At 37.6% G+C, this 57671-nt stretch carries 48 protein-coding genes (2 of these 48 only partly in view); 16 read left to right on the top strand and 32 right to left on the bottom strand.

The genetic code is table 11. From position 1 onward, the window contains the following. Positions 1-451: the 3' end of a DUF2860 domain-containing protein gene (locus AC2IP4_RS08055; protein ID WP_375322237.1), read on the top strand. It extends 503 nt beyond the left edge of the window; 451 of the gene's 954 nt are visible here — the last part of the coding sequence; the start codon falls outside the window, past its left edge; the stop codon is at positions 449-451. A gap of 49 nt (positions 452-500) precedes the next feature. Here AC2IP4_RS08055 and AC2IP4_RS08060 read toward each other — a convergent pair whose 3' ends face one another. Next, positions 501-1427 (bottom strand): LysR family transcriptional regulator, encoded by a 927-nt coding sequence (locus tag AC2IP4_RS08060; RefSeq protein ID WP_375322236.1) that lies wholly within the window; start codon positions 1425-1427, stop codon positions 501-503. 149 nt (positions 1428-1576) lie between these two features. Between AC2IP4_RS08060 and AC2IP4_RS08065 the strand changes: the two genes are divergently transcribed. Together AC2IP4_RS08065 and AC2IP4_RS08070 are read left to right on the top strand one after the other, a co-directional pair. Further along, positions 1577-3175, top strand: coding sequence for a DUF1214 domain-containing protein (locus tag AC2IP4_RS08065; RefSeq protein WP_375322235.1), 1599 nt, complete (start codon positions 1577-1579; stop codon positions 3173-3175). Positions 3176-3200: 25 nt separating this feature from the next. Next, positions 3201-4679: a DUF1214 domain-containing protein gene (locus AC2IP4_RS08070; RefSeq protein ID WP_486307182.1), complete on the top strand. Its 1479-nt coding sequence runs from the start codon at positions 3201-3203 to the stop codon at positions 4677-4679. Positions 4680-4732: 53 nt separating this feature from the next. Here the strand turns inward: AC2IP4_RS08070 and AC2IP4_RS08075 are convergent, their stop codons facing one another. Next, positions 4733-5740: a DUF6363 domain-containing protein gene (locus AC2IP4_RS08075; RefSeq protein ID WP_486310171.1), complete on the bottom strand. Its 1008-nt coding sequence runs from the start codon at positions 5738-5740 to the stop codon at positions 4733-4735. Positions 5741-6010: 270 nt separating this feature from the next. On the opposite strand from AC2IP4_RS08075, the gene AC2IP4_RS08080 reads away from it, so the two are divergent. Beyond that, complete coding sequence (locus AC2IP4_RS08080) at positions 6011-6214, top strand: hypothetical protein (protein WP_105054509.1); 204 nt, start codon at positions 6011-6013, stop codon at positions 6212-6214. A 49-nt stretch (positions 6215-6263) separates the two neighbouring features. Here AC2IP4_RS08080 and AC2IP4_RS08085 read toward each other — a convergent pair whose 3' ends face one another. The 3 genes from AC2IP4_RS08085 to AC2IP4_RS08095 form a co-directional block, all read right to left on the bottom strand. Continuing rightward, a complete protein-coding gene (locus tag AC2IP4_RS08085; protein ID WP_486310172.1) occupies positions 6264-8141 on the bottom strand; it encodes an aspartate:alanine exchanger family transporter in 1878 nt (625 codons plus the stop codon). Between the two features lie 118 nt (positions 8142-8259). Next, positions 8260-9654 carry a glutamate decarboxylase gene (gene gad / locus AC2IP4_RS08090; RefSeq protein WP_375322232.1) on the bottom strand — a complete coding sequence of 465 codons (1395 nt, stop codon included), beginning with the start codon at positions 9652-9654 and terminating at the stop codon, positions 8260-8262. A 275-nt stretch (positions 9655-9929) separates the two neighbouring features. Then, positions 9930-10820 carry a LysR family transcriptional regulator gene (locus tag AC2IP4_RS08095; RefSeq protein WP_375322231.1) on the bottom strand — a complete coding sequence of 297 codons (891 nt, stop codon included), beginning with the start codon at positions 10818-10820 and terminating at the stop codon, positions 9930-9932. A 135-nt stretch (positions 10821-10955) separates the two neighbouring features. Between AC2IP4_RS08095 and AC2IP4_RS08100 the strand changes: the two genes are divergently transcribed. Next, entirely contained in the window at positions 10956-12212 is a 1257-nt protein-coding gene (locus tag AC2IP4_RS08100) for an adenylosuccinate synthetase (protein ID WP_486307178.1), read from the top strand. Positions 12213-12450: 238 nt separating this feature from the next. Next, positions 12451-13260 carry a GNAT family N-acetyltransferase gene (locus AC2IP4_RS08105; protein WP_375322229.1) on the top strand — a complete coding sequence of 270 codons (810 nt, stop codon included), beginning with the start codon at positions 12451-12453 and terminating at the stop codon, positions 13258-13260. An 87-nt stretch (positions 13261-13347) separates the two neighbouring features. Here the strand turns inward: AC2IP4_RS08105 and AC2IP4_RS08110 are convergent, their stop codons facing one another. Beyond that, positions 13348-14178 (bottom strand): helix-turn-helix domain-containing protein, encoded by an 831-nt coding sequence (locus AC2IP4_RS08110; protein ID WP_486310748.1) that lies wholly within the window; start codon positions 14176-14178, stop codon positions 13348-13350. Positions 14179-14384: 206 nt separating this feature from the next. Between AC2IP4_RS08110 and AC2IP4_RS08115 the strand changes: the two genes are divergently transcribed. The 5 genes from AC2IP4_RS08115 to AC2IP4_RS08135 all read left to right on the top strand — a co-directional run bounded on the left by AC2IP4_RS08115 (position 14385) and on the right by AC2IP4_RS08135 (position 19445). Then, positions 14385-14999, top strand: a complete 615-nt coding sequence (locus AC2IP4_RS08115) for a fumarylacetoacetate hydrolase family protein (protein ID WP_375322228.1) — start codon at positions 14385-14387, stop codon at positions 14997-14999. 193 nt (positions 15000-15192) lie between these two features. Beyond that, positions 15193-15825: a LysE family translocator gene (locus tag AC2IP4_RS08120; protein WP_375322227.1), complete on the top strand. Its 633-nt coding sequence runs from the start codon at positions 15193-15195 to the stop codon at positions 15823-15825. A 579-nt stretch (positions 15826-16404) separates the two neighbouring features. Beyond that, positions 16405-17706, top strand: coding sequence for a phenylacetate--CoA ligase family protein (locus tag AC2IP4_RS08125; RefSeq protein WP_375322226.1), 1302 nt, complete (start codon positions 16405-16407; stop codon positions 17704-17706). Continuing rightward, entirely contained in the window at positions 17707-18543 is an 837-nt protein-coding gene (locus AC2IP4_RS08130) for a pyridoxal-phosphate dependent enzyme (RefSeq protein WP_486310173.1), read from the top strand. Between the two features lie 41 nt (positions 18544-18584). Beyond that, positions 18585-19445 carry an NmrA family NAD(P)-binding protein gene (locus AC2IP4_RS08135; RefSeq protein WP_375322225.1) on the top strand — a complete coding sequence of 287 codons (861 nt, stop codon included), beginning with the start codon at positions 18585-18587 and terminating at the stop codon, positions 19443-19445. 331 nt (positions 19446-19776) lie between these two features. Here AC2IP4_RS08135 and AC2IP4_RS08140 read toward each other — a convergent pair whose 3' ends face one another. The 18 genes from AC2IP4_RS08140 to AC2IP4_RS08225 all read right to left on the bottom strand — a co-directional run bounded on the left by AC2IP4_RS08140 (position 19777) and on the right by AC2IP4_RS08225 (position 41726). Further along, positions 19777-20742: an IS3 family transposase gene (locus AC2IP4_RS08140; RefSeq protein ID WP_486310749.1), complete on the bottom strand. Its 966-nt coding sequence runs from the start codon at positions 20740-20742 to the stop codon at positions 19777-19779. Further along, the gene (locus AC2IP4_RS08145; protein ID WP_486310174.1) at positions 20649-20954 is read right to left on the bottom strand and encodes a transposase; all 306 of its coding nucleotides are present in this window, start codon (positions 20952-20954) and stop codon (positions 20649-20651) included. Before AC2IP4_RS08145 ends, AC2IP4_RS08140 begins: the two co-directional genes overlap by 94 nt. A 519-nt stretch (positions 20955-21473) precedes the next feature. Beyond that, positions 21474-22361, bottom strand: a complete 888-nt coding sequence (locus AC2IP4_RS08150; RefSeq protein ID WP_375322222.1) for an alpha/beta hydrolase — start codon at positions 22359-22361, stop codon at positions 21474-21476. A 381-nt stretch (positions 22362-22742) separates the two neighbouring features. Continuing rightward, entirely contained in the window at positions 22743-23369 is a 627-nt protein-coding gene (locus AC2IP4_RS08155; RefSeq protein ID WP_375322221.1) for an outer membrane beta-barrel protein, read from the bottom strand. Between the two features lie 232 nt (positions 23370-23601). Next, complete coding sequence (locus AC2IP4_RS08160; protein ID WP_375322220.1) at positions 23602-24582, bottom strand: trypsin-like serine protease; 981 nt, start codon at positions 24580-24582, stop codon at positions 23602-23604. Between the two features lie 414 nt (positions 24583-24996). Beyond that, positions 24997-25398: a hypothetical protein gene (locus AC2IP4_RS08165; protein WP_375322219.1), complete on the bottom strand. Its 402-nt coding sequence runs from the start codon at positions 25396-25398 to the stop codon at positions 24997-24999. Then, a complete protein-coding gene (locus AC2IP4_RS08170; RefSeq protein WP_375322218.1) occupies positions 25395-25658 on the bottom strand; it encodes a DUF6597 domain-containing transcriptional factor in 264 nt (87 codons plus the stop codon). Before AC2IP4_RS08170 ends, AC2IP4_RS08165 begins: the two co-directional genes overlap by 4 nt. Positions 25659-25746: 88 nt before the next feature. Then, entirely contained in the window at positions 25747-26064 is a 318-nt protein-coding gene (locus AC2IP4_RS08175; protein WP_375322217.1) for a DUF6506 family protein, read from the bottom strand. A 324-nt stretch (positions 26065-26388) separates the two neighbouring features. Beyond that, positions 26389-26691 carry a DnaB-like helicase N-terminal domain-containing protein gene (locus tag AC2IP4_RS08180; RefSeq protein ID WP_375320388.1) on the bottom strand — a complete coding sequence of 101 codons (303 nt, stop codon included), beginning with the start codon at positions 26689-26691 and terminating at the stop codon, positions 26389-26391. Between the two features lie 132 nt (positions 26692-26823). Beyond that, positions 26824-27624, bottom strand: coding sequence for an ADP-ribosyltransferase (locus tag AC2IP4_RS08185; protein WP_486310176.1), 801 nt, complete (start codon positions 27622-27624; stop codon positions 26824-26826). Between the two features lie 24 nt (positions 27625-27648). After that, positions 27649-28404: an ADP-ribosyltransferase gene (locus AC2IP4_RS08190; protein WP_375322215.1), complete on the bottom strand. Its 756-nt coding sequence runs from the start codon at positions 28402-28404 to the stop codon at positions 27649-27651. Positions 28405-28421: 17 nt separating this feature from the next. Then, entirely contained in the window at positions 28422-31013 is a 2592-nt protein-coding gene (locus tag AC2IP4_RS08195) for a hypothetical protein (protein ID WP_375322214.1), read from the bottom strand. A 78-nt stretch (positions 31014-31091) separates the two neighbouring features. Beyond that, positions 31092-31259, bottom strand: coding sequence for a hypothetical protein (locus AC2IP4_RS08200; RefSeq protein WP_486310177.1), 168 nt, complete (start codon positions 31257-31259; stop codon positions 31092-31094). Positions 31260-31678: 419 nt separating this feature from the next. Next, positions 31679-32149, bottom strand: a complete 471-nt coding sequence (locus tag AC2IP4_RS08205; RefSeq protein WP_375322212.1) for a hypothetical protein — start codon at positions 32147-32149, stop codon at positions 31679-31681. 13 nt (positions 32150-32162) lie between these two features. Next, the gene (locus tag AC2IP4_RS08210; RefSeq protein WP_375322211.1) at positions 32163-33461 is read right to left on the bottom strand and encodes a hypothetical protein; all 1299 of its coding nucleotides are present in this window, start codon (positions 33459-33461) and stop codon (positions 32163-32165) included. Between the two features lie 994 nt (positions 33462-34455). Beyond that, positions 34456-36981 (bottom strand): GH92 family glycosyl hydrolase, encoded by a 2526-nt coding sequence (locus AC2IP4_RS08215; RefSeq protein WP_486310178.1) that lies wholly within the window; start codon positions 36979-36981, stop codon positions 34456-34458. Positions 36982-37036: 55 nt separating this feature from the next. Further along, positions 37037-39481 (bottom strand): GH92 family glycosyl hydrolase, encoded by a 2445-nt coding sequence (locus AC2IP4_RS08220; protein ID WP_486310179.1) that lies wholly within the window; start codon positions 39479-39481, stop codon positions 37037-37039. Between the two features lie 538 nt (positions 39482-40019). Continuing rightward, positions 40020-41726: a phospho-sugar mutase gene (locus tag AC2IP4_RS08225; RefSeq protein WP_375322208.1), complete on the bottom strand. Its 1707-nt coding sequence runs from the start codon at positions 41724-41726 to the stop codon at positions 40020-40022. Positions 41727-41975: 249 nt separating this feature from the next. Here AC2IP4_RS08225 and AC2IP4_RS08230 point away from each other — a divergent pair, with 249 nt between their 5' ends. After that, complete coding sequence (locus AC2IP4_RS08230) at positions 41976-42971, top strand: 2-hydroxyacid dehydrogenase (protein ID WP_375322207.1); 996 nt, start codon at positions 41976-41978, stop codon at positions 42969-42971. 59 nt (positions 42972-43030) lie between these two features. Here AC2IP4_RS08230 and AC2IP4_RS08235 read toward each other — a convergent pair whose 3' ends face one another. The 4 genes from AC2IP4_RS08235 to topA form a co-directional block, all read right to left on the bottom strand. Further along, complete coding sequence (locus AC2IP4_RS08235; RefSeq protein ID WP_060990674.1) at positions 43031-43504, bottom strand: response regulator; 474 nt, start codon at positions 43502-43504, stop codon at positions 43031-43033. Then, positions 43491-44831, bottom strand: a complete 1341-nt coding sequence (locus AC2IP4_RS08240) for an ATP-binding protein (protein WP_375322206.1) — start codon at positions 44829-44831, stop codon at positions 43491-43493. Before AC2IP4_RS08240 ends, AC2IP4_RS08235 begins: the two co-directional genes overlap by 14 nt. Positions 44832-44834: 3 nt before the next feature. Beyond that, positions 44835-46253 (bottom strand): SLC13 family permease, encoded by a 1419-nt coding sequence (locus AC2IP4_RS08245; RefSeq protein ID WP_375322205.1) that lies wholly within the window; start codon positions 46251-46253, stop codon positions 44835-44837. A 198-nt stretch (positions 46254-46451) separates the two neighbouring features. Next, a complete protein-coding gene (gene topA, locus AC2IP4_RS08250; protein WP_375322204.1) occupies positions 46452-49091 on the bottom strand; it encodes a type I DNA topoisomerase in 2640 nt (879 codons plus the stop codon). Between the two features lie 399 nt (positions 49092-49490). Between topA and AC2IP4_RS08255 the strand changes: the two genes are divergently transcribed. Next, a complete protein-coding gene (locus tag AC2IP4_RS08255) occupies positions 49491-49736 on the top strand; it encodes a YciN family protein (protein ID WP_105054490.1) in 246 nt (81 codons plus the stop codon). A 72-nt stretch (positions 49737-49808) separates the two neighbouring features. On the opposite strand, the gene sohB is transcribed toward AC2IP4_RS08255, so the two are convergent. Further along, positions 49809-50870, bottom strand: a complete 1062-nt coding sequence (gene sohB / locus AC2IP4_RS08260; RefSeq protein ID WP_375322203.1) for a protease SohB — start codon at positions 50868-50870, stop codon at positions 49809-49811. Between the two features lie 159 nt (positions 50871-51029). Here sohB and AC2IP4_RS08265 point away from each other — a divergent pair, with 159 nt between their 5' ends. Then, complete coding sequence (locus AC2IP4_RS08265; protein WP_105054488.1) at positions 51030-51770, top strand: YciK family oxidoreductase; 741 nt, start codon at positions 51030-51032, stop codon at positions 51768-51770. An 88-nt stretch (positions 51771-51858) separates the two neighbouring features. Here AC2IP4_RS08265 and rluB read toward each other — a convergent pair whose 3' ends face one another. Continuing rightward, the gene (gene rluB, locus AC2IP4_RS08270) at positions 51859-52938 is read right to left on the bottom strand and encodes a 23S rRNA pseudouridine(2605) synthase RluB (RefSeq protein ID WP_105054487.1); all 1080 of its coding nucleotides are present in this window, start codon (positions 52936-52938) and stop codon (positions 51859-51861) included. A gap of 318 nt (positions 52939-53256) precedes the next feature. Here rluB and AC2IP4_RS08275 point away from each other — a divergent pair, with 318 nt between their 5' ends. Beyond that, positions 53257-54411, top strand: coding sequence for an acyl-homoserine-lactone synthase (locus AC2IP4_RS08275; protein WP_375322785.1), 1155 nt, complete (start codon positions 53257-53259; stop codon positions 54409-54411). 9 nt (positions 54412-54420) lie between these two features. Continuing rightward, positions 54421-56865: an ATP-binding response regulator gene (locus AC2IP4_RS08280; protein ID WP_486310180.1), complete on the top strand. Its 2445-nt coding sequence runs from the start codon at positions 54421-54423 to the stop codon at positions 56863-56865. Positions 56866-56911: 46 nt separating this feature from the next. On the opposite strand, the gene AC2IP4_RS08285 is transcribed toward AC2IP4_RS08280, so the two are convergent. Then, positions 56912-57532 carry an L-threonylcarbamoyladenylate synthase gene (locus AC2IP4_RS08285; protein ID WP_130048615.1) on the bottom strand — a complete coding sequence of 207 codons (621 nt, stop codon included), beginning with the start codon at positions 57530-57532 and terminating at the stop codon, positions 56912-56914. A 47-nt stretch (positions 57533-57579) separates the two neighbouring features. Continuing rightward, positions 57580-57671: the 3' end of an RNase RNM gene (rnm, locus tag AC2IP4_RS08290; RefSeq protein WP_486310181.1), read on the bottom strand. The gene runs 754 nt beyond the window's last position; 92 of the gene's 846 nt are visible here — the last part of the coding sequence; the start codon falls outside the window, past its right edge; it ends in the stop codon at positions 57580-57582.

Raw genomic sequence — 57671 nt, forward strand, 5'->3', positions numbered from 1 at the left:
CACCAAAGATATCGAGAACGATGATGTCGAAGATGCACTAAAAAGAGATGCCGAGACACTCTACTTAAAAGGCCAGTATCGCTTACCACTAAGTCGCACTTCATTCGTCCTGCCTTCTGTTATTTATCAATCTTCATCTGCGGACGGAAAAGCAAGCTCTTACGATCAATACGGTGCTGAATTAAGTTTCTTCAAATTAATGCAAAGACACCAGTTAGTATTAACTGCCGGTTATAATCAACGAACATTCGGTGCTAAAAGCCCTATTTATGGGGAAACTCGTAAAGACAATAAATTAAGCTTCTTTGCCGCTTACGAGTACACTAAATTCATGGATTGGCAAGATTGGTCATTCATCTCTTTTGCGGGTTACAGCTCAACTGATTCAAACATTACTTTTTATGATGAATCAGAATACATTGTTACTGTGGGTATGAACTATAAGTTCTAATATCACTAATAAAATAAAAGCCCTGCGTGAAATGATTCAGCAGGGATTTTTAATTAATTTTAATCTCTGCAGCCGCTTCTTGAGTACACTTCTTTAACCACTTAATTAAAGGAGTTCGGCAGTTTTTACTCGCCACAACAAGCCCTATTTCTCCTCCTGGTTGAACAATCTCTTCAGGTAAAGGCAGCTTTTGAAAATCATCACCTAAGGTATTCGCTAAAGATTCAGAGCAAGGAAACAGCATATCCGTTCGTTGTACTGAATTTAAAATCACATCAAGGTAGCTGCTTCTCAACCTCATACGACATTCTTTATTTAATGACTTCAATGAATTAACTACATACGCTTTGTGATCATTCCAGTTTGCTATCACCAGTGTTGCTATATCTAATTGAATGGTATTTTCAAAACTTTCCTTACCCGTAATTAATGGGTGATCTTTACGTCCTATTAATACAAAGCGATCCCTTGCCAGTACCGATTGAGAAAGCTGTTTTGATATTTCTAGTGGAAAATAATTTAAACCTAGCTGTATTTGATCATGAAGAATATTTTCAGGCGTTGCTCTATCCCAATTAGAAAAAACAACTTCAACATTCGGTGCTTTCTCTAAAATAATCCCACATAAACTAGAGGCAATAGACGGAGCAATAAAGCCATTCATTGCAATATTAATTCTTCCCTCTAACAACAAACTATCAAATTGTTCTGATGGTTCTAAAGCCGCGAAAAGCATTGTCATCGCAGGCCTAATATTGTCCCCAATTTCCAGTGCTTTAGGGGTTGGTGTTAATCCATAATGACTTCGAATAAATAATTCATCTTCAAAGAAATCTCGAAGACGAGAAAGTGCTCGACTTACCCCTGGTTGACTTAAAAACAATTTCTCCGCGGCCTTACGTGTATTACGCACATCCAATAAAACCGTAAACACCTTTAGTAAATTAAGATCTAATTGATGAATTTTATTCTTCATTTTCTGCCCTATTTTTGATCACATAATCAACAATGACTAAATGATATATCTCTTATTCTTTCAATTCATTATTCAAGTTATCAAAAATGGATAAAAATATAATCCATGTGAACGAAATACTTTAATTATCACACTTCCTTGGAGTCCATATGAAAAAAACATTACTTGCTTTGTCACTTATTGCCATCACGTGTAATGCAGCTGCGAGTGCTTCTCCTGATGCAGCTTCTTCTACTTCTGATAGGTATTCAGAATTAGCTAATCTAGAAATGAATGGCGGATTTCCTACCGAAAAAAGTCAAGAGATATTGCAACAAGAAAGCTATTTTCAACGAGCATCCATGCTTTATCAATGGGCTCTTCCAATTGTGAATATGAAAGCGATGCAAGAAGGTCACGCCGAATTAATGAATGGTACCGCCTACAACAAAATTGCCATTTATCAAGATCGTTTGAAACCAAATACATTAATAACAACACCAAATTCAGATGTAATTTATGCAATGGGCTGGCTTGATATGAAAGACACCGGTCCTTTGGTCATAGAACATCCAGCTGGATTACAGTCACTTATGGATGATATGTATCACCATCCATTACGTGGCCCATTAGATAAGAACCAGCCTGGTGGACAATATTTAGGGGATATAGGAAATGCCGGCCCAGATAAAGGCAAAGCAGCTAAGTTTTTAATCTTACCGCCAAATCAAAAACGTGAAGATTATGCACAGCTTGCAGATAAGTACTTTATTTATGAGTCAAATACCTCTGAAGTATTCTTATTCTTGCGCTCTTTCTTTAAAGATATGAATAACCTTGATCCAGCAGTTAGTCGAGTTAAAGAAATCAAAGTTTATCCATTAAATGGTCATGCTGAATCAATGGAATTCTTTAATGTATCTGATATTCCTTCTAAATCCATTTGGGATAACGATTATCGATTCTATGAAACATTAGACAGAGCCGTTCAAAATATGGAACTGGCTACGTTTGACCCATACATGAATGGTGTTATGGCTGCAATCGGAATAAGCAAAGGCGTTGAATTTACACCAACTGAAGATCAAAAAGAGACGCTAACAAAAGCCGCTCAAACCGGTTGGAAAATAAGTAAAGAAATTGCCATTAACTTTGATGAGAAATCAAGTAAAACCACTGGCGATACTTGGTTTTGGAAAGAAGCGCCATCATGGGTAGCTCACGCATTAACTGACAAAGGTAATCAATATCATGCGTTATCAGATCCTTATTATCACAATATAAAAACTGGCTACACTAATGTCGATGCCATCACTCACATGTACACAAACCACTATTCAATGTCTACAGGAATGATTAATGCGAAGGTTGGTGCAGGTGCTAAATACGCTGGCGCATATAAAGACAAAGATCTTAATCCGTTAATTGGCTCTTGTAATTACTCTTTACGTATCCCGGCAGATGTACCTGCTAGTTTATTCTGGTCGGTCACTGCTTACGATGCTGCAACTGCCGCAGGTGTTAATGTTGAAAATCATCAATGGCCGTCATTAGGTGATCGCGATCAGCCAATTAAAAACAACGATGAGTCTGTCACGTTATTCTTTGGACCAACTGCACCAGAGAATGCTCAATTAGCCAAATACAACTGGTTGCAATTTGATAATGACAGCTGGTTCTCTCTGATCCGCTTTTATGGACCTCAACAAAGCTTATTTGATGGTACTTGGGTCCCTGGTGAGTTCGAAAAAATTAATTGTGTGAAATAAACAAGCTAACTTAATAGGCATAAATATGAAAAAGACACTAATCGCAATATTACTTGGCACAATCAGCTTTACGACACTGGCCAATGATTATTCTCCATCAGGTGGCTATGAAGCTCTAGACACACGTATTGGTCAGTTAACATTCGAAAATGGGTTTGAACATGGTGTACCTACCAATGAAACCTCCCAAAAATTATTTGATGAACAAGATTATCAACGCGCGGTACAAGGATATATTTGGGCAACACCCATTGTTAGTTTCTATAAATGGAAAAATGACCATTATCAAACATGGGGAACAGAAAATGGACAATTAGTCTACCAAGCTGGCTACGAGTCTAAACTCGGAGGCTTAACTTATAACACCTCTACTCCTTACTTAATTGGTTATATGAACTTAAATAACGGACCAATTGTGATTAATCTTCCTGATACTCAATTGCGTGGTGCCGTTCATAACATGTGGCAAATTGGTAAAGAACAGATGACCAAACCAGGAAAATACATCATTTACAAAGCAGAGGATACTGCACCAAAAATAAAAGATGCAACATTAATTGCAATGGATACCACTGACTTCTTTTTTGGAGTTCGTTTAATGAACAAAGACGCCAAAGTACGTTCAACCATGATGAATTCCATTCAAAAAGGCATTACTGATATAAATGGTAAACCATTAACCAACAAAGGGGTTTATCACGTTAAACGTGGTATTGATCATAAACAACCACGAGGCATGAAATTCTGGGAAGTGGTAAACCAAGCAATTCAAGCTAACCCAGTTCAAGAACGTGACCGTATGATGATGGACATGTTGCGCCCTTTAGGCATTGAGAAAGGAAAACCATTTTCACCAACCAAAAAACAGCAATCTTTATTAAAAGAAGCCGCTATTGTTGGTGAAGCAATGACAAAAAATATCGACTTTAACAAAACAGGCCGTCTTGAACATGCGGAATACGGCCCTAAAGGCAATCCTTGGGAAATAGCCACCGCTTCTACTCCTGACCAAAACCGCAATAATGGTATGGACTTAGACGGACGAGCTGCATGGTTTTATGAAGCGGTGACCAATGATATTGCTATGCATGGTATGGATAACGGCGGTTGGGGGCAGGTATATTTAGATAATTACTACTCAGGCGCAAAAGAACATGGTTTAGATGGTGGGAAACATTACAAATTAACCATTCAACACCCAGAAATGTACGCCGATTTATTTTGGACCATCACCGTTTATAATGTTGAAAATAGAGCAATAATTGAGAACGATTTAGGTCGTGCTGATGTTGGCTCAAATATTAAAGGTACGGTTTATAATAAAGATGGTTCAATTACATTACACTTCTCTCCAGAGAAACCAAAAAATGTAGCCGAGACAAACTGGATTCAAACTAATGAAAAAGAAGGCTGGTTTGTTTATTTCAGAGCCTACTCACCGAAAAAAGCATTTGTATCAGAAAAAGCAGAAACATTACTGCCGAACTTTGAAGAAGTGAAATAAGATCTAGGTAACAAATAAAAGCCTTCTAGTTTATAAAGCTAGAAGACTTTTTATCAATAATAGCGATAATCACTAGTATAGAAATCCAGTAACTTATTAATCGCTATATCTCGGTAAGTATCTTTCTCAATTAACATGTCATGATAAGCACCAGCAATTGGTTCTATATGAGTTAACACATTATCCTTGTATTGCACCTTTTTAAAATGGCTTTGGCCTAACGCATAATTTGGCTTACTTGCTAACACATCAAGTAGATTTGGCGTTTGTTTTTTATCGTTAAGATTAACATTAATCCACTTTAATGGAATACGCTCTACACCTAAGACTTCACCACACTTTTTATTATTCCAAATAGCGTCAATTTTAACCTTATATTCTTGTTGCTTTGCTTCATCGATAAAGTGCGCTTCACGAGTTCTCACTAAAAAACGTTCTTGTGATAAATGCGCTAAATTCAATTTTGCTGCAATTGTTTCAAGGAATAATTTACCGACGTCTTTCCCATGATGATAATCCGCATCTAATTGTTTTTTTGTGCTACCAAGCACCTTAGATTGAAGACTTCTATTTGGTGAAATTTCATAAATGATGACATCATCTGGCGGGTTAGCTAAAAACGCTTGAGTCTTACGATAATTCTCTTCATGGGTTACAAGCATCGCGGCCATATGATCCAACGTGCTATTTTTTGTCATTTTAGCAAGAGAAATTAACCAATCATGATTTTCGGTAAAATCGACAGGTACGGTACGAATAACAACAATATGACGAAAACCTCGATCGTACGCCGCTTGCACTGAAATGGGAGTGGTTAAGCCGCCATCAAGCCAACGTTTGTCGTCCATAATTACAGGCTGTTTATGTAAAGCTGAAATAGCACAAGAAACACGCTGGATGTCTTTCCAATTACTGGTAGAAAGATCGAAGTACTTAGTTTCAAAATTGGTTGCATGAGCCGCAACGGCAAGCACTTGTTTAGTATTGAGATGCTCTTCCCCAACCTTCCAATTAAGCGGAATATCAGACTCTGTTTTATCAATTAACCAATCCAAATCCATCCCTTCGCCTGTCAATAAAAAACGGGATAACTTGAAAAAGTCAGGGCTACGAGTAACTTGATCAATAATACGATAAGCATGTCCTTTTTGACCATTTCCGACAGAGTAATTATGTCTTTCTATTATGACATATCGCTATAAAACTCGGTGAAATAAATGGGCTTTCTATAAATAATGAGGTTATTCCTCTCGTGGATAAAGAAACCTCCTTCATAACTCGATATTTAAGATCCATCTATGTTATGGTTCCTTTAATAAGTAAGGAGTCCTATGAACGACTATGAATTTTTCATCAGAATCAATGATGCGATATTACTTGAGTTTGATGTGTTTAAACCATGGGAAAAGACGTTACTTTTAAGTGTACAAAACCAGTTAATGGACAGATTCCCACTTTCCGATCCGCAAAGGGAATTACTCACTAAAATACTCGATAAAAAAAGACCTAAGAAAAAGAGAAAAAGAACAATATAAAGCCATTCTGATCTTCATCATAATGGCTTTTTTGTTATAGATAATGAGCTTAGTACAACACCATCGTTAGATAGCCAAGAACGAGCACTATCATAGACGTGAGTGCATAAGGAACCGGATAACCTACCGCAGGAATATCACTTTGACACTCATCCTGAGCCCCTTTCATTGCAGGGGTACTATTTCGCCCTCCCGCACAAGCACCAGCGAGAATTGCAGGGTTCATTTTTCTGAAATACAAACCATAAATCCAAGCCAATAATGGGGGCAATAAAGCCGCGACTAGTCCTAAACCTGCAATTTTAATTACCACAATACCTTGGAATGATGCCAAGATTTTTGGCCCTACCGTTGCTGCTAATACCGCAACAAACAAACTCAAACCTATATCTTGTAAGAAGCTACGCGCGCCTTCACTCATTGGCCCACCAAAGGCTGGATTACGAGTTCGTAAGAATGAAAATACAATCCCCGTCAACATACAACCTGCTGATGTTCCCAATGCAAATGGGATCCCACCTAAAGTCACACTCAGGTGACCACAGACATAACCAATCAATAAAGAAAGCGCTAGATAGAAGGTTTCTGTCAGCGTGCTCTCAACAATCGGATTACTGTTCAGTTTTTTCGCAGCCTGTTTTACACACCAGTCAGAGCCTGCAACACGAATAACATCCCCAACCTCCACCACTGTTTGAGGTAACATAGGAAGCTGATGTCCCTGTCTAAACAAGGCTTTCATATAGATACCAAAGCCGACTTCTTTACTCATGTCTTCGATACTTTTGCCTGTATAGGCTGATTTACCTAAATGAATATCAGCTACTTCTATGTCTACATTACGCGCTCTTGGTTCATCCACTTCTACGCCGACAGTCGATTCTCCGCTTTCGATTAAAACGTGATAATCACCTCGGATCCCGATAATATCCCCAAGTTGTAGTTGTGGGTTATCAGAAGAATCAATGACTTCATCACCACGAACCACCTTAAGAATCGCAGCATGAGGATAGCGATGAAATAACGCATCTACACTCTGACCGACCAATTCTTGGTGATCAACACGATAAGCTCTAATGTCTAGTGGAAGAACGCCTAAATTTGAAAACCCATTAGTGCTTGGCAATGCTTCTGTATCAGCACCCGCACCAAAATCGGCTTCAGCATCTTTACCTGCTTTTACTGGATCAACACCAAACATCGCTGGTAAATATTTAATAAGTAATATAATGAAGACACTAGAGAGAATATAACTAATGGCATAACCTGCGGCGATATTGGCACTTATTTGATCAAGCGTCATTCCATCAGGCGCTTTAACCGCCCCAGAGTTAATTGCTGATTGAGCTACGCCCATCACTGCCGTTACCGTGTAACTACCTGAAATAATCCCTGCAGCATAACCCGGTGCCAAATCTAATAATTTAGCGCCAAAGAACACGATAATAAAATTACTAAACACGACGATAAGACCAATAACAACAAAATCCAACCCACCTCTTGCTAAGCCAGAGAAAAATTGAGGGCCAACCTTCATACCAATAGCGTACATAAACATCATTAAGAATATATCAGAGACCAATCCCGGTGCATTTATATGTAAGCCATAAACAGAAAAAGCGGTTAAAGCAATACCAACACCAACAACCAGAGTGCCTGCTGTTGAGCCTAAATTGATGCCTTTAATTGTTACTTTTCCTAACGGATAGCCAATGGCAATACTTAAAAAAAGAAACACAAAAGGATTGTGGGCGATATACGTAAACAGAAAACCAAATAATCCAGACGCTTCATGCTGTGCTAAAACTTCGACAGATTCAGCAGCCATAAGACGGCTAGAGAATAAAACAAGTAATAAAGTAAGTAAGAAAGTCCGGCGTTGAGATTTTATCCAGCGTAAGGCATTACTTAATTGTTCAATATTCATAATTATTTTCCATACAGAATAAAGACAAACTAGGTTTCAATTAACATCAATTTCATATAAATATTAATTGAAACGAATGGGGAGTAATGGGCCACTAGAAAAGTGGCCCAAAAAGATATTAACCGTGATTAAAGCCAGATGATTCCAACTCATCACTACCATGAGAGATAGGATGCTTAGCAAAAAACTCAACACAATGTTTTAAGTCAGCAACCAATAAATCAGCCTGATCTCGACTGAAGCCATGACGAACTAATATACGCATAATCACTAAATCTTCTCGTTTTGGTGGCATTGCATAAGCAGCAATTTGCCAACCACGAGAACGAATTCGGTCCGATAGATCAAACAAGTTAAAACCGGGATCAACGCCTTCCTTCAATGACCAACTCATTGCAGGAATACCACCTTTACCATCATAGATAATCTCAAACATACCCAGTTTTTCAATTTCAGATGATAAATAAACAGCCGTGTCGTAACACGCTTGGTGGATCTTACGATACCCTTCTTTGCCTAAACGTAGGAAGTTGTAGTATTGCGCTACAATTTGGCCGCCAGGACGAGAGAAGTTCAACGCGAAAGTCGGCATGTTGCCACCTAGGTAATTCACATTGAAAATCAGATCTTCATGTAAGGCTGACGCATCACGCCAAATAACCCAGCCCACACCGAGTGGGCTCAAGCCAAATTTATGGCCTGACGCATTAATTGATTTAACTCGAGGTAAACGGAAATCCCACTCTAAGTCAGGATCGCAGAATGGAGCCAAGAAACCACCACTCGCCGCATCAATGTGCATTGGGATGTCTAATCCCGTTTCTTCTTGAAGTTTATCTAACGCTTCATGTACCGCTTTTACTGGTTCATATTGACAAGTAAACGTCACACCCAATGTTGGAACAACACCAATCGTGTTTTCATCACAACGTTTAATCACCTCTTCAGGCGTCATGATTAAACGGTCGCCTTCCATTGGGATCTCACGTAATTCAATATCCCAATAACGCGCAAATTTATGCCAGCACACTTGAACAGGACCACAAATCATATTTGGTTTGTCTGTTGGTTTGCCAAGCTTTTTCATTTTTTCGCGCCAAGCCCATTTTAAGGCCATTCCGCCAAGCATTGCCGCTTCACTTGAGCCCGTAGTAGAACAACCTAACGTATTTTCTGCATCTGGAGAGTTCCACAAATCGGCTAGCATATGAACACAACGTGATTCAAGCTCTGCAGTTTGAGGGTATTCATCTTTATCGATCATATTTTTATCGATGCATTCATCCATTAATTTATGGACTTCATCTTCAACCCAAGTTTGGCAGAACGTAGCTAAATTTTGTCGAGAATTACCATCCATCATGAGCTCATCATGAATAACTTGGTAAGCATGACGAGGGTCATGTTCTTGTTCTGGCATTTTGTATTTTGGCATTGATAGGGAAAGGTCAGCTGATGAATAAATATCATCGAGAAGATCATCTCTGACTGTATTTTTGGAATGAAGAGGCATACGTTTAGCTCCATTGAATTAAATAAACAATAAAAATATAAACTGTCAAATTGATTAAATTTGGCCTTAATGAGTAAGTAATTAACAACATGGTCAATCACTTACTCATTAATCTTTAGTTACACTTTTAGTCCCTTTAATTGATGATGTCAATGTACTTTCCGTTCATTTTTTAAAACATAGACGCCTCTAACTTCATTTTTAGTAGCACGAATATTACGTTAAGCCCTGACAGAGTAAGACTCTCATAACAAAAGTTAGAATATAAAATTCACCTATTTTTGAGAGCGAATAATTTCTTCATCAACCCATTTTAGTAGTTGTTTTATGGCTTTGGATAACACCTGATTTTGACGTACAACATAACCTAAGCTTGTGGTTGGAAATTTAGGTAAAGGGGTTACCTTTGTCTTTAAGTTTTGTTTCATGTAAATCGAAAATTCAGGAACAATCGCAACACCAAAGCCCGCTTCTGCCCAATCAATTTGAGCATCTACACTACCTACCTCCATAATACGATATTTAGGCAAATTCAATGAAGGTAATGCCAAATCTAGTAAGTCGCGTGTTCGTGTATCATGCCCTAGCAGTATCAGTGTTGGTTCTTCATCCAGTTCAATAGATGTGTTCTTTTTTGACTGTTGCCATAACTCTAAATTATCACCTAATGCACACCATTTTATTTGCTGAAGTTCAGTGAAGTGCAGTGGCTGGCTCTCTTTCTGAGCAATAACAAAACCAAGATCAGCCTCTGCACTTTTCACCAGTTCTGACGCTTGTGAAGAGGTGGTATTAAGCAGAGAAAAATCGATACCAGGGAATTCTTGTTTAAATAATTGAAATGGTCCAATTAACAATAAACGAGAAATAATGTCACTTGCTGCAATGGTTAACGTTCCTTGGCTTAGATCATTAATCGCATTAAGATCGGCTTGGCAAACTTGCAGTGCCATTAACGTATTTTGACTGGTTTCTAATAAACGAGTCCCCGCTTCCGTTAAATGAAATGGATTTCTCTCTATGAGTTTAACCCGAGTTGCACTCTCTAACTGTTTGATGTGTAAGCTAACGTTAGGTTGCGTCATGTGTAATACGGTCGCTGTTTTACCAAAGTGTTTTAACTCAGCTAATGTAACAAACGTTTTAAGCCAATGAAGATCAAGCATTCCTATACTCTCTTTTTGAATATATTTCACTCAATATTATATATGGATTTCTTATCAAGTCGATAATTATAATTAATTTCTCATATTGCCTTATTGGGATTAGCATAGCGTCTTAATCATTTAGGAGTTTGTGTTATGCCGTCTATTGTTGTTGTTGGTGCTAATTGGGGCGATGAAGGTAAAGGCCGTATCGTTGATTTTCTTGCTGCTGATGCGTCTGCAAGTATTCGTTTTCAAGGCGGTAATAACGCCGGTCATACTGTAGTAAATGACTTTGGTACCTTTAAGTTACACCAACTTCCAAGCGGTATTTTTAACCCAGATTGTACAGCGGTTCTTGGCCCTGGCATGGTAATTAGCCCTGCGGCATTAAGCGAAGAAATCGCAGAAGTTAAAGCGGCTGGCATTGAAGTAAAAATGCACATTTCTGACCGTGCTACGCTTTGCCTTCCTATTCATGCACTTGAAGATACACTTGAAGAATTACGTTTAGGCGACGGTGCTTACGGTTCAACTCGTCAAGGTATTGCTCCTGCATACGGCGACCGTGTAATGAAAAAAGGCATCCTTGTTGGTTGGTTAATGCAACCTGAGGTTCTTCTAGAACGTATCAAGTTCATGCTTGATTGGAAAATGCCACAACTTAAAGCACTTTACCCTACTTGTGATTTCAACCAAACAGCGGAAGAAATGACAGAATGGCTACTAGAAGTAACGGCACCTTGGCGTAAATTCATCTGTAACGTAACTGAGCCTTTAAAAGTAATGCAGAAGAACGATGCAAACTTATTGTTTGAAGCACAATTAGGCGCTGGTCGTGATTTAGTTTACGGTGAATACCCATGGACCACGTCTTCAAACGTAACAGCAGCTTATGCAGGTATCGGTAGTGGTTTACCGGCTTTACGTCCTGAACGTATTATCGCAGTTGCTAAATCATTCAGCTCATCGGTAGGTACAGGTACGCTAGTTACTGCAATGGAAGAACAAGATAACTTCCGTGAAGCGGCTAACGAATATGGCGCAGTAACAGGTCGTCCACGTGATATGGGTTACTTTGATGCAGTAGCAACGCGCAACGGTGTTGAGCTACAAGCAGCAACTGAAATCGCACTAACAAAAATTGACTGCTTAAGTGGCATGGCGGATCTTAAAATCTGTACGTCTTACGCTGGCGAACACACTGAGAACCCAATCTGGCCTCAAACATCTGCACTAAGCCCTGTTTACGAAAACATGGAAGCATGGCAAGAAGACATCACTGGTTGTCGCACTTTTGAAAGCCTACCAAAAGCAGCTCAAGCGTATGTATTACGTATTGAAGAACTGATGGGCGTTCCAGTAAGTATGGTGTCTGTTGGTCCTGAGCGTGAGCAAATGATCATCCGTTAATCGGATACCATTATATACGTCCACCTCAATGGCTGATGTGTAGGATAAAAAATTAAAACCGCACTACCCTATTTTGTGAGAATTTTAGGTGGTGCGGTTTTTTTGATCAAACTGTCGCTTTTATTCAATCTTCTTTTTTTACTTTTGCCTATAATCCCTACCAAGAAATAATTCAACATAATAAACAGGTTGTGATAGCTAATGCGCTGTCTCATCTACCGATTTACAGGCAAAAAGAATGATTAATATAATAAAAATTGAACAACTAGAAGAATTAAGCGAATTAAAAGCAAAGTATATTGAGCAAGCAATCGCTCCGTTAGATGGTATGTGGTTATGCGGATTTGTACCTATGGCCACTCATTTCGGGCTCTATAATGAAGATAATCTGATTGGTTTTTGTTGCATCAATGCCGATGGCTATTTATTACAGTACTATATGAAACCAGAGTATTATTCTGATTCTTCATCAACTTTTGCAGCTATTCTTAACAAAGAAACCTCTCCATGTGGCGAAGTTAAAGGCGCTTTTTGTAGCACTGCTGAAATCCAATACTTATCCTTCTGTCTTGATCATGCTGCGAATAGTCAAGTAAATGCATTGATGTTCCAACAAATTTCAAATTCAGTAAAACAAGATACTTATTTACCAATGATGTCAGCCACAATTGATCAATTATCTGAATTTGTTGAATTTGCAAAAGCCAATATAGGTGCTCCTGAGGTATGGGTTACTGGGTATTATGCAAACCTAATTAGTCGCCAAGAGTTATTTGGCTACTGGAAGAATAATGAGTTACTGGCTGCTGGTGAATGTCGTTTGTTTGACGAACATCAAACAGAGCATGCTGATTTGGGAATGGTTGTTGCTGAATCTGAACGCGGTCAAGGCATTGCAACTCAAGTGCTCACTTACTTGATTGCTTTAGCAAACAGTAAAGGGCTAACCGCCATGTGTTCAACTGAGAAAACAAATATTGCCTCGCAGAAAGCCATTACTCGTGCAGGTCTTACTTCTTCACATCGCATTGTTCAGTTTGATTTTTAAACTCAGCAACATATCAACTTAAACACTAAAGCTAGTGGCTTATTCTTTGAGTCATTAGCTTTATATTCTTACTATAATGGTTATTGGTTATTCAATTCCACCATATATATCAATCGTAAGATCTCGTTGCTTTGCGTACTCCCCAGGGGTAACTCCCAAAGTACTTTTCAAATAACGGATCAAATGTGGCTGATCACTAAAACCAAACTCGTAAGCAACCGTTAACCAATCAATATCGGTTTCTTCTCGCTGATACAGATACGTAATTAACGCTTCCAATCGATTCATTGACTGGCATTGTTTTAAAGTAAACCCAGTAACTCGAACAAAACTTCGCTCTAACGTTCTTTGTGAGCAATGCAATAACTCCCCTAATTGAGCAATGGGCGCTTTCGCTAATAGAGGTAGCGCTTTTGTTGTCAGTTGATAATGTTTATCTTCTTCTACTTTAGATAACCACGGTAACAATATCTCATCTAACTTAGTACAAAGCTTCTGAGGATCTTGTTTGGCTAGCTCAATCAGATCTATTTCATTTATCCCTTCAGTTCCAAATAACAGATTCAAATCTGCTGAAACAATAGTATCTGCTACTAATTGTTGTGGTTCTTGGTTTAATAAATACAACGCACCAACATGAAATTTAACCCCGATGATCGCAAAGCCATGCGAGTGATCCATCTGTAATGTCTTGCTGTATGGGTATAGCCAATGTGACCCTTTTCCCTTTAATCGATCAGATGCAATATCATAATGATAGGGTTGCTCTGAAGCCGAAATGATCAAATGCCCTGCAGGCTCAGGGTTTAATTTGGGAAATGGGTTACTGTCTGTCTCTTCAGGTCTTTTTAAAAACCAATAACAATCGATCAGTTTAGCCACATCCGAATTTTTAGAGGGGTGAATCCAATTGATCATCATTAATACCGTAAAGAGAAAGAAATAACCATTCTAACTGACTTATCTCATTAACAGCACAACAGATCACCATAATTATCTATATGATCCTGTTCGTAGTTGAGCTAGAGATCTGATTTTTGACTAAAAACTCAACAGAGTACGATTGAAAAAAGAGGAGTTCAGGTACACTCTGCATTGCATATTTAAAAACCAAGGATAGGAAAATGAATTCGGTTCGTTTTGGAGAAAAATTAATTACTCCATCTAAATTATTATGTATTGGCCGTAATTACGTTGCCCATATTAATGAGTTAAATAATACGATCCCTGAGCAAATGGTGGTGTTTAATAAACCAAATTCATGCATCACTTCAACCCTATCTTCTTTCCATCAAGAGCGTTTACATTATGAAGTAGAGATCTGTTTTTTGATTGAAAAAGAACAGCTATCTGCCGTTGCAATAGGTTTTGATTTAACCAAACGAGATTTACAATCTGAGCTAAAAAGCAAAGGACTTCCTTGGGAGCGAGCAAAAGCCTTTGATGGCTCAGCGTTATTTAGCCGTTTCATCCCTCTTGATGGTATAGACATTAATCAACTTCAAATTGAGCTCTTTATTAACAGTATGAGAGTCCAATGTGGTCAAGTTAGCCAAATGATTTACTCTCCAGAAACTATCCTTGCTGATTTAAAATCCTATACCCAATTGTATGATGGTGATGTCATCATGACTGGTACACCTCAAGGCGTTGGTGAAATTCACATGGGTGATATTTTTCTTAGTCGCTTAAAACTCGATGGAAAAACACTAATTGAAGCTGAGTGGGTTGCAAGATAAGCGAAATGACAAGTTACCGTGGTAATCTTAGCAATTTATAAACACAAAAATTGCATTAAAAACCAATAAATAACAAATTTATCATTATTTTTTAATATGCTGATTATTTATTTTATGATGGCACTTTAAAAATGGAAAAGTAGATCTCACTACTATAAAATCCGCCTCCTGATTTATAATTCAAAATAAAATAATGATTGATATTACTATTCTTCCGGTTTACTTAACCGCTGTTATCGCCCTACTTTTATTACCAGGCCCTGATATGCTGTTGATTGCTAGTTCAAGCATGAGTTACGGCCGTAAAGTCGGTTTATTTGCCAGCTTAGGTAATGCGACCTCAGGTATTATTTTAACCTTGCTTGCTGCTTTAGGCGTATCTGCACTGATTGCGATGAGCCCTATTGCCTTAAAAGCATTACATCTCGTTGGTGGTGCCTACTTATTAAAAATGGGTTGGGATTGTATTCGAGCAGAAGCGGATGAAGCACCAGAATTACAACAAGGTTCGACGATGGCGACCACGTTTTACCAACGTGCTTTAGTCAGTAATTTATTGAACCCTAAAGCGTTAGTCTTCTTTGTGATGTTTTTACCACAATTTGTTTCTACCAATATTGCTGCAAGCTCTGGTGAGCAAATGTTGGTGCTTGGCTTATTGCTTAACGTTCTTGGTTTATTGTTTAACTTAATCTTGGTAGCGTTAGTGGGAACACTTGGAAAGTCGCTAATCAATAACGTGAAATTCAGAACGTATCAGCATAAATTCATGGGCGGGATTTTTATCATTCTTGCATTGTGGATGTTGAGTCAAGGTACCGCATGAGTGATTGGTTTTTATTCTCAAACACATAACACTAACGTGACTCGATGCGTCCATGAGTTTCTGTTAGTGTATGAATTGAGGCCTTTGATTAATACCGACCTAATTAGATATTTACTGAAATAGGTGTTATTAGTGTCATGTTGAAATTTAAATAATAACGGCTAGATCTATCCGTAACTATTAATTAAGTTTTAAATATGGATTTAGTTCTTTTAAATTATTCACATGACTTTTATCTTTCTTGATATTGTTATTAAATATTAATAACATGACAAATGGTGAGAAATATTAATGTACTTTGAATCGTGATAAAATAATTAATTTCAGATAGGTTAAGATATTATCAATAACTTGAGTAATTATTTTTAACATTTAAAACATTAATATAAGTAACATATTAGGCTTCCATCTATGTTATTTACTTCCATGAAAAACTTGACGATTAACAATCGAGTAGTCTCGCATAAGACAATACAAGCTGTAAACTTTAACAGCTATTAATTGTTAGTATTAAGTATGTAATATAAATTCTTATTAAGAATATAAGTTCTATATACTTTTTAACTAATGAGATTTTAAATGAAAAATATAAATACTTATATTTACTCTCGTATAGATATCCTAGAAGAAGCTATAAAAGAGGCTTGGAAGCGTAAATTTTATCAAGAACATTGGGGCTATAAAAGTTTAGATGATGTTATTAATATTGTTAGATCACATAAGTACCATACACTTCCTGTAACACGTAAACACGACCTCCGAGATAATTGGGATAATATAATGTGCTTTGATGGTGCTATCGATGTTGTTAGCTCATCAGGAACAACTGGCCGTCCCGTTGATATTCCCGTTCATAAAGAAGAAGAGAATGTTCGAGTTGAGGCAATAGAACGATGGCTTCATGCTTTAGGTGTAAATACTGGAGATAAAGTTTTAATTTTATTAAGTATGAATGACCTTTTTACATTAGGCGTTTTATCTTGGCAAGCCGTCAAGAAAAGAAACGCCTGTGCAATACGATGCTCTGTCAATAGGGTTGATAGAATATTGCAAATTATTGAACACCTTAAACCTAAATATGTAATTGGTAATGCAGGGCCAATGATAAGATTAGCCGAGGAAGCTGGTGACCGTTGGCCAGGTCATGACCTCTTACCGAAAAAAGCCCTATTAGGTGCGTCAGCTGTTTTTGACCAAGATTTAAATCCAACACCAGCATTAAAAAAACTGAAAGAATTATGGGGGTTTGATGATTATCTCAATACATACGGTAGTAGTGAGATTGGTGCAGTTAGTGACGAGTGCTCTTACCATCAAGGTCTTCATATACATACAGACCACCAAATGATTGAACTGATCGATCTCAAAAATGGGCTACCTTTAGAAAACAATAATCAACCTGGAGAGCTTGTTATTACAGGGTTAAATCTTCCTAGAGGATTCATTCCAATCCGATATGCTACTGGTGATATCGTTGCTTGGATTAAACATGAATCTTGCCCATGTGGTCAAATCACGCCTCGTATGGGACCGATTATTGGACGAGTTGACCATCAATTAAAAATATCGGGACAAACAGTATTTCCAGACTTACTTCTCTCATTAGCTGATGAATCTACGGGAGTAATGCGATCAGCAGTCCAAGTCAAGTCAGAAAAATATGGAGAAGATGAAGTAACCCTTTTATTGGTCATAGATGATAATTTTAATAAGAAAGAAGTAAAAAATAATGTTATTTCGAGATTAGATAAAAACTTATCAATTTCCCCCAAAGTTAACGTTATCTCTTCCATCAACCTTCTAACACTAGAAAAAAAAGCATCAAAAAACACCAATCAAGTAAAAATTACACGCATTTTTGATTTTAGAAAAGGCATCTAAATGAATTTACCTACCCCATTAATCTCATTAAAAGAAATAGATAAAGACATTTATGCAAAAATTGAATATTTGCATCCATCAGGATCGATGAAACACCGCTCAATACCTAAGCTTCTAAAGACTCTTCATCTGTCAGGTGAATTGAAGGGGATTAATAAGATAGCCATTTGCAGTGCAGGAGCAGCGGCAATTACAACAGCATGGGCAGCCGAAAAGCTAGGCTACTCAGTCATAGCAGTACTCCCATCGATTACTCCTAAACAGACAATTAAAGTTCTTAAATGGCTTGGGGTGACTTGCTATCAAGTTGAGGATAAAAAAATTGCAAAACTAATGCAAAAACTAAACGCATTAAATGACGTCTATATTTTATCTCAAATGCAAGATAAACGATTAATTGACCACTATCGAGATGTCACAAAGGAAGTTGTTTCTAAGCTAACAACAGTTTCTGCAATAACAGTTGGAATAGGAACTGGCGCTTCAATCATGGGAATTGGAAGAGAAATGAATATACACCAGCCTAACTGTAAAATTGTTGGTGTTGAACCCTCAGAAGCCGCTATAGTTTCGGGATCTACATGGACCGAACACAATATTCCAGGGCTTGCACCTCCAATGCGTCAATCCTTACTTGATAAAACGTTACTAAATAATGTTTTAACTATTAGTTCAGAGCAAGCGTGGAGCTGTGCTCATAACGTCGCACGAACATCTGGGCTTTTTTTAGGCCCTTCTTCAGGTGCATGCGTATCAGCAGCGATAAAACTCAGAGCTGAGGGGACAAAAGGCCCTATTGTTGCCATTTGTGCTTGCTCTATAAATGATTACTTGTAAATCCCCCACGTCTTTCCTTTAATTTTTTAATAAGGATTTAAATGAATTCAGAAATACTTATTACGGGCGCTACTGGCACTATTGGAAGCCAAGTTGTAAAGAAATTACTGCAAATTGGAATACCGTTTTCTGTTGGTGTAAGAAAGCCTAAAAACTACATCCCCCAACTTATCGGTGGAAATACTACCCACTTTGATTACCAAAATAAAAGTCATAAATTAATTCTAACTAAAGTTAAATATTTATTCCTTATTGCTCCGCCATTAAATAAAATGGTGGATAATATGTTAATTCGGGTAATAGATGAAGCGATAGAGTGTGGTGTTAAACGCATCGTTTTATTATCCGGGCTTGGTAATAATTCTTGGCTCACAAACCCCAACCCTGCTCTTCGAAAAGCTGAATTACACCTAATCAATTGTACATTAGATGAATATTATATAATCCGACCAAACTTCTTTATGGATAATTTTTCTACTGGAATTTTTTCAAAAGAAATAAATGAAAATAATTCGATTTCGTTAGCAGCAGGCAATGGAAAAACTAGTTTCATTTCTGCAAAAGATATAGCAGAAGTAATAACAAAAATCCTTATTAATGGTTATAAAAATAAAGAAATTAACTTAACAGGCGGAGAAGCTTTAACACATCAAGAAGTTGCTAAAATTATATCAGAGGCTCGAGGGGCCCTAGTCACTTATATAAATATCAATCCATTCGATTTTTTAATAAAAATGCGAAAATGCGGACTAAATGAATCAAGTATTTCTATGCTACAAACACTTTTTGAATCTATTCGGTGTGGTTTTTCAAAAGAAATTACCATGGATCTTGAAGTTCTACTAAATCGTAAACCAGAAAGCTTTTATGATTTTGCAAAACGCTCATGGTCAAATATTTAAACTCTCTCATATTAATATGAATAATAGAAAAATATGAACTTAAAGCCCAAAAAACTCAGGATGACCACATGAGTGACTGGTTTTTAGCCATATTATTAAAACCAACGTTCAATTGTAAATCAGCTACTTTTTCTTTTACACTTTCATATATCCATGACGCCAAAAAGTCAGTCGGTTCTCCTGAACGTACAAGTTTATTCATCACATCATGATCAACTCAACCATACGCTCTCATGGCCGAATACTCATTTGGGAGCAATTTTTCTCATCAGAGAAATAAAGAAGGTACTTATCAATTCCTTAAGCGTTGCTTACGATGCTATTGTAATGGTCAACAAAAACCGGACACCAAATCTCGTGTTTCTTTCTCATATTGGAGCGGTGACAAATAACCATTAGCGGTATGTGGGCGCAATCCATTGTAATACGCCAAGTAATCTAAAATACTTAGCTTAGCTTCTTTTTTAGTTTTAAACGTTTCATAATTCAATTGTTCGTGCTTGAGACTACGAAAGAAACGCTCTGTAGGAGCGTTATCCCAGCATTCACCTTTTCCACTCATGCTGATATTCATTTTCATATCGTTCATTAAAGAACGATACTCATAGCTTGTATATTGACTTCCTCTATCAGAATGATGCAATAAACCTGCGGGTGGCTTTCTTTGCCAAAAAGCCATTTGAAGGGCTGAGTTACAAAGAGATGTTTTCATGTGGTCTGCAATCGACCAACCAACAATTCGTCGTGAATATAAGTCCATAACAACAGCAAGATAAATAAATCCCTGATGTGTATAGATGTAGGTAATATCTGTTGTCCAACAAGTATTTATCTTATTAACTAAGAACTTACGATCTAGCCTGTTTGGTTCAATCCTATTATTATGAGTGCTATCAGTAGTTACTTTAAATTTCTTAGGATACCTCGGCACAAGCCCTAATCTGCGCATCGTCATTCTGGCTTTGTAACGTCCAATAATGATCCCTTTTTTAGCTAATTCAGAAACCATTCGACGACTACCTAATGTCATCTTATGCTCTTTAAAGGTTTCCTTCACAGCCACATCAAACTGAAACCTATTGATATCAATGATGTTTTTGGGTTTCTTTTGCCATGTGTAAAAAGAACTCGTACCTACATTCATGACCGCGCAAAGTATTGTTATTGGCCAGTCTTCTTTATGCTGTTGAATAAATTGGTATCTTATCCGTTTTCTTTCGCAAAGAAGACTGCGGCCTTTTTTAGAATATCGCGCTCCATCAATAAGCGTTGATTCTCTTTTCTTAAGCGCTCTAATTCACTGCGTTCTGAAAGGTTTAATGTAACTGATTTAGCTTCTTTTGAATCACCTATTGGTGATTCTTGCCTAACCCAGGTAGTGATAGCGCTTAATGAGATACCTAAACTGTCAGCTGCCTTCTGTCTTGAATAGACTTGCTCTGTAACTAATTTAACTGCATCTTGTTTATACTCAAGAGTAAACGTTCTACGTGTATTTTTCTTATTCATATTCACCTCTAGTGACATAATAACTAAAACTTATAGAGGTGTCCGGAACTATTAGACCACTACAGATTTATTTGTATATCCCAAAGAGCATCTGTACTATTGTTTAAATTATTAGCAAAAACCTTTATTTCAGGTGACGTATTCTTACGAAAAAAGTTGGTATTCCCTCTGTTTTTATCATGGCTAACACCATTGATATGAAAATTACGCAAAGACGGAGCGATGGATAAATAAAAGAGCAAGATATTGAAAGTAATAACAAAAAAACACTCGGTAAATCAACAATACCAAGTATGATAAAAGCAGTAGCTAAAAGGTAATGCCAGTCAGTTAAGCGAACATCAATAAAAACAAGGGCTTCAGACGAATTTATTACAATCATTCTGGAGCCCTTGTTGTATCTATCTTTCACTCTCTTAACGGGTACTTTGCCATATCTATTAGACATTGAATAAATAGTGAATAATTACTCAATAAAGTGACTAACTGATCGGCATTAGTAGCTAAAAGGTTACCTGTTTATTTAAAATGATTCACTATTAATACAGCGGCCTCAGATACATAGCTAGATTGGTCATAAAGATCAACATGGTTAGCACCTTGAATAACCTTTAGTTCTTTCGGTTCAGAGGCAGCAGCATACATATTCTCACTTTCATACGCAGAACCCGCTTCTGAGCCAACCATCATTAGCAAAGGCGTTGGTGTTAAATAACTCGCAATATCAAGCGCTGAAAACTGTAATAGTTTTTCAAACGACCAAGGAAGAAACTTACTCTCGTATTTCCCTTTTATTCCTCGTGGAGTCATGTAGTAATCATAAAATTCTCGAAATAAAGGGGATATATCTTCAGAATCTTCTTCTGGTGCATGCGGTAAGTAGTTAATAACTCCTGTTTTCAAGTAGATTCCACGCGCTTCATTTACGTTTTTTAATAAATCTAAAACGCCTTCACGACCAAAAACACGGTGATAAAATCCACGATGGTCAAAAAAAGCACTGACGGTAGCAACAGCTTTGATTCTGCGATCCGTTGCCGCGGCATAAGCCAAGTACCCTCCTCCAGAACAAATACCAAGTCCATATATTTCGGCTTTATCAACATGATCATTTCCTTGAAGATAAGTAACCGCTTCAGCAATATCTTCTACTTTAGAAAATGGGTTTTCGTTGAATCTTGGCGCTCCGTCACTATCACCAAAAGAGGTATGATCAAATGTCATGCAAACATAACCCGATGCAGCCAACTCTTTCGCATAAAGATCGACAGTTTGCTCTTTTACACCAGCCTGAGGCGCCACAAGTAAGATTGCCGGTTTTTTACCCTCACGATTTGGGGTAAATAAATTTGCACTCACTCGATTACCTTGACTATAAAAATACGCAGACGTTTTTGTATAAGACATTATGTTCTCTCTTTTTTATGGGATTAATTTTATTCTAGAGGAAGACCAATTGATGATATATAAGCTCAAAGTCAAAACATTGTTGTTATTTGGCAACAATAATCATTGCATCGATTAAAAATGAGTCTAACTAGGATGATATCATCGTGGGAAATTCCAGATATTACCAAGGAAGGGGTAGTTAAGGTGCAACGGAGAAACTATGATAAGGAATTATCGTCCTCTTCAATCAACTCTCTTAATGGTCTTAACTTGCCTCTTTAACCTCTTTAGGAACGAAAAAACATACTTACCATTCATATTTATATGTTTGAAAACAAAGAGAAATACTTTAGGATAAAGGCGATACTGTTAAGTACCGCCTTTAGTTCGATTAAAAATCTAGAAGGTATACGTTGCACTCATGTACAGAGAGCTTAAGTTAAGAAAGTGATCTTCAGAAATTGTAGTATTAGAATAATAATAAGTTACTTCGTTCTCCATGAAGAATAAGTCAGCTTCATAACCCACTCTGAAACTAAGAACATTCAATCGAGGTGGGGTATATTCAACGCCTGCGCCATAATGAAATCCAACAAATTTATCTTTATTGAAAACCTTAACCGATTGATTAATATCAACCGACGATAAACCCGTTATACCAAAAACTCGTAAGCCATTACGAAACGTATAACCCACATTTGCCGCGATGGATAACGATTCTGGTGACCAACTGTATACCGTTTTATTCCCAGTCCCTAATAAAGGAGCTGCGAAGTTAATATCACCATATCTGGTGTATTGAGCTTCGATGGCAACCACTCTGTTGAACTGATAACCGGCAATAAACTTAAAGGTATTTCCATCCTCTTCACCTTCAAGTACATCATCACCCAATAAATCGTCAAAATCATTTAGCGTGGTCGTCCCAACACCAACACCGGCATAAAACCGTCGAACTTCTTTAGCTTGAGAAAAAGTAGCAATAAATAACGTGCTTAAAATAACTAATGTGTTAATAAATTTCATATTCTTAATAAAATCCAAATCAGCATATATTGTCAATTAAAGAAGGGGAAGATCCTCAATATAAATGACTAACAATGCGTAAATAATATACATAATGAGTAATCCAACGAGCTATCGAGTATTATATTTTTACCGCTAAAAATAATAACGAACCTAGATAAAACGGAGAATAAATAGACATCTTCACTCTTTATATTAGATGTTAACGATCTAACTAAAGAATGACTCTTTCTTAGTTCTCAGGGAAGACGATTGCATTCTGATCAGAACGCGTTTGAATGTCTTTAACGGTATCAACAATCCACTCAAAAATACCAGGTCGAGTAAATCCTGCATAATAAGTAGCAACGTTCATTATTTGACTGTAAGTATCCGTCCCCGTACTCACAACACCGTAAATCTTACCTCCATAAATAAGCGGACCACCGCTGTCTCCTCTGAAGGTTGAGTATTTGGTTTCTACCGTACCAAACTCATTCATTGACCATCGCTTATCAGACGGATCAAGCGGCGGATTTTCTATTGCTATCGAGTGTGAGTTTTGCACATAAAATCCAGATTCAACCCATCTTTCATGCGATGCTTCACGCCAATTACAATTAACTACACTAGAGAATGGGTATTCCTGTGTAAAATATTCACGAGAAAAGTACACAGAATCAGGGCAATAGCGCATGAATGCTTCTCTTACATAATCAGGTGTATTGCTCTTTGCTGCAACGCGTGCAGGAACTGGCATTTGTTTTAAGTTTGATGTTGAATAACCAATCGGGTACACCTCTGTACCGAGTTTAATAGAGCCAGAGGCAACGGGTAACCAGGTGGCCTCATCAGGCATGCTTTCTAACTCTAGAATCGCAATATCATCAAATTTAGTCTGATCGTATTTTCCGTTAGGGCTATAAATATGCGTGGCAGTGTAGTCATTAACAATCTTAACTTTAATGCCATTATGTGCATAATCCTCCCCTCTTGAGTGCAATAAATACACATAACTGCCTATCGAGCTAACTGGCACACAATGCGCCGCAGTTAGCACGGTTCTCGGCGCTATTAGCGTTCCGCTACAGTGAGCATCTTTTAAATACACCATATAAGGCGCATCACTCGCCTCAACATCATTCCCTTCAACAGCAAGAGATAATGGTGAATAGATTCCCCCCAATAACGAGCATAAAGCAAGAGAAGATAATCTACTTTTTTTATTGTTCATAATTTTGTCCTTTAAATAAAAACCCTACACACATTGTTAATGAGTACGATTAGTTTATTTTTATTGATTATTTCTTTTGATAATCATAATTATTTCGAATGGTAAGCTATAAATTAATAACTCTAAATAAGATATGTTCTAATATAAAATGAGTTTAGCGTAAATTAACGTTCTGAACCTTATATTAATCGAGTGATAAATTCATACTCAGTGATAGTGAGTACAACTTATATTTAAGTAACACTGAATAAAAAATAATATAATTCATCTAAAAAATGAATATATACTTTTTATTAAAATAGTATTTAGCAGTATAAAATCTCGACTATTTATATCTAACCAAATAACTAACGATTGAACCGTTATTACTTATTATAGTGATTCAACATAAAATTGGCTTTTATGAGGTATTTTTTAGGTGACATTCCCGTTAGGTTGTGTACGTAATGTGGATTGAAATCGAGCAGTACGCTCAAAATACTTAGCATCAACACCGGTATACAACTTAAATTTACGCTGAAGGGTTCGCTTACTCATATTAACTTCTAATTGTAATCCGCTTATACCCTGGTGGTTCTGTTGATAATATGTTTTATCAATAGCCCAAGTAATACCAGATGACGTTGTAAGTTTAGGATTGAGCAACTCAATAAACCATGACTCAAGTAACTGTATTTTATCGAGATAATTAACCTTCATAATGAGGCGTTCAATTAAGCTCTCAGGCAAAAACTGATACATATCGATAATTTTATCCGACAATTCATCCATCGGAATACCAAAGATAGAATAACACCCACTAGAACGAAATCTCACTGAAATAAGTTCACTTCCCCCGGTAGTTTCAAATTTAAACGTCGCTCTCTTCGTGGACAAACAAGTAAACTTTGCCCCATTAATAATTGATGATGAAATGGGTGTGAAATAACCAATGGTTTACCAAGATTAATTAATAGTTCAGCCCCTGTGCCGGGTAAAATATCAGGAACATAAGGATGGTGCGTACTTTGCCATAACCAATAATGCGCAATAAAAGGAGAAAGTAACGCTTTCGGTTTAATGCGAATAATATGCAAAAGAATAAACTGCCAGATTAAATCTATATAAATTAATGTAGATAATAATGTAAATTACCTTAACAGTAAATTATAACGCTAATAATAACTATTTAAATAAAAATAATGAATCTCCACTGACGTTACCTAAACAGGGATGATGATCAAAACGAACCACTCCAATAGGCATACGTCCTGCGACTGCTTTAGCTATTTCAGCAACACCTTGTTGACCAAACCCCCCGCACAGTTCAATGGCTCTAATGCCTTCTTTTTCAAGCCCATCAATAGAGTCACACGCTTCTTGATAGCTTGATACCGCGAGTGTTTTCACATGAACTTCTGGCGTTAATACCCATGACGAATTGGTGTCTACCTTCGTTTCTGGTGCAATAAAAATGAATGCGGCTTTAAATATTGTTGTCATGTCTTGTTCCTCTCTGTAATTTCCGATAACAATACAAATAATTACACTCACAATATTGTAAAAATACGCCAAAAAGAAATGATTCACGTTAAATACGGGTTTGTTGCAAAAAATTCAATTTAACGTCAAGATCTCACTATTATCTCAGCTTCCCTTCATAACCAATGACTAATTCTGAATTTAAATGGAAACACTTTACCCCTGAAATAATTCTTTGGTGTTTACGTTTGAAGTGGCCAAGAAAAACTGGCCACGGTTTTAGATATAATAGGGAGAGGTTATTTTCCAATAATAATGAGTCAATGGTAGGACTTATTGACCAACTCAGGTTATTTGTAACAACCCCGTATTGACCGCATTACTTTCAAGATACATAAACGACTGCAAATCAGAGTTAAACACCTCGGAGTTTAATCGCCCCCTCTTATCAAATTCACTGATTAACATATCCAAAGTAACCACTTTGTTAAAGACTAGTAGCGCTGCTAAAGAATCAAATAAATGTCGATATACTGCCCCATAAAACATGTCTCGATGCAGATAATGAGAGACTTCATTCCAAGCTACGTTGTTGTGTAACAATCCACTAATCACATTAAGCTCAGCTTCCAAGTTATGAGGAGGCATTTGTTAATCAGCCAATCTGAATGAAAGGCTGGCTATGATAACTGAATTCAATGCTAATGGAATAATTGAGCGTTACCTGAGCGATTCAACAAAGCCCTTACCAACAGAACCGATATGCCTGTAAGTTGAAAATTAAAAAGCACATGCTTCTGTTGCAGTTAAATAATCGCCAGTATATATATCTTTTATTTTCCTGTTACCTAATAAATTTGAGGGTATTTCTCGATAAATAACTATATTACCCTCTGCGGTTGTATTTATAGCTGTTACTTCAAATAAAGAGTTTCGATCAATTAGCACTTCTAATTCATCATCTCTTACTGTTGGAATAACAATTCCGTGTTTTCCCGATGTAAGTTCGAATCGCGATAGTTGCCCTTTATGAAATACATAAGCCGCTGTTTTTGAAATAGAGGTGGAAACATAAGAACTTGGACTGACGATATCTCCCACTTTTATATCTGATATATAAGCATCTATAAAGCGATCTCCACGATAAGTGACCCCCTGATATTTAGTACTACTTTCAAATGCGGAGTCTAGACCATCAATTACTTCTTGTGTCTGTTTATCAATTAATCCTGATGTTAAGCCCTCTCGAGTCATTGCGTACGCATAGTCCTGATACAACTCCAGAGCCTCTACTTCTCGAGGTGAAAGTCTTTCTGACTGTATGGCAGCTTGTTGATATAATTCGGTTCGAAGTTGTAGGTATTCACCATATTGCTCTGAAAATCCAGGATCTGACATGTCTTCGATAATCGATTTAATTTCAGTTTTCTTATAATACTTAGTGCTGTATTTTAATCCTGCAGTAGCATTAAAAGAAAAAAATATCAGACTAAAGAAAAAAATATTCGTTATTTTATTATTTTTCATTATTTTAAGCTTATTTAATAAACTTAAAACGATAGTTAACACAGTTTTAAACATTCGTATATTTCCTAAATTAATGAATTAACCACAGAACATCTGCTGCCAACGAGAAGGAGGAATCTGCTCACCTGAATATAAATTGAACAATCGTTCGCTTCCCATACGAACCGATCTTGGCGACACCGTTTCTAGTGATATGTAATTATTAAGAACGCCTCGTTCAATACCTGTCACCTTAAAATAACTGTTCGGAGAAATAACCACTTCGGCCTCTGAGCTATAGTCTGAAATAGATGCAATTGAAAAACTGCGTCGATTAGTCTCTATATGAAAAAGAGCCCTTACTGTACGATTACCAGAATTAGGAGGCACAACAGCAAAACGTCGAGCAACTTCAGGAATAACAGAAGTAGACAGAAAGCCTGATTCATACATAACATCTCCAACCTCTATCTGCTCTATCATCGCTTTATTTGACCATGTACCTCGGTAGGTTGTGCCGCGATACTCTGGCATTTTGTTTAACCCAGATTTCAATGTACGAACAAAACCTTTAATTTCCTTACCGGACGAACCCCACGAATTAGTTTCAGCTGCGTGTAAATATTGATTGGCTGTCCGATACCCTGATATTGAAAAATCCTCCAAAGCTTCTACTTCTGCATTGCTTAATAACTTAGATTTCCAACTGATATTACTTTTAGACCAATCTTTAAACCCCTCCGAAAGTGCCGTTATTGCCTCTTTCGAACGGACAGGTTGTTTGAAAACCTCAAAAGGAGACGCAAAGGTAAACGCAGCCCATCCCCATAAAATCAAAATAATATATCTATGCATTCTCTATTCTCCCGAGATTATTGATAAGAAAGGCTATTAGGACTAATTCCACATTCAATCCCAAACTCAGTTTGTTTTCTTGCTCCCCATCCAATCACCGCCTGGCTCGTTAATTGTTGACGCGTTAAATTATCCAACCAACTCGATATAGGTGATAGCCAATACAATGATTCATCACCTGAAATAGCAAGTAAGGTTTCTTTTAGGGGCATAAAGTTGATGTCACACGTTCTATTTGAACGGTCATTAAGTGTTTGATTAACCTCTACAAGTTGTGTGATCTTTTGGCCTAACTCTGAAGAAGGATCATACAAAGCATTAATAGAATTAACCAAACGAGCATCGTAACTGTCTGGAATTAAATCAGACACTAAATAACGTAAAATATAAGCAGGCAGCATCTCTGAAAATAAAACGGGGGTTTCTTCCATTTCAGGAGCGTGACGTCCAACACTGGTATGCTGTGAATGAACAATTGCGGCATAACGTTGAAAGTCACCAACCTGAGAAAGTAACCAATCAGGTCCATTTTGTTCACCTAATTCAACCGCTTCAATCAAACGTGATTTTACAATCCCTTTTGCTAATGGGAGTGCATTACCCGATAAATTAGTCACATCAAGGGTTGAGCTTTCCAATGCAGAAGCAATCAATGGCGCATATTTTTCCATATCAAAGCCGCCTGGATAAGCATAACTATAAAATTGACTGCCTTGTGTTGCTTTCCACTCACTCTCTAAAGCCGGTTCAATTAATTCATCCAATTTTTCCAATCTCTTCCGGTGTACATAACTTCCTCGACCAGAGTAATCGACTAGCCAGCGAGCAATATCAGAAAGAGAAGAGGAGCGAGATAGATTTTCTTTCGTTAAATATGACGAACTCCATCCTGCACACACTTGCTCACCAATACAATCATTCCCTAGCTGAACACGTGAATCAAACAACCAACGATAAATTTCGGCTTTATTTTCTCGGCTCTGAACCATCTGATTTTGTTGTTCTGAGTAGTCGAGAATTTGTTGCTCAAGCCATTGTTCTTCGATTTCTGAATTCCAACCCTCTTTAATCAATAGGTTAAGCGTGGTAGCAAATACCTCGTAATACGTTTCACGTAACGGCATTTTTATTTGGCTAATCACATCATCTTGAGAAGAGTCAAATCGACGTGTTTCTGCTGGCTCCCATGTATATTTTAGACACCCCCTAAAATTAGGGTCTCCCGCTAAAACACCAACACTAGAACAGTACTTATAAGTCTCTTGCAGTACTAAAACCTTAGAGGAAAGCTCTCTTGAAGTTGCAGGTCGATACAGCAAACTTCTCGCCATCTCATCAACCGCATAGCGACTTGCTTGCTCTTTAAAAAACGCATTCGCTTTTTCTACCGAACCCGAATCAAAAAGCCGATTAATTAGCGCTAAACCATCATTTTTCATTGAGTTTTGTAATTTCATACTCGTAATACGAACATGATTATCGGCCGTTTCAGCAATCTTCCTCTTTGCGTTCAATGTACGTGTATAAAGTTGAGTTAGCGCAAGATGGTTCAAATCATTCAACTGCCCATTACGTATTTCATCCAGCTTAGTCACCGCTTGATCAAGAATGTATTGCTGACAATGTTGCAGCGCGGCTAACGTACGATTTGCGACACGGGCGGAAGGAACCGAAGGTGGACGATTATTATTTTCTTGGTGGTTAGGATAAAGAGCAAATAACGCGTCAGTTTCTGTTCGGCACGTACTTGCTATATCAGACGAAAATAATCGTGACCCCTCTTTATTTATTCCTAATTGAAAATGAAGTGTCTTTTCCAATTCCTGCTCTACAGCACTTAGCAATTCATTGGCAAGTAATGCTTGTGCCTTGACCGTTTCTTGATAATGCAGTTGGTATTTTAATGCGACATCAGAAGCATAGCTTTTTACTATTGATTCAAGAGTTTTGTGCTGATTACTCGCCAATTCCGCCCAGTGTTTCTTATCCCTTAAATCTTGCTGCGTCACAATATCATCATGAATAGTAAAACTGTAATGATTACCAGAAGCCATGCTGTCCCAACGATGACTAATAATGTAACGATCAACAGCACGCTCAGGAAGTTTGAGAACCCCAAACCAATCCACTAACCCCATAACGGTTGCAAAACGATCGTAGGATGTCCGAGATTCATCTTCAAATGAGTCCGCGACATCACGCGCCCAAAGGCCTACTGCAGCGGCTTCTCCAATTGGTCCTAACGCCTCAAGTGCAGCACTGCCTACTTCAGATGCAGATCGTCCAATAGTAGACAATAAGCGCGAAGCTTCTTCTGTTTCTACAGCAAAGGAGCTTACAGGACCGGTTTCGAGTAAAGAAGAAGTGTCGCTGTAAACGTGGGTGGCTTCGCTTAGATTCGGTTTTAAACTTGAGAAATGGTCTGGTACTTTTGGAAAAAGATCCTCAGGCATAATTTCATCACTAAAAGAGCGGTAATTTTTCTCACTTAAATTATTAAACGACTCTTTATCGAGAACGTTGATTTCTTCTCCTATTCGGCACAGTTCTAAAGCGGAAGCTCCCGTTGAAAACAAGGAACAAACAAGCATCAAATTATTTAATTTCATATTATTAATTATTCTTATATTTTTTGAAAAAAGGTACTTATAAATCTAGAGGGGAATGATTAGCAACAGCTAATTTATCTAGGATATGGTAGGTATACAATGAACAAATTCTGCTAAATCCACTGACTGTGGGCCAGTAAATCCTGCTCGGCACATAGAGTTTGGATTCTCACCAAAAATCGCGTTTGCAAAAGCAGATATTGAGATAGAAAAGGCAATTAAGCCAATAAATGTCATAGCTTTCATAGTTACTCCGTTAAATTTACTGTAAATGCAAATGAGAAACTATATCAATTATAGAGAATTATCAATAAGCTGAAATCTCAGTATCTTGTGAGACATTCACCATTTTGATGGGTTTATGTAATAAAACAAAAATAAATGCCGAGGGTAATCAATCGGTTGTAATTATATAAAATTAAACTATTAATAAATCAATTACTTGACCTTTGTTCCAATATTTAGTTACCCATTTACAACACCCAATACTGATTGATCGTTTAAAACGTCCTTCCCTAATACCGAATTTGTTGATTTGGATAAAAGAAGAGAGTTTATCGAAAGTTGTTTTTTGCATCTAAAATATGCTAATTAAAGCATCATCATGAGCAAAAAAGAAGGGCCGCCAATAATTGGTTATGCTACCTATTGGCGGAGCTTTTATATTATAACATAGCCGCCTTAAGTAATGCTTTCGATACTTTTGAAATGCTACTTCCATTATCGTTATCGAAATGTGTTACCCGCCGATTATTTGGATCATCAACTCCTGTAATTACTAGGTAATCATCAGAAATACCATATCCAAGTAATTCTTGAGAAACTGTACTGTTATTATTTGGCTCACCAATAATGATAATTGAATGGACATCAGAAAATAGTGTTTTGTTGAACCCCAAATTATTATTAATAATGTTGTTGGAGTCTAAAATAACAATATGAAGCTCCGAGTCTGAATTTTGTGCCAGCTCTCCTGTTTGTGTATTTACGAATTTCCCAGACATCTCCTTAATTTCAGAAACAAGGGCTTTTGATGAAGAGGTCAGATCATCAACGGTTAAGTAAATAGAGTTTGCATTCGCTTGATTAGCCAGCATAAACGATGCTGCTAATACCAATTGTGCTATTTTTTTCATCGTTATTTCCTTATTAGCCATTCAGTAAACCAGTAGCTGCGAAACGGTAGAATCTCTTATTCATTTCTGGACCAGAACTCCGACACTGAGTTTTAACTGTAAAAGTATGAGTTTTGGGTGTAGAAGGATCTCCCACTGGATATTTGTCATAGCTTGAAGCTATTATTTTATGACCAGGTGTACCATCAAGATTATACTGACCACGATTTATGATCAGGTCGTGCTGGAATTCGGTTGTACGTGTCCGAGATGAACAATTCTCTGCATTGATAGTTTCTTCCCATATTACATTTGAACTAAAATCTAAGTTACGCCACGCAAATTCCCCCAAGGCAACATCGGCAGCCGCTACGCCGCCAGTATGTATACTTGTGTTAAAGTAACTCATAGCAGCAAACGCGGTGGGGTTCAGTATAAACTCTGAGCGCGAGCCTAAATCACTTTCCAGTTCAAATTGATGGACATTCATTGCCCTAGTTTCAAAAGAAGTTCCTCTTTCGGATGATAAACTAGCCTCTACGCTGACACCGTCTTTTTTGCTTCCACTCACTCCAATACCGAATCCTATTGAACGATTAACCCTAAAGACACCATCAGTTGTCGTTTTTGGGTTCGCTTCTTTTTTTCGCCACCACCGACTGTTGTCGTTACCTCCTGGAATATCCGTAACCGAAAGTTGTGTGCTTACATTATTGAACACATTATTTATGTCCCCCCAAACATATCCGCCGTAACTTGCGGTAAGATCACGTCCACTATTTATATTGTGCCAATATCTCTCAATTCCCTGCGGGCAATATCTTCTGTCTTTAACGGGAGTTGTACACCCTCTCCCACCAAACTCCTGCTCATTGAGTAAAGCGTTACCATTAGAAAACAACGCGTATTCCGTTTTGTTAGTAGAAGAAATAATTATTAAATCTATTTCATTAGTCACATCTACTTTCTCACTGACTTCTCTATGGTATTTTCCGATGGTGCTACCCAAAATATAGTAGCTAAAAAGGTGTGAATCTTCTATTTCACCTTTAGAGAGCGCAAGGTGTGTACATGTATTTTCTTTATCAAGAGAATCTATCCCCAATAAAGCCAATCTAGCGTTTTTTTCGGTAATTCTCTGTTTATAGTTATCGCATATAACTCTTGGAGATTCACTATAATTAATTATTTGGTTTTGAGTTGGAATAAGAACAGCAGTTGTTCCTTGTGCGCTAGAAAATTGGGGGAACATTAAACATATTCCGGTTATTGCAGAACTTAATATTTTCTTAGTAAATAAGGGAGACAGACGCCTCCTTGTTAGATTTCCCATAACTAGACTCCTTTTATAATGATTATTATTTCTATTGGTTTTTTGGTTTATAAAATGAATAAGAATGAAACAAGGTCACAAAATATTAATGTGTATAAACTTACTTCTACTATTTTAAGGTGGTATAACTTTTAGTTATATTACAAAAAAAGCCAATAGAGTTAAGCTTGATTTCGAGAAAATTTAAATCAAGTTTATTGAGTTAATTAAAAAATAAATTCTGCTCGACACATAGAGTTTGGATACTTACCTACAATTGAGTTTGCAAAAGCAGAGATTGAGGTAGAAAAGGCAATTAAGCCAATAAATGTCATAGCTTTCATAGTTACTCCGTTAAATTTACTGTAAATGCAAATGAGAAACTATATCAATTATAGAGAATTATCAATAAGCTGAAATCTCAGTATCTTGTGAGACATTCACCATTTTGATGGGTTTATGTAATAAAACAAAAATAAATGCCGAGGGTAATCAATCGGTTGTAATTATATAAAATTAAACTATTAATAAATCAATTACTTGACCTTTGTTCCAATATTTAGTTACCCATTTACAACGCCCAATACTGATTGATCATTTAAAACGTCCTTCCCTAATACTGAATTTTTTGATTTGGATATAAAGAAGAGAGTTTATCGAAAGTTGTTTTTTGCATCTAAAATATGCTAACTAAAATCAGTTCATTGCTTTTAGTATTCGCATCCCGAATCAATAAAAAATCGGGGTGAGTATGACATATGACACTCCATATGGGGTTTCCTTGTAACAAATGCGGTTTGTAAAATACTTGGAGCCCATAATCATCGGATTATTGTATAGTCTCAAGAAACTAATTTTGATTGCTAACGACCAGTTGCGGTGATATTTCTTCAAAATTAGTTCTAATCGAAGATATAGATAGTGATGAATCAGGACCATCAATGAGGAGGGAATATAAAAACGGTAAGCTTTTTTACCTACCGTTTTTAGCCGATGAAGTTAAATATTTTTTATTTTACGGTGTCATCGCTTCTTCTTTATTTCCTGTCATCACAAAACTTAAGTCACCACCCGCTTTAAATTCTTTATGATTAAAGAACAGCCCGTTACTAAGCGGTTTTCCATTAATAGTGACGGATTTAATGTACATATTATCATCGGAGTTATTTGCTGCTCTAACTGTGAAAAAGCCATCTTTAACCGGAAGACGGATCTCATCAAATAATGGACGACCTATCGTGTAAGTAGGATCGGCACCATTGACTTGGTAGAAACCCATTGCTGACATTACATACCATGCCGACATTGAACCAACATCTTCATTACCAACAATTCCCTCTGGCGTAGCCTGATACATCTCATCAAGAATATAATCTACCACTTCTTGAGTTTTCCAAGGCTCTGACGTCCAATTATATAGATAAGGAATGTGGTGAGAAGGCTCATTACCAAAAGCAACTTGCCCTATTAAACCTGACATATCGGCGGTTTCGTCACCAGATAATTTAGCGTTGAATGTCGCTTCTAAGTTAGTTAAAAAGGCTTGCTCTCCCCCCATAATTTCTTTAAGGCCATTGATATCGTGAGGCGCAAACCAGGTCCATTGCCATGCATTACCTTCGGTATAGTTCCCCGTTTCATGAGCCGTTCCATATGGGTCAAAAGGCGTCATAAACTCACCCGTCGCCATAATTGGACGCATAAACCCTGAAACTCCCTCTTCAGCATATTGTTCAGGATTATTATCAAAATACTTCTTAAACAAATCAGCTCGAGCTAAATATAGTTCTGCATTTTTATCATCTCCTGCCAATGTAGCTATTTGAGAAATACACCAATCATAGTATGCATTCTCTAACCCATAAGAGACGGATTCAATTGTATAGTCTGGATTAACGGCATTACCTTCTGAATCTCGCTGAATCGCGGGAGCAAATCCAAATTCAGGGTCTTCAATGTATTTAACGTGTGCGGTTAATGTCTTATCAAGTACTTGTTTATCCCATTGAGGAAAATCTTCAGGCTTATAGGTTGACGAAGCGATAGCGGCATTAAGAGCTTGAACTTTCTCTTCTTGCGAGAATTCATCTGGGTATTTAATCATGGCATCTGCAATGACAGCAACTGCAGGGTAACCAACCATTGTTCCAGTTTCGTCTCCCATGTGCTCCCATTTAGGCAGCAACCCACTTTCCACCTGTTTTTGAACTAAGTTTTTCGCATATTGAACCGCTCGGGTCGGCTCTGTAATTGTTTTTAGGGGATGCAACGCACGGAATGTATCCCATAAAGAATACACGGTAAAATTGGGCTTATCTTCAGTCGCGGTACCATAAGTTATCGTATATTCTCCCTCACCATTGCGCATAGAGCCAATCCCCATTCCTCGGAAGCTTTTATCCACATCCTGATGAACGATTGGTGCAATTTTAGTGTGGTATAACGCAGTATAAAAAATTTCTTTTTCTTCTTCCGTACCACCTTCAATAAAGAAGTTTAACGCTTTACTCCATTTTTTAACGGCATTACCTCGAGCAACATTGAATGGTGTTAATTTACCATCGGTATAGGCTTCTGCATCATGATTTTCTTTCGCGCCATCAGCACTCACACCTGAAATTGCAACTTGCGCATTCAACTCTTGATTATCACCAGATTCAAATTCTATATAAGCAGTTACATCAGCTTTCGTCCGCTTAATAGCGACACCTTCATCATTGTAAATCAATTCAGATCGATGCTCTGCCGTTAAACCATTTACTTTAACGCCGCCAGCTAATAGATAAACGGCTTTAATTTTTTTATCGAAAGTAGCATGAAAAAACAGTTTTTGGTTTTTAGCCCAACCCGAAAAATTTGCTGAATCTTTTTCACCGATAACCGAATAGCCATCTTCACTGATTTTCAGTTTATTACGAAGCGATGTTGAACCCCAGTCTGAATTCAGGATAGAGTTTAAATCTATCTTAAGTTTTATAGGTTCACCTTTTGGATAAGTGTATCGATGGAAGCCCACTCGCTCTGAAGCGGTTAACTCTGCTTTTATTCCGTTATCGGCGATCTCTACAGAATAATATCCCGCCTCTGCTATCTCTGTTGTTTTATCTAACTTAACAAATTTAGCTTTACGATAATCATCTGATTCATCTATATATTTTTCATTATTTTCTATAAATGGTAGAAACTGAATATCTCCAAGCCCTCCCATCCCCGCGCCACTTATATGAGTGTGGGAAAAACCAAATAAGGTAGCTTTATCATAGTGATATCCTGAAGCAGAATGCCAGCCAATTAACTCCGTATCTGGTGAGAGCTGCACCATTCCTTCAGGCACGACGGCTCCCGGAAATGTATGGCCATTAAACCCAGTACCAATGAAAGGATTAATGTAAGCAACATTACCCTCCAGTTCAGGAAATGGAGACGTCACAGAGGTGTTAGTATCATTACTCTCTGTATAAATATTATTAACTGTTTCTTCTGCACACCCAACAAGACCAAAAGCGATTGCGAATGCTAAATAAGATCGTTTAAATTTCATGGAAATCCTTTTACTTATCAAAGTAACAGGCACTGATGAACAGTGCCTGTTTGGGTTAATTTAGAACCGCTTTCATTGCTTGGTTTTTGTCGCCAGTCATTACAAAATGTAAGTTACCGCCTGCTTTGATATCACTATGTTCGAATGAGAAGTCATTTAATGGTTGGCCATTAATACTCACTGATTTCACGTATTTATGATGAGGGCTATTGTTATCTGCCGTAATCGTAAACTCACCACCTTTCACTGCTAAAGTCGTCTTATTAAACAATGGGCGACCAATACTGTAAGTTGGATCTGCAGGGGTGACTTGATAGAAGCCCATTGCCGACATGATGTACCAAGAAGACATTTGACCAACATCTTCATTACCAACAATGCCTGTTGGCGTTGCTGAGTACATTTCATTCATAATACGGTCTAAGTATTCTTGTGCTTTCCAAGGTTCATCCGTCATATTGTATAAATAAGGAATATGATGAGATGGCTCATTACCATGCATATATTGACCAACATACCCCGTTAAATCAGGTAACTCTTCGCCAGTATTAGAGGAACTTGCATTAAATAGCTCATCTAAATCTTCACGAAATGCTTTCTCTGGTGAAGTATCAATTCCTTTCACTACATCAGCTTCATAAATGGCTGCTTTCAAGCCTTCAAAATCATGCATCGGCTGAAATTTCCATTGCCACGCATTACCTTCAGTAAAGGCAAATTCATCTACGTAGTAAGGATCAAAGGGCTCAAATGTACAGGTTTTCACCTCATCAACTGTCTCACAGTGTGCAATTGGATGATTAAACTCTGACGCTGGTTTTTCCGGACGAGTGCTGTCCGGATGATTTTTTGGACGTAAGAATCCAGTTTCTGCATCCCAATGATTTTTCCAATTATCAGCACGAGTTATGAATTCATCTTGAAGAGCAATATCACCACTCATACGAGCAATTTCAGACATAGCCCAATCACCATAAGCAAACTCTAACGTATAAGATGCTGAGTTCCAGTAACCATGATGCACAAACCCATTTTCTTCATACACTTTAACTTGCACTACATTAGCCGCACCTAAGTTCTGATCTTCTGTCCAACCAGCATCAATAAATTGCTGCTTCTCTTGGTAACGAGCTGTAAATTCTGCCGCCGCTTTTGCTTTAGTCTCATCAATATCAAGCCCTTTTACCATTGCATCTGCAATAATAGAAATGGCAGGAAACCCAATCATCGTTCCTGTGTAATGACCATGAAGCTCCCATTTAGGAAGAATGCCACCGTCTTCGTATTTACGAATTAAGTCATTCGCATATTCTTCTGCACGTTGTGGGTTTATTATTGTTTGAAGTGGATGAAATGCACGAAACGTATCCCACATTGAATAGATTGAGTAATTAGGGATATCTCCCGCATCTTTAATATCTTGAGTTCGCATTGCACGATATTTACCATCCACATCTTGAAAGATCATAGGTGCAATAGAGGCGTGATATAATGAGGTATAAAAGATTTCACGCTGCTCTTCTGTTCCACCTTCAATCTTAATTTTATTAAGCTCTTGGTTCCAAGCATTTAAAGAGGTGTTGCGTACTTTCGCAAAATCCCAATGTGGAACTTCAGCCTGTAAATTTCCTTCAGCCCCTTCCGCACTCACTGGTGATATTGCGACTTTCATTTCAACGGGTTTGCTTGACTTTGCAAACTCTAAATACGCAATCGTATGAACAGCCTCAATACTGCCTTCATTATTAAGTGCAATATCCGTTTCAACATCATCAATCATGGCTGTTGCTTTTAGAATTGGTTGACTAAATTTTGCATAAAAATAGACATGTTGATTATTAGCCCAACCATCAGAACTGCGTTTACCTCTAATGGTATATTCATCTACGATTTCAATGTCTCCAATCGTAGTTCTATTACCCCAAGATTTATTTAAGGTATGGTCAAGATCAAGCTTAATATAAGGCGTCACACCTTCTTTAAAAGTATAACGATGATAACCTACACGAGGAGACGTTGTTAATTCTGCTTTTATTTCGCCATTGTTTAGCTCTACCGCATAATACCCAGCTTGAGCAATCTCGTTTTTCTTATCAAACGTATTATAAGTTGCATTCGATTTATTGATAAATGGAAGAACTAAAATATCACCTAAATCAGTAATACCCGTTCCAGATAAATGAGTATGAGAAAAACCATATACTGGAATATCAACTAACTTGCCGTGATCAAAATAGCCAGCCGCAGATCCCCAACCATCCATTTCTGTATCAGGGGATAATTGAACCATACCAGAAGGATATACCGCACCAGGGAATGTATGTCCATCAGCACCCGTACCAATCAATGGGTTTATATATTTTGCAACGCCTGACACAGCCGGAACACTTATAGATTGGTCTCCAGAATTAGAGGTTGTTATATGATTCACAGTTTCATCACCGCAGCCAGTAATTCCAAAAGCGACAGCAAATGCTAAGAAAGAGAGTTTAAATTTCATATTGTTCCTTATTACTACAATGAAAACATCTGAAAACACTACACCATTGTTTTTATGGATATTTACAAATAAGAACCGAATATGAAATACGTGTTTTCTATCAAAAACCGCATAATCTATACGATATTACCCAATATGTTTAATAATCACGGTGCTATGTATTCTTTAAATAAAAAGCGAAACGCAAGAACCTTCTTACTTTGAAATGTTAATTCCATTTGAAGAAAGCTTATTAATAACCATGAGAATAGTAAGTATATATGGAGGGTATAGTAAGTTGATATTTAAACCATTTACTGGATTATTGAACCATCAAAATCAATTTGTGATATGTTGCGAAATATCTCACAAGAAAATAAATTAAATAGCAATATAGCTCACAGAGATAAATATAAAATTAAAAACAAAACATTCAACAAGCAAATGTATGTGATTTTAATCCCTAATTTTATAGTGTTTAAAATTATTTATTTATCATATAAAAATGGCCTCAATATTATATTGAGGCCATTAAATAATTAACAAAGGTATTGTTATTTTATAGTAAACTTTTTTGATGCTCGCTAATCAATCGCGCCATAGCGGTATTGGCTTCAATCTGAATATCTGCACAATCATCAGTTGGCGCTATGTCTGTTACCATCTCATAGTAACATTTCAACTTTGGTTCAGTTCCTGAAGGGCGAACAATAATACGAGATTCATCTTCTAAGTGGTAAATCAGCACATCACTCGCCGGTAAATCTATTGACTCTGTTGAACCATCAGATAAATAACGTAATGAGGCTTTTAAATCTTCAGTGACACTAATATTTACACCCGCAATTTGTTTAGGTGGCGCTGCTCTTAATTTATCCCCAATTGGTGGAGAATTAGGATCTAATGCAATGCTTTGCTGCTCATTTACATATAAGCCATGAGTGCGATAAATCAGTTCTAGTTCATCCCAAACACTCTTACCTTGGGTTGAAAGTTCTGCTGCTAATTGAGCAAAAGCAACTAAAGCAGATAATCCATCTTTATCCCATACTTCACTACCTACGGTATAACCAAGCGCTTCTTCATAAGCAAAAAGAAATTGCTTCTCATCACACTGTTTTTGCATTGCTACGTTAGTCAGCCATTTAAAACCAGTCAGCGTCTGGAAATATTCCGCACCTTTTGCCTCTGCTATTTTCTTTAGCAAACGAGAAGACACAATCGTATTACCAACTAACTGCTTAGTTGCATCCGTGTGTTTCAATAAATAGTGTCCAAACAAGATACCAACTTGGTCTCCTGTTAACATTTGATAGCTACCATCTGCTTTTCGTGCAGCAAGCGCAAAACGATCCGCATCGGGATCATTAGCACATGCTAGTTCAGCCTGTGCTGAATCAGCGAGCGAAATCACCATATCCATCGCGCCTTTCTCTTCTGGATTAGGGAAATTTACGGTTGGAAAAGTACCATCAGGCTCTCTTTGTTCTGCTACGCTCACCACATGATTAAAACCAGCATCACGTAATAAGGTTTCTGCCATATCAGCCCCCACACCATGCATCGCTGTATAAGCAATTGAAATGGCTGATGGATTAGTATGATTTGAAAGCAGTGGATTGCTGTTCATCGCATTGCGGTAACATTGGTAATATTCGTCATCTAACCACACTAAAAGTCCTCGTCCCTCAGCATCATTCAGTGACATTAACGGGATTGGTTTAGTCGCTGCAATATCTATTTCATTAGCAATACCTGAATCGTGTGGTGGAATAATTTGCGCTCCATTCTCCCAATACACCTTAAAGCCATTATATTCTGGTGGATTATGACTTGCCGTAACCACTACCGCTCCGGCTGCATTAAACTTCTTAATACCGTAAGCCACAATTGGTGTCGCTGCTACTTTCGTTGTTAAGAATACTTTAATACCTAAAGCCGTTAAAACACTTGCAGTATCATGAGCGAATTGTTGAGAATCCGTACGACCGTCATAGCCAATAACAACGCCTCTTTCACTCGCATCCGTAATGTTATCTATTAAATAATGTCCTAATCCTGTGGCTGTTTCTTGAATCACTAAACGATTCATTCGATTAGGTCCTGCACCGACCATGCCTCGTAAGCCAGCAGTACCAAATTGAAGCCGAGAAGAGAAACGGTCTTCTAATTCTGCCATGTTTCCAATATCAACAAGGTATTGAAGCTCTTCTCTTGTTTTTGGTTCAGGATCTCTGGTTAACCAATTTGTGATTTTCTGCATCATAATAAAACCTCATTACTGAATATCCCTTAAGTCTAGATGATATCTATTATCAATTACATGAACGCAATCGCTAAACTCAGGAAAATAATAGCTCACTATGAACAAATTATAGTTCTGATACGTAAATACTCTTGATTCCCTAAAATTTAAAACATTTCATTTATGATCTTTCTCTTATTTTTAAGCCAATAAATGATAGAGTAAGAAAAGATTAAATTAATATAACCTGTTTATTTGTAAGGATATTATATGAAAGTTGCGATGTTCAGTACCAAATCTTATGATGAATTGTCTTTTAACCGTATCAATCAAAAATATCAATTTGAGTGCCAGTATTTCAACTTTCAACTTACAGAAAGTACTGCACCAATCGCTAATGGCGCGGATGTTATTTGTGCCTTTGTAAATGATGATTTATCAGCACCGGTTCTAAGAAAATTAGCAGAACAGGGGACAAAACTGATTGCAATGCGCTGCGCGGGGTTTGATCGCGTCGATTTAAATGCAGCAAAAGAATTAGGCATACAGGTCGTTCGTGTTCCTGCTTATTCACCAGAAGCAATCGCCGAACATGCCGTTGGTATGATGATGTGTCTGAATCGTCGCTTTCATAAAGCATACCAACGAACTCGAGACGCAAATTTCTCTTTAGAGGGACTAACTGGCTTTAACTTCTTTGGGAAAACAGTGGGAGTTATCGGCTCAGGAAAAATTGGCCTTGCAACTATGCGCATTCTGAAAGGGTTAGGAATGGAGATCCTTTGCTATGACCCATATCCAAGCCAGGTTGCGATTGATTTAGGGGTTAGATACACAACTTTGGATGATATTTTTACACACTCTGATGTGATTACATTGCATTGCCCATTAACATCTGAAAACACACACCTACTTGATACTGACTCATTTGAGAAAATGAAAGATGGCGTGATGCTCATCAATACGAGTCGAGGTGGATTATTAAATTCAGCCAATGCGATTGAAGCCTTAAAAGCAGGCAAAATTGGTGCTCTTGGTTTAGACGTTTATGACCACGAGAAAGAACTCTTCTTTCAAGACAAATCAAACGACATAATTACTGATGATGTATTCCGACGTTTATCTGCGTGCCATAACGTTCTCTTTACTGGACACCAAGCATTCTTAACAGACGAAGCATTAGAAAATATTGCTGCTACGACATTAAGAAGTATTGATGCATTTATTAAAGGTGATGCGTCTGGTAATGAATTGATTCAAGCATAATTATGATAGCTCCCTCATGTAACAATAGTACATGAGGGAATTATAGTAAAAATACAAAATTATCGTAGTCGGTTTAATACTACTTGTTGATCAAGGTGTTCTTGATAATCGGTATATTCAAGTCCTTTATCAAACACAAACTCGGTCACTAAACGAGTGACTAATGCTCTTAATTCATCTGCATTCCACGGCTTTTCAATATAACTTTCAATGCGCGCTCGATTAATCGCAATAATGGTATCTTGATGAGTAGCTTGACCTGTTAACAATACCTTCTTGGTTCTTAAAAAGCGGTAGTCGTGAGACACATCGGTTAGTAACTCCACTCCACTTTTACCTGGCATCACATGGTCAGACAACACTAACGCAATGTATCCACCTTCACTGTCTAATTCATCCATTAAATCTAATGCTTCATCTGCCGACTCACATTCTTCAATATTGATCCATGATTTTAGTGGTGCGAGATCTTGCAAAACGGCACTCAGCACTTCCCTTTGATCGTCTACACAAATCAGATTAAGCTTTTCCATGACCGTCCTCCACTGGCAATTTAATTCTAAAAATAGTTTTTTCTTGATTGCTTTTTACTGCAATAGAGCCACCGTACCCACTCAAGATCCGTTTCACGATAGCTAATCCTAACCCCAACCCAAAAGAGAGCCCGCCCTTTTTAGTCGTAAAGTTAGGTTGAAATATTTTACGTCTTGTCGCTTCATCAATTTCGGGACCATTATTTGCAATAGTAATCAAGACAAAGCGATTAGACACTCTGGTAGAAATCTCAATCTCTGGCTCTTTCACTTTCTCCATGGCATCACTGGCATTCTTAATAATATTCGCCCATATCTGCACAAGCTCTGTCGCAGAAGCCTTAACCATAGGCATTGCCGCTGGGCTTAAATGCACAGAAACACGGCGTAAATCACTCTGCAGTAGCACTAGAGCCTTATTGATACTGTCATTCACATCTAAAATTTCATCTGTATCAATGTCTGTTCGACCTAGCTGTTTTACTGAACGAACAATTCCAACGGAATGTCTTGCAGCCAAGCGCATGTCATGTAGATCTCGCCCTATGTTCCAATATCTAACGGCTTGCTCTGGACTTTTAAGCCAAAATAGAGAAAGCTCACCTTCTGGAACAGCTCTTGCCAATTCACGAGCCGTATCTCTATCAATACCGTAACTCACTTCAAGCTCTCGTCCTCTCCTTCTGACTTCAGAAGAGCTGATGTTTTGTCCGTTAATTAACCCTTGGTCAACAAAACTACTGGCTTCTGGATGTATCTCTTCAAGTAACTCTAAAATAATAGATTGAAGACGCTCTGTTTTGCTACTCAATACGCCTACTGCATTATTGAGTTCATGTGCAATTCCTGCCGCCAATTGCCCTAAGGTTGTCATTTGCTCTGCAGAATATAACTTTTGTAATGCCTTCTCTTTTTCAATAGATTCATGCATTGCTCGACGTTGCCGACGAGAAAGCTCATTAACAATAATTGGCGTAAATTGAGCCGTTAAAGGACCATAACGCTCTAACTCTATCGCTGTTGTTTTTGAATCAATCCAACTCAATTCACTTTCTGTTTTACTCACAACGGTTGACGAAGCTATCAAGGTCTCAGAGAAAAAACTGTGAACGCCAATAAAAGCACCTTCAGATGCACTAAATACCTTAACTTGGTTTTCACCATTCTCTTCTAAATAGAACCCTTCAAGCTCTCCGGAACAAACATAATAGAGACGCTCGTTATCAGCGCCTTGTTCTAAAATAGTTTCTCCCGCAGGAATAACAACTCTTCGCTCTGGTTGGCTAAAATACGCATCAATCAAACGCTGTAACTTCTCTTGATTCATAAGCTACCCAATATGACCAACAGTGTGAAGGATCCATACCATAACAAAACTTAATAGAACCCCTGCTATCCCTAAAATCACGCCCGTTTTTGCCATTTGACTGCTTTCTACATTACCGGTTGCATGTGCTAACGCATTTGGTGGGGTACTTATCGGTAATGACATACCTAGTGAGGCAGCAAACGTAACTATCAATATTAAGGTTAGCTCACCACCTAATGGGGTCAATGAGGTCATTGAGGTACCTAACGCTGCCATGATCGGCATCAATAAGTTGGCTGTTGCCGTATGCGACATAAAGTTTGCCATGATTAAACATAAGAAAGCCGCACCAAATAAAACCACATAAGGAGAGTAAGCATCAAATGGAATACTGTGAACGACTAGCTTAGCCAAACCTGTTTTATCTAGAGCTAAGCCAAGTGCGATACCACCGGAAACTAACCACAGAACATCCCACGAGATTTTCTTAAGATCTTCTTTATTGATAATCCCTGTAATAGAAAAGATAGCAACAGGAATAAGGGCTACTGTATATGAATTCATGCCATGGCTTGATCCCATTAACCATAATAAGATCGTACCCGCAAACGTAACATATACCGTAATTGCTTTTGGTGTTTTTAAGAACTTACCTTTGATATCCAAATTCATTGTGGTTTGTTTTGCTGGGTATAAATACGTAATTAAAAACCAAGCTAACGCCATCATCACAATAACAAATGGCACACCAAACACCATCCATTCACCAAAAGTAATTAAGTTATCTCCCACTAGATATTTTAGTGCAATGGCATTTGGTGGCGTTCCTATAGGCGTTCCAATACCACCAATGTTTGCGGCAATTGGGATACACAACGCAAACGCAACGCGACCCGGATCTTTTGGACCAAATACGGCAATAACTGGCGTTAAGATAGATAACATCATCGCTGTTGTCGCAGTATTAGACATAAACATTGAGAAGATACCGGTGATCAACATTAAGCCAAGCATAACGAATTTAGGATCCGTCCCAAATGGCTTCAATAGCACTCTCGCTAAGTTCACATCCAATCGATATTTTGTTGCAGCCATTGCCAAGAAAAATCCACCTAAGAACAGCATAATTATTGGGCTGGCAAAGGTCGCCATAATATCGCTGGAGTTAAGTAGTTCACCAAAATGAGCGGAATCCTGATTCATCTTAAATAAGAAAAATCCTTTGTCTGATACCATAAGTAGCTCTAAAACAATAATAACTACCGATGTAGCATAAATAGGAATAGGCTCAAACACCCAACATAGTGCTGCTAATAAAAAGATAGCAATAACACGCTGCTGAATAATTGTCATACCTTCAAAAGGAAAAGCTGACAAAGGCAGCAAAAGAATGATGAGTGGGATAATTGTTGGGATTAAATACTTCATGTATTGACGCATAACGCTACCGACTTCCATAGAACAATTTAAGGGTAATAACGAGAATTATCTCCTTCATCAACCATTCGGTATAACGTGTTAGATCAATCATTGTTTCAAAATAAGAACAAATATAGAATTTTGTGACACTTGTATCATAAAAAAAGAGCTGCATTTCTGAAGCTCTCATTATTTTGTCTGATTATAATGCCTTAATAATTAAGACTCTTTCTCAGCTTTTGGCTTTTTACGCTTATCGGTAATTGCCCATTTTCCGTCGATATATAACCCAGTCCAACCTGATGGTTTACCATCGTTTTCAGTACGAACGTAGTTTTCTTTCGTTTTACGGCTAAAACGAACTACCGCAGGCTTACCGTCAGGATCGTGCGTTGGCGCTTCCGTTAAGTAAGTAAACTTAGGAGACAAACGATCTTTAAAGCGCACTAACTCTTCCACTAACGGTGCACGTGTTTCACGTGATTTAGGGAACGTGCTTGCTGCTAAGAATAAACCTGATGCACCATCACGCAATACAAAGTACGCATCTGACTTTTCACATTCCAATTCAGGAAGATGAACAGGATCTTCTTTTGGTGGCGCAACTTCGCCATTTTTAAGGATCTTACGAGTGTTTTTACACGTTTCACTCGTACAATCCATATATTTACCAAAGCGACCGTTCTTAAGTTCCATGTCTGAACCACATTTGTCACACTCGACAATCGGTCCATCATAACCTTTAAGCTGGAACTCACCTTTCTCAACAATGTAACCTTCACAGTTCGGGTTATTACCACAAACATGAAGCTTACGATCTTGATCAATTAGGTAAGGGTCCATCGCTGTTTCACACTTAGGACAACGTTTCTTCGCGCGTAATGCTGCAGTTTCTACGTCTTCTTCAAGAACATTAATAATGCCCTCTTCATTACCTAAGTTAATGGTTGTCTTACAACGTTCTTTTGGTGGTAATGCGTAACCAGAACATCCAAGGAATACCCCAGTTGATGCAGTACGAATCCCCATATTACGGCTGCAAGTAGGACACTTAATATCAGTTTCTACGATATTATTTGGTGACATACCGCCTTCTGATTCATCAAGCTCAGCTTTAGCGATATCGTCAGTGAAATCTTGGAAGAAAGCGTTGAGTACGTCTTTCCAATCTTTATCACCTTCTGCAATTTTATCTAAGTTGCCTTCCATACGAGCAGTAAAGTCGTAATCCATTAAATCATCAAACGATTGATTTAGACGGTCTGTAACGATTTCGCCCATTTTTTCTGCATAGAAACGACGACTTTCAACACGAACATAGCCACGGTCTTGAATGGTTGAGATGATTGATGCGTAAGTCGATGGACGACCGATACCTTTTTTCTCAAGTTCTTTAACCAATGCTGCTTCTGTGAAACGCGCTGGTGGCTTAGTAAAGTGTTGCTTTGGATCAAGCTGTTCTAGTTTTAGCTTATCGCCAAGTTGAACTGCTGGTAATAATTGATCTTCGTTCTTACCCATTGGACGTTGTACGCGAGTCCAACCATCAAACTTAAGGATTCGTCCCTTCGCTTTTAGAGTGAATTCATCCGCTTTTACGCTCAATGTGGTTGAATCATATTGTGCAGGTGTCATTTGACACGCCACAAATTGATTCCAAATTAGGTTGTAAAGTTTATGAGCGTCCGCTTCCATACCTTGTAGGTCGTCAACTTTCACTTCTACGTTTGAAGGACGAATCGCTTCATGGGCTTCTTGTGCGCCTTCTTTACTTCCATAAATAATCGGAGATGCTGGCAAATAGCTATCGCCATACTCAGAACCGATAAACTCACGTAACGTCTCTACAGCTTCTTTACTTAAGTTAGTTGAGTCAGTACGCATATAAGTGATGTAACCGCCCTCATAGAGGCGCTGAGCTAACATCATGGTCTTTTTCACACCATAACCTAGACGTGTACTTGCTGCTTGTTGCAATGTTGATGTGATATACGGTGCTGATGGCTTACTTTTTGTTGGGCGATCTTCACGTTTACACACTTCATATTCTGCTTTTTCAAGAATACTAACCGCTGCAAGCGTATCCGCTTGATTTAACGGTTTAAAGGCAGAACCATTACGTTGAGCTACTTGTAGGCGGAAGTTGTCTTTATCCGCAGTCAGTGTGTCTGCATGAATATCCCAGAACTCTTCAGGAATAAATGCATTGATTTCACGCTCACGCTCAACCAATACCTTCACAGCAACTGATTGAACTCGGCCAGCAGATAAACCACGAGCCACTTTTTTCCACAACAATGGAGATGCCATGAAGCCAACCACACGGTCTAAGAAACGACGTGCTTGTTGAGCATTGACACCAGGCATACTCAGTTCGCCAGGAGTTTCAAACGCTTGTTGAATCGCATTTTTTGTAATTTCGTTAAAAACTACTCGTTTATAGCGTGAATCATCACCACCGATGATCTCGCGAAGGTGCCACGCAATAGCTTCCCCTTCACGGTCTAAATCGGTTGCGAGATAGATAGTGTCTGCATTCTCAGCCAGTTTTTGTAATTCTGCTACGACTTTTTCTTTGCCTGGAAGGATTTGATAATTCGCCGCCCAATCATTATATGGGTCAATACCCATTTTATTGATCAGGTTCTTCTTGTCTCTTTCTTTCTTAATGCGTGCTTTATCTTCAACACTCATACCTTTGGTTGACGCTGCCGCCGCTTTCTTTCCGGTGCTTGTCGAACCCATAGGCAAATCACGAACGTGACCTACACTGGATTTTACGATGAAGTCTTTGCCAAGGTATTTATTAATTGTTTTTGCTTTGGCTGGTGACTCCACGATAACTAGAGATTTACCCATAATGTCTCACTAACGTCCTCGTGCTGAAATACAAAACTGTCGAAAAAAACGATATCCACAGCTATAAATTGAACTTTTATCTATATATTACTATTGAGGGAGGATGCCATCACGTCAACCTCTTTTTTTACAATTGCTTCTAAATGGTCGCGCTTTGGACAGTTGTTAATTAGATGTAATTATCACTTGACACTTTTTCAAGCGTTCTTATTTCGGTCGAATCTATTAACATTTACTGACTAATAGCTCAAAAAGTTAATTCAATACCTTGCAGTCGCTCACAATAAAATCACAATTATTTCTTCGAAATTTATTTTAATCATCATGATTTACATCAATTGTATTTTTAATTCTTTATGCTTAAAATTCGTCTTTTATATAGCGATAAATGAGTGACGTATGAGCGATAAAAAATCCATTTCTGAGGCTGATTTACTGTTAATCGCCAATCAAATCATTCAAGATCACGAAAACTATGTTGAAGGCATGCGTGCCACTAGTGTAGAAGAAAAAGACGAAGTATTAGTGTTTAAAGGTGAATACTTTTTATCAGAACAAGGGTTACCGACTGAGAAAACAACCGCTGTATTCAATATGTTTAAATACCTTGCCCATCAATTATCCAAAAAGTTTACCGTTAAGTAATTTCTGATAAATCAAAGCAATAAAAAAGGCTGAATAATTCAGCCTTTTTTCTTACGCAGTCTCTATAAAAAATTAAACAATTGGCCGCTGGCCTTTGCTAATCAAACGCATAAAGACATTTTCTGCAGATTGACCTGCAACCCCTGCGATTTTATCGCTCAATTTTTTCTTTTGTACATAATGAATCGCTAATACTTCACGATTTTTACATGCTTGAGTTACATAATCATCCGATGTTTGAATCGCATCAATTAAGCCTAATTCTAGCGCTTGCTTACCAAACCAATGTTCGCCAGTTGCTACTTTTTCAAGATCTAATTCAGCGCGATGCTCGTGAATAAAATCTTTAAATAGTACGTGCGTTTCTTCTAGCTCTAACTGGAATTTCTCACGCGCTTTATCACTGTTTTCACCGAACATAGTTAAGGTGCGTTTGTATTCACCAGCCGTCAGTTGTTCAAACTCAATATCGTTTTTCTTCAATAACTTACTAAAGTTTGGCAGTTGAGCAACAACACCAATAGAACCAACAATAGCAAATGGTGCTGCAATGATTTTCTCACCAATACAAGCCATCATATAACCACCAGAAGCGGCTACTTTATCAACTGAGACGGTTAACTTAATATTGGCATCACGCAAACGATCTAATTGTGATGATGCGAGCCCATATCCATGAACCATACCACCACCACTTTCAAGGCGTAAAAGAACTTCATCTCCTTCAACCGAAATGGCTAAAATTGCTGATACTTCTTCACGTAATGCTGCCACTTCTTTAGCATCAATGCTGCCTTTAAAATCAAGTACAAATAAACGAGCATCACGTTTCAGCTCTAGCTCTCCAGATTTTGTCGCTTGCTTAACTTCTTTCTGCCTTGCTTTATCCGCTTCTTTATTTGCTTTTTTCTCAGCTTTGGCGCGTGCCTTTAATTCTGCATCGTCAAATAAATGATGCTCTAATTCAGCTACAGTATCTTTATATTGCTCAGTTAAATTAGAAACTTCTAACTCGCCTTTTGCACTAGCTGATTTACCACTAACCGCTTTAGCTACCACTAAAATGGCGATAATAGAAACAACCACTGTTGCTATCTTTGCTAAAAAGAGACCGTAATCAAACAAAAATTCCAATGTAATACCCTCTGAAGTATGTTTCGTGTATTGTACCTAACTTAACCCAAAGTTAATTCACCTTATGATAAAAATTCGCACTAAACGCGTGTTTTTACAACAAAATACTGAAAAAACAGTATAACTTTACGGTGAGCGTTGAAATACAAGGATTACAAAGTGGACTATCAGGTTTCAGCTGACACATTAAAAAACAAAATAATTTTAGTCACAGGCGCTGGCGACGGTATTGGTAAACAAGCTGCATTACATTACGCTCAACATGGCGCAACAGTTATCCTTCTTGGCCGTACAGTTGCTAAATTAGAAGCGGTTTACGACGAAATTGAAAAAGCGGGTTACCCAACTCCAGCTATTGTTCCTTTAGATCTAAAAGGAGCAACAAAACAGCATTATATAGATATGGCAGAAACCATTCAGAGCCAATTTGGTCAGCTAGATGGTCTATTACATAATGCAGGTTTACTAGGAATGTTGAGTCCTTTTGAGCAGTTTGAAGAAGCTATTTTTGATGAAGTTATGCAGATTAACGTCAAAGCGCAATTCTTAATGACTCAAGCCTTATTACCTACGTTACAACAATCAGATGATGCTCGTATTATTTTTACAACATCAACGGTTGGTCATCAAGGACGCGCTTTTTGGGGAGCTTATGCTATTTCAAAATTTGCTACCGAAGGTATGATGCAAACATTGGCTCATGAAATGGAAGGCACATCGGTAAAAGTTAATGCTATTAACCCAGGTGGTACTCATACTCGTATGCGTGCACAAGCCTTTCCTGCTGAAGATATTAGTTTACTTAAAACACCAAAAGATATCATGCCGCTGTATGTTTATTTAATGGCTCCTGAAAGTATGACGATTAATGGTCAATGCATTGATGCACAACCAAAATAAATACTGAAAGAATAAAAAAGGGTTGAAACCGTATGGCTTCAACCCTTTTTATTTGTCTAATTTATTTTACTTAAATCAGCGATTAGACTTAACGTTGTCTTGGTGCTGATTTTGGTGCTTTACCATTTGGAGAAAACTTAGTTCTGATTGGTTTTGCACCATTTGCAGAAGGTTTTTTTCCTTTACCGCTTGGCTTACCCGTAGGTTTACCTGCTGGTTTAGCGTCACCAGTTGTATTACGTTTTGCTGATGGTAATGAGCTTCCTACTGGTTTCTTATTATTGCGACCGCGGCGACCAGCTTGCGCGGCACTACGATCGTCAGTTGTACGCTCATCATGACGCTTAACTGCACGACGGATCTTTTGAGATTTAGATTTAGCACGTTTACGTGATTGCTTATCTACGTCTAATAAACTTTCTTTTTCATGTGGTAATTCAACCATATCACGTAAGTAGTTTACTTCTTTAAGCTCAAGTTCCATCCAGCCACCACGAGGGAGTGCTTTTTCTAGGAAAATATCACCGTAACGAACACGTTTTAGACGACTTACTGTTACACCTTGTGAATCCCATAAACGACGAACCTCACGGTTACGACCTTCATTGATTACAACGTAGAAAGTATGGTTCATACCTTCACCGCCTGCGTACATTACATCTTCAAAACGTGCTTCACCATCTTCCAGTTTCACACCAGAAACTAGATTTTTAACCATTTTATCGTTAATTTCACCAAATACACGACACATGTATTCACGTTCAACTTTACGGCTTGGATGCATTAAGCGGTTAGCTAGCTCACCATCTGTTGTAAATAACAGAAGACCAGCAGTGTTAGCATCTAGACGACCAACTGATACCCAACGAGAATCTTTAATTTTTGGTAAACGGTCAAAAACAGTACGACGACCTTCTGGATCGTGACGCGTACATAATTCGCCTTCAGGCTTATGGTAAGCAAGAACACGACAGATAACATCAGTAGACTCTTTTACCGATACAACATGGCCATCAATACGAATTCTTGAATCAACATTTTCTAGGCGATCACCCAGTTTTGCTATCTGACCATCAACACTAACACGATTAGCTTGAATCATCGTTTCCAACTCACGACGAGAACCAAGACCTGCTCGTGCTAATACTTTCTGTAATTTTTCGCTCATTTTTTACCTTATTATGTCGCCTTCACAGGCGTCAATTAGCTTTATTAATCAAGAACCTAGCTCAGTTAAGGCTTCATTCTCAATCACTTTCAAATTCTATGGAGGCTGATTATACAATAAGGTTGTGATGAATGGTAAAAAATTAAGCAAAATTTTATACTATGAAGTGATTTTCCGTATGATTAAAGTGCTGAATGTACAGCAACACTTTATTATCATAAAAGGAAATCCAAATGGAAAGATTAACCCATTTATTTAACACTTTAGCTTTCGACCTTCAAAACGAGGAAGCACAAAAAAAACCAGTCTGAATATTTTATAAAAACCTTTGCTTCATATTGTAACGAAACCGATAATCATAATCTTCTACAAGACATTATAGAGAATCGAAAAAATACAATTTTAAGTCGATTAAATGAATCAGAAATAGGCAATTTAGCCGACATATTCTCAACTCAAACCGCTCAAGACATTATAGGAAAACAGCCTTGTTTATCCCTTCCTGAGCACTATTTTATTATTGAGCAACTTGCGCTTAAGTTTTTTGGTTGCTTACTGTCTTTCTGGACTGAATTAGAAATATTCCGAACAATTCAAAATTCTGTGCGTTCAGTCAAAGAATATACTAATAATAATTTAAACACTTACAGTACTCAGACAATAAACGAACATTACTGTTATGAAATCGTTCCAGATATCGCACTAGATACTCGCCTATTTCACACTAACTTTAGTGAACAACCTCTCTTACTTTCAGATGCCATTGTACTGATTAACATCGCAACATTTATTAAAGAGCATCAATGGTATGAGATGTTAACGCTGCTTGATATCTCATCAAAAGGAGAACACTATATTTTGTACCAATTTGATGAAGGAAACGCCTACCCTAGTATCATTTCTTCCGCATTAATTAATTCACCACATGTATCTAACGAATGGTTATTTTTTAATGATTTTTTCCAAAATAAAAAATGGCAATCAATTCACCAACCCCACACAGTATCGAACTTACAACAAGCAACTAAAGGTTTAATCAAACTAGATGACGCTCACTTAAGCAATAAATCATCAAATGATATTGAAAATCATCTTTTTTCATCTATCGTAGATAGCAAGAAAGTATGTGAAGCGATCAGACTGACCGTCAGTGGAAATAAATCAAAAGCAAATTTTCACTTATATTTGGCACAAAAAGGACTAGCCAACGCATTGAAACAGAGTGGACGTGAGGTGGTTTTTACCATCATAGAGAAACCAGCGATGGTGTTGTTCTACCAATCAATGAACCTTGAAGCACCAATGTCCTCACCTTATCTTTTCACTAGCGCACAAGATATAAATAAAAATGGGGTTATTACTTATAAAGGGATTTGGCTCCTTAATAATGCAACAGATGCTTTTAATCAATATAATTTTAAAGAGTACAATGTTAAGATTATTGGGTTAAGAAAACTATCACGACATAATTGAGTTCTATAAATGCACCCAGCCTTACCTAAAGTTTATTTATTACTACTAACCAGTGCAACTATATTGCTTTGGGTTGGCTTCTTTGTCCGCTCTCACTATAAAGAGCGGACAAAAGTTAACACTAAGATTTACTTCTCATACGTCCTTTATGCTGTATTTATTGTTTTATGGATATTAAGTAACGCTTACTTCCAATCTTCACTATTAGTAAAGTTTGGTGAAAACATAGCTATAGTAATGGCAATTATTGCCAATATGACCTCCTATCTTGCTTTTGCTTTTGCCTACGTGTTTTCTTGTCACCTTGCCTCCAAAGCCCAAGATAAACGACTAAATCCATGGCAACTCTGGTTAATTGCTATTACTACTGCAGTAGCGATTACGCTCAATATGGTCCCTAATCAAACTGTTATTGGTGTTGATATTATTGCGCCAAGTGTATTTACAATTAAATTCGGCCCATTAGCTCCGTTATTTTTTCTCAACGCGTTTCTTTTTGTCATCCTTACAATCATAAACTTCTTCAAACTTAGAAAAAGTAGTATCCGATTAAATAAAGAAAAATCTGTTTATTTACTAGTAGGCATTTTTACTTATATGTTTTCAACTATCGCCTCGCAGATAGTTATCCCTATGATCTGGAATGATTTCTCTTATACATGGCTACCACCAACACTATCAATAACGGAAGCACTATTAATAGGTTACACTTTAACCTATCATCGTCTTTACAGTTTAAAGTACATTTCTTATTGGATGCTAACTTATGCAATGAATGCAGCCATTAACCTAACACCAATATTAATACTGTATACAACAGATTTAACCTTTAATTTATTATTTATAGGTTTTGGTATTTCTATCGGTTTATTATGGAAACGCACTCTTAATAAAACCAAAATACTCTCTAGCCTGTTAATATATAAAAATAAAAAAACACCCGTTGAACAGATATGCGGAATAGCCGAGGAATTTAAATATTCTAGCGATGAAGCAATGAAGAAATTGGCTTCATTATTAGATACTCCGAAAGATGAATTGTTTTTGGTAGGGAAAAATGCGAACTATAATATATTTATACCACACCTTAATCAGTCAAACTCTGCACTTGTAAAAGACGAATTAGATTATCAACTCCATTACGCATCTGACCATTTTCAACCTGAACTTCATCAAGTTCAAAAAGAGATGGACTCGGCAAAAACGGCATTAATCCTCCCTATTTTTGGCAAAAACAAGCTCATTTCGCATTTACTTGTCTCTTCTAACAAACGTGATGGGTCCACCTTTTCAAATGAAGAAATCACGGCAATTCAATCGGTACTGAGTAAAGTTCAAGGTTATATTGAAGGTGAACGAAAAGTAAAGCAATCTCAAGCTCTTGCTAACTCTATCGCCCATGAGATGCGTAACCCTTTATCACAGCTCCAATACCACTTTGAACGCATAGGAGAAAACTCAAACGAAACAACCATCAATGATGAATTGCAAAAAGGTCAATTAGCTATTCAACGTGGCGCTCAATTGATCGATATAATCCTAAGTGAAAGTAAAGGTTCAGAAATAAATCAACATTTATTTAGGCATTATTCTATTTCGCAACTAACTGAGCAGTTTGTTAATGAATATGCGTTTGAGTCAGAGAATATAATCAGCCGTATTGAGATGGATATTAAAAATGACTTTATCATTAATGTGAATGATACGTTATTTGGATTTATACTCTTTAATTTATTACGAAATGCCATTCATTACTTTGATAGTTCAGATAGTAAAATATCAATAAGTTTAACGAAAGGAAATACAACCAATTCTTTAATCTTTAGAGATACAGGGCCTGGCATTGATCCAAATATATTACCAAGTATCTTTGATGACTTTTTTTCTTATAACAAAGAAGGTGGCAGTGGTTTAGGTCTTTCTTACTGCTTACGAGTAATGCACTCTTTTGGAGGTAATATTGCATGTTATTCACAGAAAGGTGAATTTACTGAATTCGTTCTGAGTTTTCCTAAAATAAATAATGATATCCAGCCAATAACTCAGCCTCGACAAGTACAACAAGACATCACATTAGAAACGAATATTACAAATAACAACTCGGAAAGAACAATACTTATTGTTGATGATAAAAAAGTACAACGAATGTTAATACAAACCTTCATTGCCAATGATCATCTCACTATTGTTCAAGCAGAAAACGGAGCTGAAGCGGTTCAAATTGTAGATAAAATACATATTGACCTGATCTTCATGGACTCCCGCATGCCTGTAATGAATGGAACTGAAGCCGCTGTAAAAATTAAAGCGACTCACCCATCCATTCCTATCATCGCTCTTACTGGTGAATCAGGTCATGAAGAGATAGTAAACATCACATCAGTAATGGATGATTATTTAACCAAACCAATATCTAAGCCACAATTACTGCACACTCTCGAAAAATGGATATAAAAATAGCCAGTCAATGCTGGCTATTTATACTTACTTGTCTTTTTAATTATTGAAATGGGCTTGGATCACCAGCGCCAATACGAACCACATTGATTTCATCGTCACTAAAATCAACCACGGTTGTTGGCTGTTCACCTAAATAACCACCATTCATAATTAAGTCCACGGCGTGCTCAAGCTGATCTCGGATCGCTTCTGGATCTGACTCTGCCATGTCATTACCTGGTAAAATCAATGTTGTCGACATTAGCGGTTCACCTAATGCTTCTAACAAATCAAGAGCGATCTTATTATCTGGTACACGCATACCTATTGTTTTACGCTTTGGATTCATAAGACGACGTGGAACTTCCTTAGTCCCTTTAAAGATAAAGGTATAAGCCCCCGGTGTATTGTTCTTCAGTAATCGGAAAATGCTATTGTCTACACGTGCATAAATTGATAACTCTGACAGATCTCGACATAACAATGTAAAGTTGTGCTTATCATCCAAACGACGGATCTGGCAAATACGCTCTAATGCTTGTTTATTCTCAAGCTGACAACCTAAAGCATAACCCGAGTCGGTTGGATAAATAACGACACCACCATCTCTAATGATGGCAACCGCTTGACTAATTAAGCGTGCTTGTGGGTTTTCTGGATGTACGTAAAAAAATTGGCTCATTATTCCTCCTGACGAGCAGGTCGTTGTTATTATTTAAGGATTAAGCCCTACTCAAACGTTGGTAAATCCCATTCTTGCCATACTGGAACTACCCCTTCAGGTAGCCATAAATTTCTTCCTAATTCTGTCCAAGGCGACG

It is taken from the genome of Aliivibrio thorii, assembly GCF_057368585.1.

What these genes read in the sequence shown, in the direction of transcription:
- AC2IP4_RS08060 (WP_375322236.1), bottom strand. Translation starts at nt 1,427, where the DNA reads ATGAAGAATAAAATTCATCAATTAGATCTTAATTTACTAAAGGTGTTT.
- AC2IP4_RS08065 (WP_375322235.1), top strand. Translation starts at nt 1,577, where the DNA reads ATGAAAAAAACATTACTTGCTTTGTCACTTATTGCCATCACGTGTAAT.
- AC2IP4_RS08070 (WP_486307182.1), top strand. Translation starts at nt 3,201, where the DNA reads ATGAAAAAGACACTAATCGCAATATTACTTGGCACAATCAGCTTTACG.
- AC2IP4_RS08075 (WP_486310171.1), bottom strand. Translation starts at nt 5,740, where the DNA reads ATGGATTTGGATTGGTTAATTGATAAAACAGAGTCTGATATTCCGCTT.
- AC2IP4_RS08080 (WP_105054509.1), top strand. Translation starts at nt 6,011, where the DNA reads ATGAACGACTATGAATTTTTCATCAGAATCAATGATGCGATATTACTT.
- AC2IP4_RS08085 (WP_486310172.1), bottom strand. Translation starts at nt 8,141, where the DNA reads ATGAATATTGAACAATTAAGTAATGCCTTACGCTGGATAAAATCTCAA.
- gad (WP_375322232.1), bottom strand. Translation starts at nt 9,654, where the DNA reads ATGCCTCTTCATTCCAAAAATACAGTCAGAGATGATCTTCTCGATGAT.
- AC2IP4_RS08095 (WP_375322231.1), bottom strand. Translation starts at nt 10,820, where the DNA reads ATGCTTGATCTTCATTGGCTTAAAACGTTTGTTACATTAGCTGAGTTA.
- AC2IP4_RS08100 (WP_486307178.1), top strand. Translation starts at nt 10,956, where the DNA reads ATGCCGTCTATTGTTGTTGTTGGTGCTAATTGGGGCGATGAAGGTAAA.
- AC2IP4_RS08105 (WP_375322229.1), top strand. Translation starts at nt 12,451, where the DNA reads ATGATTAATATAATAAAAATTGAACAACTAGAAGAATTAAGCGAATTA.
- AC2IP4_RS08110 (WP_486310748.1), bottom strand. Translation starts at nt 14,178, where the DNA reads ATGATCAATTGGATTCACCCCTCTAAAAATTCGGATGTGGCTAAACTG.
- AC2IP4_RS08115 (WP_375322228.1), top strand. Translation starts at nt 14,385, where the DNA reads ATGAATTCGGTTCGTTTTGGAGAAAAATTAATTACTCCATCTAAATTA.
- AC2IP4_RS08120 (WP_375322227.1), top strand. Translation starts at nt 15,193, where the DNA reads ATGATTGATATTACTATTCTTCCGGTTTACTTAACCGCTGTTATCGCC.
- AC2IP4_RS08125 (WP_375322226.1), top strand. Translation starts at nt 16,405, where the DNA reads ATGAAAAATATAAATACTTATATTTACTCTCGTATAGATATCCTAGAA.
- AC2IP4_RS08130 (WP_486310173.1), top strand. Translation starts at nt 17,707, where the DNA reads ATGAATTTACCTACCCCATTAATCTCATTAAAAGAAATAGATAAAGAC.
- AC2IP4_RS08135 (WP_375322225.1), top strand. Translation starts at nt 18,585, where the DNA reads ATGAATTCAGAAATACTTATTACGGGCGCTACTGGCACTATTGGAAGC.
- AC2IP4_RS08145 (WP_486310174.1), bottom strand. Translation starts at nt 20,954, where the DNA reads ATGAATAAGAAAAATACACGTAGAACGTTTACTCTTGAGTATAAACAA.
- AC2IP4_RS08150 (WP_375322222.1), bottom strand. Translation starts at nt 22,361, where the DNA reads ATGTCTTATACAAAAACGTCTGCGTATTTTTATAGTCAAGGTAATCGA.
- AC2IP4_RS08155 (WP_375322221.1), bottom strand. Translation starts at nt 23,369, where the DNA reads ATGAAATTTATTAACACATTAGTTATTTTAAGCACGTTATTTATTGCT.
- AC2IP4_RS08160 (WP_375322220.1), bottom strand. Translation starts at nt 24,582, where the DNA reads ATGAACAATAAAAAAAGTAGATTATCTTCTCTTGCTTTATGCTCGTTA.
- AC2IP4_RS08175 (WP_375322217.1), bottom strand. Translation starts at nt 26,064, where the DNA reads ATGACAACAATATTTAAAGCCGCATTCATTTTTATTGCACCAGAAACG.
- AC2IP4_RS08180 (WP_375320388.1), bottom strand. Translation starts at nt 26,691, where the DNA reads ATGCCTCCTCATAACTTGGAAGCTGAGCTTAATGTGATTAGTGGATTG.
- AC2IP4_RS08185 (WP_486310176.1), bottom strand. Translation starts at nt 27,624, where the DNA reads ATGTTTAAAACTGTGTTAACTATCGTTTTAAGTTTATTAAATAAGCTT.
- AC2IP4_RS08190 (WP_375322215.1), bottom strand. Translation starts at nt 28,404, where the DNA reads ATGCATAGATATATTATTTTGATTTTATGGGGATGGGCTGCGTTTACC.
- AC2IP4_RS08195 (WP_375322214.1), bottom strand. Translation starts at nt 31,013, where the DNA reads ATGAAATTAAATAATTTGATGCTTGTTTGTTCCTTGTTTTCAACGGGA.
- AC2IP4_RS08200 (WP_486310177.1), bottom strand. Translation starts at nt 31,259, where the DNA reads ATGAAAGCTATGACATTTATTGGCTTAATTGCCTTTTCTATCTCAATA.
- AC2IP4_RS08205 (WP_375322212.1), bottom strand. Translation starts at nt 32,149, where the DNA reads ATGAAAAAAATAGCACAATTGGTATTAGCAGCATCGTTTATGCTGGCT.
- AC2IP4_RS08210 (WP_375322211.1), bottom strand. Translation starts at nt 33,461, where the DNA reads ATGGGAAATCTAACAAGGAGGCGTCTGTCTCCCTTATTTACTAAGAAA.
- AC2IP4_RS08215 (WP_486310178.1), bottom strand. Translation starts at nt 36,981, where the DNA reads ATGAAATTTAAACGATCTTATTTAGCATTCGCAATCGCTTTTGGTCTT.
- AC2IP4_RS08220 (WP_486310179.1), bottom strand. Translation starts at nt 39,481, where the DNA reads ATGAAATTTAAACTCTCTTTCTTAGCATTTGCTGTCGCTTTTGGAATT.
- AC2IP4_RS08225 (WP_375322208.1), bottom strand. Translation starts at nt 41,726, where the DNA reads ATGATGCAGAAAATCACAAATTGGTTAACCAGAGATCCTGAACCAAAA.
- AC2IP4_RS08230 (WP_375322207.1), top strand. Translation starts at nt 41,976, where the DNA reads ATGAAAGTTGCGATGTTCAGTACCAAATCTTATGATGAATTGTCTTTT.
- AC2IP4_RS08235 (WP_060990674.1), bottom strand. Translation starts at nt 43,504, where the DNA reads ATGGAAAAGCTTAATCTGATTTGTGTAGACGATCAAAGGGAAGTGCTG.
- AC2IP4_RS08240 (WP_375322206.1), bottom strand. Translation starts at nt 44,831, where the DNA reads ATGAATCAAGAGAAGTTACAGCGTTTGATTGATGCGTATTTTAGCCAA.
- AC2IP4_RS08245 (WP_375322205.1), bottom strand. Translation starts at nt 46,253, where the DNA reads ATGCGTCAATACATGAAGTATTTAATCCCAACAATTATCCCACTCATC.
- topA (WP_375322204.1), bottom strand. Translation starts at nt 49,091, where the DNA reads ATGGGTAAATCTCTAGTTATCGTGGAGTCACCAGCCAAAGCAAAAACA.
- AC2IP4_RS08255 (WP_105054490.1), top strand. Translation starts at nt 49,491, where the DNA reads ATGAGCGATAAAAAATCCATTTCTGAGGCTGATTTACTGTTAATCGCC.
- rluB (WP_105054487.1), bottom strand. Translation starts at nt 52,938, where the DNA reads ATGAGCGAAAAATTACAGAAAGTATTAGCACGAGCAGGTCTTGGTTCT.
- AC2IP4_RS08280 (WP_486310180.1), top strand. Translation starts at nt 54,421, where the DNA reads ATGCACCCAGCCTTACCTAAAGTTTATTTATTACTACTAACCAGTGCA.
- AC2IP4_RS08285 (WP_130048615.1), bottom strand. Translation starts at nt 57,532, where the DNA reads ATGAGCCAATTTTTTTACGTACATCCAGAAAACCCACAAGCACGCTTA.